Source organism: Micromonospora sp. U21, assembly GCF_018070045.1.
Lineage (GTDB): Bacteria > Actinomycetota > Actinomycetes > Mycobacteriales > Micromonosporaceae > Micromonospora.
The window spans coordinates 228866-285713 of record NZ_JAGPYK010000003.1 but is presented as its reverse complement, the minus strand read 5'-3'; the positions used below and the strand labels follow the sequence as shown (position 1 = coordinate 285713).

At 71.2% G+C, this 56848-nt stretch carries 52 protein-coding genes and 1 pseudogene (2 of these 53 cut by a window edge); 35 read left to right on the top strand and 18 right to left on the bottom strand.

Going from position 1 to position 56848, the window contains the following annotated elements; genetic code table 11:
* The 4 genes in view from KBX63_RS05970 to KBX63_RS05955 are tightly spaced (each overlapping or abutting the next) and all read left to right on the top strand, a layout consistent with a single transcriptional unit that may run on beyond the window.
* Positions 1–727: the 3' portion of an ABC transporter permease gene (locus tag KBX63_RS05970; protein ID WP_210909030.1), read on the top strand. 308 nt of this gene lie to the left of the window's left edge; the window shows 727 of its 1035 coding nt (coding positions 309–1035); the start codon falls outside the window, past its left edge; the stop codon is at positions 725–727.
* On the top strand, positions 720–1592 hold the full coding sequence (locus tag KBX63_RS05965; RefSeq protein WP_210909029.1) for an ABC transporter permease: 873 nt from the start codon (positions 720–722) through the stop codon (positions 1590–1592). The genes KBX63_RS05970 and KBX63_RS05965 overlap by 8 nt, the downstream gene beginning before the upstream one ends.
* Positions 1592–2590 carry an ABC transporter ATP-binding protein gene (locus KBX63_RS05960; protein ID WP_210909028.1) on the top strand — a complete coding sequence of 333 codons (999 nt, stop codon included), beginning with the start codon at positions 1592–1594 and terminating at the stop codon, positions 2588–2590. The genes KBX63_RS05965 and KBX63_RS05960 overlap by 1 nt, the downstream gene beginning before the upstream one ends.
* Positions 2587–3273, top strand: coding sequence for an ABC transporter ATP-binding protein (locus tag KBX63_RS05955; RefSeq protein WP_210909027.1), 687 nt, complete (start codon positions 2587–2589; stop codon positions 3271–3273). Before KBX63_RS05960 ends, KBX63_RS05955 begins: the two co-directional genes overlap by 4 nt.
* A gap of 110 nt (positions 3274–3383) precedes the next feature.
* Here KBX63_RS05955 and KBX63_RS05950 read toward each other — a convergent pair whose 3' ends face one another.
* From KBX63_RS05950 to KBX63_RS05930, 5 genes are all read right to left on the bottom strand, one after another.
* Positions 3384–4214 carry a PIG-L family deacetylase gene (locus KBX63_RS05950; protein ID WP_210909025.1) on the bottom strand — a complete coding sequence of 277 codons (831 nt, stop codon included), beginning with the start codon at positions 4212–4214 and terminating at the stop codon, positions 3384–3386.
* Positions 4215–4388: 174 nt separating this feature from the next.
* Positions 4389–5042 carry a peptide chain release factor H gene (gene prfH / locus KBX63_RS05945; RefSeq protein WP_210909023.1) on the bottom strand — a complete coding sequence of 218 codons (654 nt, stop codon included), beginning with the start codon at positions 5040–5042 and terminating at the stop codon, positions 4389–4391.
* Positions 5039–6226, bottom strand: a complete 1188-nt coding sequence (locus KBX63_RS05940; protein WP_210909021.1) for an RNA ligase RtcB family protein — start codon at positions 6224–6226, stop codon at positions 5039–5041. The genes prfH and KBX63_RS05940 overlap by 4 nt, the downstream gene beginning before the upstream one ends.
* A 340-nt stretch (positions 6227–6566) precedes the next feature.
* Positions 6567–7694, bottom strand: a complete 1128-nt coding sequence (locus KBX63_RS05935; protein ID WP_247661753.1) for an ice-binding family protein — start codon at positions 7692–7694, stop codon at positions 6567–6569.
* A gap of 340 nt (positions 7695–8034) precedes the next feature.
* A complete protein-coding gene (locus tag KBX63_RS05930; protein ID WP_247661752.1) occupies positions 8035–8538 on the bottom strand; it encodes a class I SAM-dependent methyltransferase in 504 nt (167 codons plus the stop codon).
* A 319-nt stretch (positions 8539–8857) separates the two neighbouring features.
* Here KBX63_RS05930 and KBX63_RS05925 point away from each other — a divergent pair, with 319 nt between their 5' ends.
* The gene (locus KBX63_RS05925) at positions 8858–9604 is read left to right on the top strand and encodes an SDR family oxidoreductase (RefSeq protein WP_210909017.1); all 747 of its coding nucleotides are present in this window, start codon (positions 8858–8860) and stop codon (positions 9602–9604) included.
* A gap of 11 nt (positions 9605–9615) precedes the next feature.
* On the opposite strand, the gene KBX63_RS05920 is transcribed toward KBX63_RS05925, so the two are convergent.
* Both KBX63_RS05920 and KBX63_RS05915 read right to left on the bottom strand, forming a co-directional pair.
* On the bottom strand, positions 9616–11847 hold the full coding sequence (locus KBX63_RS05920) for a hypothetical protein (protein ID WP_247661751.1): 2232 nt from the start codon (positions 11845–11847) through the stop codon (positions 9616–9618).
* A gap of 207 nt (positions 11848–12054) precedes the next feature.
* Positions 12055–12554 (bottom strand): annotated as a pseudogene (locus KBX63_RS05915) (nuclear transport factor 2 family protein); the annotation flags it as partial.
* Positions 12555–12666: 112 nt separating this feature from the next.
* Between KBX63_RS05915 and KBX63_RS05910 the strand changes: the two are divergent.
* The 16 genes from KBX63_RS05910 (at position 12667) to mmsB (ending at position 31970) form a co-directional block, all read left to right on the top strand.
* Complete coding sequence (locus KBX63_RS05910; RefSeq protein ID WP_210909014.1) at positions 12667–13878, top strand: aromatic acid exporter family protein; 1212 nt, start codon at positions 12667–12669, stop codon at positions 13876–13878.
* A gap of 90 nt (positions 13879–13968) precedes the next feature.
* Entirely contained in the window at positions 13969–14493 is a 525-nt protein-coding gene (locus tag KBX63_RS05905; protein ID WP_210909012.1) for a hypothetical protein, read from the top strand.
* Positions 14494–14563: 70 nt separating this feature from the next.
* Entirely contained in the window at positions 14564–15406 is an 843-nt protein-coding gene (locus KBX63_RS05900) for a DUF4097 family beta strand repeat-containing protein (RefSeq protein WP_210909010.1), read from the top strand.
* Between the two features lie 42 nt (positions 15407–15448).
* The gene (locus tag KBX63_RS05895; RefSeq protein ID WP_210909006.1) at positions 15449–16405 is read left to right on the top strand and encodes an ATP-binding cassette domain-containing protein; all 957 of its coding nucleotides are present in this window, start codon (positions 15449–15451) and stop codon (positions 16403–16405) included.
* Entirely contained in the window at positions 16402–17190 is a 789-nt protein-coding gene (locus tag KBX63_RS05890; protein WP_210909005.1) for an ABC transporter permease, read from the top strand. Before KBX63_RS05895 ends, KBX63_RS05890 begins: the two co-directional genes overlap by 4 nt.
* 367 nt (positions 17191–17557) lie before the next feature.
* On the top strand, positions 17558–19240 hold the full coding sequence (gene araB / locus KBX63_RS05885; RefSeq protein ID WP_210908998.1) for a ribulokinase: 1683 nt from the start codon (positions 17558–17560) through the stop codon (positions 19238–19240).
* Positions 19237–19929 carry an L-ribulose-5-phosphate 4-epimerase gene (locus KBX63_RS05880; protein ID WP_210908995.1) on the top strand — a complete coding sequence of 231 codons (693 nt, stop codon included), beginning with the start codon at positions 19237–19239 and terminating at the stop codon, positions 19927–19929. The genes araB and KBX63_RS05880 overlap by 4 nt, the downstream gene beginning before the upstream one ends.
* Positions 19930–20056: 127 nt before the next feature.
* The gene (locus KBX63_RS05875; protein ID WP_374102189.1) at positions 20057–21058 is read left to right on the top strand and encodes an ABC transporter substrate-binding protein; all 1002 of its coding nucleotides are present in this window, start codon (positions 20057–20059) and stop codon (positions 21056–21058) included.
* Between the two features lie 115 nt (positions 21059–21173).
* On the top strand, positions 21174–22715 hold the full coding sequence (locus KBX63_RS05870) for a sugar ABC transporter ATP-binding protein (protein WP_210908993.1): 1542 nt from the start codon (positions 21174–21176) through the stop codon (positions 22713–22715).
* The gene (locus KBX63_RS05865; RefSeq protein ID WP_210908992.1) at positions 22712–23782 is read left to right on the top strand and encodes an ABC transporter permease; all 1071 of its coding nucleotides are present in this window, start codon (positions 22712–22714) and stop codon (positions 23780–23782) included. The genes KBX63_RS05870 and KBX63_RS05865 overlap by 4 nt, the downstream gene beginning before the upstream one ends.
* On the top strand, positions 23779–24768 hold the full coding sequence (gene yjfF / locus KBX63_RS05860) for a galactofuranose ABC transporter, permease protein YjfF (protein WP_210908990.1): 990 nt from the start codon (positions 23779–23781) through the stop codon (positions 24766–24768). Before KBX63_RS05865 ends, yjfF begins: the two co-directional genes overlap by 4 nt.
* Positions 24769–24794: 26 nt before the next feature.
* The gene (gene araA / locus KBX63_RS05855; protein ID WP_210908987.1) at positions 24795–26297 is read left to right on the top strand and encodes an L-arabinose isomerase; all 1503 of its coding nucleotides are present in this window, start codon (positions 24795–24797) and stop codon (positions 26295–26297) included.
* A 291-nt stretch (positions 26298–26588) separates the two neighbouring features.
* Entirely contained in the window at positions 26589–27578 is a 990-nt protein-coding gene (locus KBX63_RS05850) for a LacI family DNA-binding transcriptional regulator (protein WP_210908985.1), read from the top strand.
* 382 nt (positions 27579–27960) lie between these two features.
* A complete protein-coding gene (gene chvE / locus KBX63_RS05845; RefSeq protein ID WP_210908983.1) occupies positions 27961–29103 on the top strand; it encodes a multiple monosaccharide ABC transporter substrate-binding protein in 1143 nt (380 codons plus the stop codon).
* Between the two features lie 81 nt (positions 29104–29184).
* Positions 29185–30723, top strand: coding sequence for a multiple monosaccharide ABC transporter ATP-binding protein (gene mmsA / locus KBX63_RS05840; RefSeq protein ID WP_210909238.1), 1539 nt, complete (start codon positions 29185–29187; stop codon positions 30721–30723).
* Complete coding sequence (gene mmsB, locus KBX63_RS05835; RefSeq protein ID WP_210908982.1) at positions 30720–31970, top strand: multiple monosaccharide ABC transporter permease; 1251 nt, start codon at positions 30720–30722, stop codon at positions 31968–31970. Before mmsA ends, mmsB begins: the two co-directional genes overlap by 4 nt.
* Before the next feature lie 55 nt (positions 31971–32025).
* On the opposite strand, the gene KBX63_RS05830 is transcribed toward mmsB, so the two are convergent.
* The gene (locus KBX63_RS05830) at positions 32026–33402 is read right to left on the bottom strand and encodes a DNRLRE domain-containing protein (protein ID WP_210908981.1); all 1377 of its coding nucleotides are present in this window, start codon (positions 33400–33402) and stop codon (positions 32026–32028) included.
* Positions 33403–33624: 222 nt separating this feature from the next.
* On the opposite strand from KBX63_RS05830, the gene KBX63_RS05825 reads away from it, so the two are divergent.
* On the top strand, positions 33625–34905 hold the full coding sequence (locus KBX63_RS05825) for an MFS transporter (protein ID WP_307871630.1): 1281 nt from the start codon (positions 33625–33627) through the stop codon (positions 34903–34905).
* Positions 34902–35888 (top strand): PD40 domain-containing protein, encoded by a 987-nt coding sequence (locus KBX63_RS05820; protein ID WP_210908978.1) that lies wholly within the window; start codon positions 34902–34904, stop codon positions 35886–35888. The genes KBX63_RS05825 and KBX63_RS05820 overlap by 4 nt, the downstream gene beginning before the upstream one ends.
* Before the next feature lie 52 nt (positions 35889–35940).
* Here KBX63_RS05820 and KBX63_RS05815 read toward each other — a convergent pair whose 3' ends face one another.
* The 3 genes from KBX63_RS05815 to KBX63_RS05805 all read right to left on the bottom strand — a co-directional run bounded on the left by KBX63_RS05815 (position 35941) and on the right by KBX63_RS05805 (position 40595).
* The gene (locus KBX63_RS05815; protein WP_210908977.1) at positions 35941–36849 is read right to left on the bottom strand and encodes an ABC transporter ATP-binding protein; all 909 of its coding nucleotides are present in this window, start codon (positions 36847–36849) and stop codon (positions 35941–35943) included.
* On the bottom strand, positions 36846–39863 hold the full coding sequence (locus tag KBX63_RS05810; RefSeq protein WP_210908976.1) for an FtsX-like permease family protein: 3018 nt from the start codon (positions 39861–39863) through the stop codon (positions 36846–36848). The genes KBX63_RS05815 and KBX63_RS05810 overlap by 4 nt, the downstream gene beginning before the upstream one ends.
* A gap of 84 nt (positions 39864–39947) precedes the next feature.
* Entirely contained in the window at positions 39948–40595 is a 648-nt protein-coding gene (locus KBX63_RS05805) for an ABC transporter ATP-binding protein (RefSeq protein ID WP_210908975.1), read from the bottom strand.
* 252 nt (positions 40596–40847) lie between these two features.
* Between KBX63_RS05805 and KBX63_RS05800 the strand changes: the two genes are divergently transcribed.
* The 5 genes from KBX63_RS05800 (at position 40848) to KBX63_RS35035 (ending at position 45443) form a co-directional block, all read left to right on the top strand.
* Positions 40848–41261, top strand: a complete 414-nt coding sequence (locus KBX63_RS05800; RefSeq protein ID WP_210908974.1) for a hypothetical protein — start codon at positions 40848–40850, stop codon at positions 41259–41261.
* A gap of 15 nt (positions 41262–41276) precedes the next feature.
* Positions 41277–41873, top strand: coding sequence for a cell wall protein (locus KBX63_RS05795; RefSeq protein ID WP_210908973.1), 597 nt, complete (start codon positions 41277–41279; stop codon positions 41871–41873).
* Positions 41874–41941: 68 nt separating this feature from the next.
* On the top strand, positions 41942–42808 hold the full coding sequence (locus KBX63_RS05790; RefSeq protein ID WP_210908970.1) for a MauE/DoxX family redox-associated membrane protein: 867 nt from the start codon (positions 41942–41944) through the stop codon (positions 42806–42808).
* Between the two features lie 26 nt (positions 42809–42834).
* The gene (locus tag KBX63_RS05785) at positions 42835–44001 is read left to right on the top strand and encodes a peptidase M23 (protein ID WP_247661750.1); all 1167 of its coding nucleotides are present in this window, start codon (positions 42835–42837) and stop codon (positions 43999–44001) included.
* Positions 44002–44066: 65 nt separating this feature from the next.
* The gene (locus tag KBX63_RS35035; RefSeq protein ID WP_247661749.1) at positions 44067–45443 is read left to right on the top strand and encodes a peptidoglycan recognition family protein; all 1377 of its coding nucleotides are present in this window, start codon (positions 44067–44069) and stop codon (positions 45441–45443) included.
* A 27-nt stretch (positions 45444–45470) separates the two neighbouring features.
* On the opposite strand, the gene KBX63_RS05775 is transcribed toward KBX63_RS35035, so the two are convergent.
* From KBX63_RS05775 to KBX63_RS05765, 3 genes are read right to left on the bottom strand one after another with little or no spacing between them, the layout of a single operon-like run.
* Entirely contained in the window at positions 45471–46055 is a 585-nt protein-coding gene (locus KBX63_RS05775) for a TetR/AcrR family transcriptional regulator (protein ID WP_210908968.1), read from the bottom strand.
* A 53-nt stretch (positions 46056–46108) separates the two neighbouring features.
* A complete protein-coding gene (locus tag KBX63_RS05770) occupies positions 46109–46774 on the bottom strand; it encodes a hypothetical protein (RefSeq protein ID WP_210908963.1) in 666 nt (221 codons plus the stop codon).
* 28 nt (positions 46775–46802) lie between these two features.
* Positions 46803–49205, bottom strand: coding sequence for a PEP/pyruvate-binding domain-containing protein (locus KBX63_RS05765; RefSeq protein WP_210908962.1), 2403 nt, complete (start codon positions 49203–49205; stop codon positions 46803–46805).
* Positions 49206–49353: 148 nt separating this feature from the next.
* Here KBX63_RS05765 and KBX63_RS05760 point away from each other — a divergent pair, with 148 nt between their 5' ends.
* The 5 genes from KBX63_RS05760 (at position 49354) to KBX63_RS05745 (ending at position 51404) form a co-directional block, all read left to right on the top strand.
* Positions 49354–49998, top strand: a complete 645-nt coding sequence (locus KBX63_RS05760; protein WP_374102188.1) for a M23 family metallopeptidase — start codon at positions 49354–49356, stop codon at positions 49996–49998.
* A 105-nt stretch (positions 49999–50103) separates the two neighbouring features.
* Positions 50104–50334 (top strand): DUF2188 domain-containing protein, encoded by a 231-nt coding sequence (locus tag KBX63_RS05755; RefSeq protein WP_210908961.1) that lies wholly within the window; start codon positions 50104–50106, stop codon positions 50332–50334.
* A gap of 253 nt (positions 50335–50587) precedes the next feature.
* Positions 50588–50716 (top strand): hypothetical protein, encoded by a 129-nt coding sequence (locus KBX63_RS35945; protein WP_256442964.1) that lies wholly within the window; start codon positions 50588–50590, stop codon positions 50714–50716.
* Positions 50713–51132, top strand: a complete 420-nt coding sequence (locus tag KBX63_RS05750; protein WP_247661748.1) for a GNAT family N-acetyltransferase — start codon at positions 50713–50715, stop codon at positions 51130–51132. Before KBX63_RS35945 ends, KBX63_RS05750 begins: the two co-directional genes overlap by 4 nt.
* Positions 51090–51404, top strand: a complete 315-nt coding sequence (locus KBX63_RS05745) for a hypothetical protein (RefSeq protein WP_210908954.1) — start codon at positions 51090–51092, stop codon at positions 51402–51404. The genes KBX63_RS05750 and KBX63_RS05745 overlap by 43 nt, the downstream gene beginning before the upstream one ends.
* Before the next feature lie 36 nt (positions 51405–51440).
* Here KBX63_RS05745 and KBX63_RS05740 read toward each other — a convergent pair whose 3' ends face one another.
* From KBX63_RS05740 to KBX63_RS05730, 3 genes are all read right to left on the bottom strand, one after another.
* Entirely contained in the window at positions 51441–52463 is a 1023-nt protein-coding gene (locus KBX63_RS05740; protein ID WP_210908952.1) for a DUF4331 family protein, read from the bottom strand.
* A 200-nt stretch (positions 52464–52663) separates the two neighbouring features.
* Positions 52664–53926: a glycoside hydrolase family 16 protein gene (locus KBX63_RS05735; protein WP_210908951.1), complete on the bottom strand. Its 1263-nt coding sequence runs from the start codon at positions 53924–53926 to the stop codon at positions 52664–52666.
* A gap of 204 nt (positions 53927–54130) precedes the next feature.
* The gene (locus KBX63_RS05730) at positions 54131–54712 is read right to left on the bottom strand and encodes a type 1 glutamine amidotransferase domain-containing protein (RefSeq protein ID WP_210908949.1); all 582 of its coding nucleotides are present in this window, start codon (positions 54710–54712) and stop codon (positions 54131–54133) included.
* Between the two features lie 299 nt (positions 54713–55011).
* Between KBX63_RS05730 and KBX63_RS05725 the strand changes: the two genes are divergently transcribed.
* Positions 55012–55410: a hypothetical protein gene (locus KBX63_RS05725; RefSeq protein ID WP_210908947.1), complete on the top strand. Its 399-nt coding sequence runs from the start codon at positions 55012–55014 to the stop codon at positions 55408–55410.
* Positions 55411–55646: 236 nt separating this feature from the next.
* Here KBX63_RS05725 and KBX63_RS05720 read toward each other — a convergent pair whose 3' ends face one another.
* Positions 55647–56267: a TetR/AcrR family transcriptional regulator gene (locus KBX63_RS05720; protein ID WP_210908943.1), complete on the bottom strand. Its 621-nt coding sequence runs from the start codon at positions 56265–56267 to the stop codon at positions 55647–55649.
* 113 nt (positions 56268–56380) lie between these two features.
* Between KBX63_RS05720 and KBX63_RS05715 the strand changes: the two genes are divergently transcribed.
* On the top strand, positions 56381–56848 hold the 5' portion of the coding sequence (locus KBX63_RS05715; RefSeq protein ID WP_210908942.1) for an SDR family NAD(P)-dependent oxidoreductase. The gene runs 249 nt beyond the window's last position; the window shows 468 of its 717 coding nt (coding positions 1–468); its start codon is at positions 56381–56383; the stop codon falls past the right edge of the window.

Below are 56848 nucleotides of genomic sequence, written 5' to 3'. Positions count from 1 at the left end.
CGGGTGGTCCACCAGCCGCCACGAACCGGTGACCTCCGTCCTCGCCGCACGCGCCGGCTGGACCCTGCTGCTTGTCGGCGCTGCCCTGGCCCTGGTGCTGGTGACGAGCCTGCTGCTGGGCACCCTCGCCGCGTACCGGCGCGGCGGGTGGCTCGACCGGGGACTGCGAGCGAGCGCGTACGCGGTGCAGTCGATGCCGGTGTTCTGGCTAGGACTGGCCGCGATCGCCCTGTTCGCCCTCGCCCTCGGCTGGCTGCCCGCCGGTGGCCTCACCGGCATCACCGCCACCGGAACGGACCCGGCGGATGTGGCGCGGCACCTGATCCTGCCCGTGGGCGTGCTCGCCGTCGCGCAGGCGCCGTGGTTCGTGCTGTTCATCCGCGACGCGGTCGCCGAGAGCCTCCGGGACGACCACGTCCTGGCCGCCCGCGCCCGCGGCCTGCCCGGCCGCACCGTGCTGTTCGGCCACGCCCTGCGGACCGCGCTGCTGCCGTTCCTCACCCTGGTCGGCACCCACCTGCCCGAGCTCGTCGGCGGCGCCGTCCTGGTGGAGACGGTGTTCTCCCTGCCCGGGCTCGGCGCGGTCACCGTCCAGGCGGCACTGGGCAGCGACTTCCCCCTGCTCGCCGCGACCACCCTCGCGACGACGGTCGTGGTGCTGGCCGCGAACCTCGTGACCGACCTCGCCTACGCCGCCGCCGACCCCCGGGTACGCCTCGATGACTGACACCGCCCACACCATCCCCGCCACCCGCCGCCCGCCGGTGAAGCTGCCCAGCGCCGGCGTCCTCATCGCGAGCGTCGTGCTCGCCGTCGCGGTGGCCGCCTGCCTGCTCGCACCCGCGATCTGGCCGCTCGACGAGAGCGCGGTCGACCTGGCGCGTACCCGACTCGCCCCGTCCTGGGCGCACCCGGCCGGCACCGACGACCTCGGCCGCGACGTCGCCCACCGCAGCCTCTACGGCCTGCGCGTCTCCCTGCTCGTGGGCGCGGTCGCCGCGCTGGTCGCCACCGTCATCGGCGGTCTCGTCGGCGCGGTCGCCGGCACCGTCGGCGGACGCACCGACAGGGCGCTGATGCGCCTGGTCGACACCGTCGGGGCGCTGCCGCACCTGCTGCTGGGGATCTTCATCGTCGCGATGCTGCGTCCCAGCCTCGGCGCCGTCATCCTGTCGATCGGGCTGACCCACTGGCTGTCCACGGCCCGGATCGTCCGCTCGGAACTGCTCAGCCTGCGCACCCGGCCCTTCATCGACGCCGCGGTCTCCGGCGGCGCCAGCCGCCTTCGCGTCCTGACTCGACACCTGCTCCCACACGTCCTGCCCCGACTGGCGCTCGCGACCACGCTGATGGTGCCGCACGCCGTCTGGCACGAGACCGCCCTGTCGTTCCTCGGCCTCGGCCTGCCCCCGCACCTGGCCTCACTCGGCAACATGATCAACGACGGGCAGCGGTCCCTGCTCACCGGCGCGTGGTGGGCGAGCCTCACGCCCGGGCTCGTCCTGATCGTGGTCACCCTCGCCCTCGCCACCCTCAGCGGCCGCTGGCGTGATCGACTCGACCCCCGCGTCCGGGCGGAGCTGAACCTGTGATGGCCACGCCCGCCGCCGCACCCGCGGCCACCGCCAGCGGCACCCGGCACCCGCTGCTGGACATCGACGGTCTGACCGTCCGCTTCCAGTTGCGCGGCGCTGTCGTGCATGCCGTCACCGACCTGCACCTGGCCGTCCGGCCGGGTGAACTCCTCGCTGTCGTGGGCGAATCCGGCTGCGGCAAGTCGGTGCTCGCGTACGCACTGCTCGGCCTGCTGCCCGCCAACGCCACCATCACCGGCAGCGCCCGACTGCACACCGGGAACAGCGCGGTCGACCTGCTCGGCTGCGGCGAACGGCACCTCGCCCGGCAGGTCCGAGGCCGGGCCGTCGGCCTGGTTCCACAGAGCCCTGCCACCGCGCTCACCCCGGTCCGCACCGGCCGGCGCCTGCTCACCGAGACCCTCCGTGCCCACGGCCACACCCGCATCGCCGCGTCCGCCGGCGCCGACCGACTCGCCACCGACGTGGGCCTCGACCCCACCGACCTCGACCGCTACCCCCACGAACTCTCCGGCGGCATGGCCCAACGACTCGTCACCGCGCTCGCCCTGGCCCCGGACCCGCCGCTGCTACTCGCCGACGAACCCACCACCGGCCTGGACCGACCCCTCGTCGACCACACCCTCGATCTGCTGCGCCGCCGCTGCGACACCGGGGCAGCCGTTCTGCTCATCACCCACGACCTTGCCGCCGCCCGCCGCGTCGCCGACACCGTCGCCGTCATGTACGCCAGCCGCATCGTCGAACACGCCCCGAGCGACCTCCTGTTCACCGCCCCCGCGCACCCCTACACCGCGGCACTGCTGGACGCCCTGCCCGACCGGTCCTTCCGACCCGTTCCCGGCCATCCGCCCATGCTCACCGACCTGCCCGACGGCTGCGCCTTCGCACCCCGCTGCGATCGCGCCACCGACACCTGTCACCGGCTGCCCGCGCTCACCCACGCCGGGGCGGGCCGGGTCGCCTGTCATCACCGGATCGGAGCGGAGACATGAACGAGCGCGGACTCGCGGCCCACCAGGTCACCGTCTCCTACGGCCGGCAGCGGGTCCTCGACCGCGTCGATCTGCGCCTCGTCCCCGGCGAGACCCTGGGACTGCGGGGACCCTCCGGCAGCGGCAAGTCCACCCTCGTCCGCGTCCTCGCGCTCCTGCACCAGCCCGGCGGCGGTCACGTCAGCATCGACGGCGTCCGCGTCACCGGCGCACGCCACCGCGTCCCCGCATCCGTCCGTACCCGGGTGGCGATCCTGTTCCAGAGCCCCCGCGCCGCCGCCGACCCGCGACTCAGTCTCGCCGACATCATCGCCGAACCCCTGCGCGCCACCGGCACCTCCGACACCGCGGCCCGCGCGGCCACGGTAGAGCTCGCCGACCTGGTCGGGCTCACCCCGGATCTGCTCACCCGACGGCCGCACGCCGTCAGCGACGGGCAACTACAACGCGCCTGCCTCGCCCGCGCCCTCGTCCACCAGCCGGACTACCTGCTCTGCGACGAGGCCACCGCCATGCTCGACGCGTCCACCCAGGCCCATGTCGCCGCCGTCATCACCACCTACCAGCGGCAGCACCACGCCGGCGTCCTGCTCATCACCCACGACACCGCCCTCATGAAGCGGTGGGCCACCCGCATCGTCGACAGTCCCGAGGCGATGGCAACCCCCACGGCGGTCAGGTAACCAGGGTCCCGCCCGGGGACGCACGAGATGTCACCATCACCACGGGTCGACTGGAATCGTGATCGTTGCCCCGGTGTGGAGCGTGCGGCGCCGCGTCAGGCGGCAACGGGTCAGCGCAGTCCGGCGAAGAGGTCGTCCTCGGGGAGCGGCGCGCCGGTGGTGTCACGGACCCGGACGAAGGTCTCCATGCCCATCAGCTCGGTGAACCGCTCCCTGCCCAGTTGCAGGAAGAAGATGTTCTCGGTCTGACTGGCGTGCGCGGCCAACGCGTCGAACTTCTGCTCGCCGTAGGTGCTGGTGTCCACCCAGGTGGTGATCTCGTCGTCGGGCAGGCCGAGCTCCGGCTCCGGTTCGCCCGACGCGTCCGGCTCGGCCCACTCGACGCCGAGCTCCTGCATGATCCGGCCGAACTCGGTGAACGCCGTCCGAGGCACCGTGGTCCAGTACACCTTCGCGGGAACGTCCGTCTTCGCGACAGCTGCCATGGTGATGCGGTGGGCCTGGATGTGATCCGGGTGGCCGTAGAAGCCGTTCTCGTCGTAGGTGACGACGACGTCCGGCCGGTACTGGCGAATCAGTGCCGCCAGCCGGTCCGCGGCCTCGTCGACCGGCGTGGTCCAGAACGCGCCGGGCAGGTCGTTCGTCGCCCAGCCCATCATCCCGGAATCGGCATAGCCGAGCGTCTCCAGGTGGGTGACCTTCAACGCCGCGCAGCTGGCCTCCAACTCGGCCTGGCGCATCGCCACGACCGCGGCCGGGTCGTGCGCCGGGTAGCCGGGCTTGACCCCGCCGGGACCGTCGCCACATCGCCCGTCGGTGCAGGTCACCAGCACCGTGGAGATCCCTTCCGCCGCATAGCGCGCAAGGACACCACCGGTGCTCGTCGCCTCGTCGTCGGGATGCGCGTGCACCGCCATCAAGGTCAGAGATCGCTCAGCCATGCCATCACCCTACGAGGGTCGCCGCCACGGCCTGCGCCTGCACACGTAAGACGCGGTACGAACACCGGACCATCGGCGGCGGAGTCGGGCACAACCTGCCGCAGGAGGCCCCCCCAGGCGTTTGCCGACGCGGTGCTGCAGGTCTGATCCCGTCGCTGGTGCGAACGGACCCCGTCATCGCTGCCGCGAACGCTGCCTGGGGGTGTCCTGTTCCGATGGCTCCGGGCGTTCGACGCGGGTGGGGTTGCCGCGTACGAGTTCGTCGTGGACGCGCCAACGGGCGGTGGTGACGGCGCGACGGGCCGCCTCGTCGCCGCGCTCGATGCGCTGCCGCAGCAGGCGCAGGGCGATGCGCCGGTTGAGGCTGAACTGTCGCTCGTCGTCCACCACGACGACGATGCCCGAGGGGCGGTGCGTCGCCCGTACCGCCGTGCTCGCCTTGTTTCGGTGCTGGCCCCCGGGGCCGCCGGTACGGCAGGCGACGATGTCGACATCCGCCTCTGCGAACGTCGTGGGCGGGGTGTCGAGCTGGGGCGGTTGCGCGATGACGTACCAGTTCTTCCGGCCGGCGCTCGCCCGGTAGGGGCTGGGCGCCTGCCAGCACAGGGTTCCGGTCCACGAGGAGCTGAACGCCTCGGCGGCCGCACCGGAGATCTGGATCAGAACCGACCGGTAGGTGCCCGGCCGGTCACCGGGTACGGCCCGGACCCGCCGAACCGTCAGGCCCTGCCGGGTGGCCTCGCCCTCCAGGCGGCGCAGCAGGTGGGCCAGCGCCCAGGCACACTCCTGCGGGCCACGCCCGGCCGACAACAACAGATGCACGCTCACACCCGGCCTCGCCTGCGGCGCTGGTCGCGGCGGTCCGGCCGGGGCGTCAGCCCCGGATCCGGCGTCTTGTACGTGACCAGGGGAGTGGTGGTGGCCACCGGCGTGGCCAGGTGGTGGTCGACGAGGTCGGCGATCACCTGCTCGATGCGTTTGTACGCCGTGGGCGCCTCCTCGAACAGCAGCTGACGGTCGCCGCACACCACCAGCGACCCCACCGGAGTGCGGCGCAGCTCGTCGACGGTGTGTTTGGCCCGGCCGCGGCGCAGGGCGTCGGCGCGCGACATCTTGCGGCCCGCGCCGTGCGCGACAGAGTGGTTGGCGTCCGGTCCGGCGTGGGCCGCCACGAGGTAGGACGAGGTGCCCCGGGTACCGGCGATGAGGACGTCGCGACCGTCGCCCGGTGCCGCTCCCTTGCGGTGCAGGTAGACCCCGTCGCGGACCTCGACCAGGTTGTGGCACTGGTCGACGATCGGCTCGCTGGGCTCGGCCCCCAGGGCGTACGCGACCCGGGCGGCCAGCAACCGCCGGTTGAGCGATCCCCAGCGCACCGCGTCGTCATGCATGGCCAGGTAGGCGGCGGGATCGGGGGTGGGGCCCGCGCCATGGACCTCGGTGTGCGCCCGCAGGATCCGCTCGCCCAGGCCACGGGAACCACTGTGGACGATGAGGACGAGGTCACCGGCGTCGAGCCCGAGACGGGTCGCGTGACCGGGGTCGAAGACGGTGTCGACGCGCGCGAGTTCGACGAAGTGGTTGCCCCGGCCGACCGTCCCGAGGCCCTCCAGGTGGCCGGCGGGAATATCGTCCCGCACGACGGCCCAGGCCGGGTCGTCGGCGTCCCGCTCGCGGTCCAGCGCACGGTCGAGGTCGGGGAACCGCGCGGCGAGCCGCTCGGGTACGACGCGCTTGAGCCGGATGGGGAACACGGCGATGCCGCAGCCGATGTCGGAGCCCACCAGGAACGGGTACAAAACGGTCGACGCCATGGCGGCGCCGATGGGTGCACCCTTGCCCGGGTGCAGGTCCGGCATGGCGGCAACGTGGATCATGCCGTCGAGGGCGGCCACCTGCTGGCACTGCGCGAGGGCATCGGACTCGATCCAACTCGCGGGGGAGGCGAACACCGAGACGGTCGCCGGAGTGGACGGGTGCAGGGACTCCCGACGGGAGTGGTGCTGGGACAAGGATGCTCACTTCTCGCGAAACGCAGGGACGGACGGCATCACGGCACCGGGCGGCGTCGCCAGGGTGGCTCGGAGCGGGGGAGTGTTGCCCGTCAGTACGTCATGGACACCACTCTGGCGGCGCCCGGCGCGTTCAGCAAGCGAGTTTCCTTCGTCGCGTACGTTGCCGCGACAGACCGGGCGAGCCGAGCGAGCCGCCACCCCGCGCACAGCCGTCGGATCGTGTGTCACGGTCCGGATGACGCTGCGTGCAGGGCGGCGGCCCGCTCTCACTGGTGGCGTTTCGAGAACAGTCAAGATGGCGGGGGCCCGGCCGGCAGGTCGCCGGCCGGGCCACCGATCAGGACTCCTGGCGTCGACGCCGGGCGAGGAAGAAGACGAGCCCGCCCAGGGCGACCATGACACTTCCGATGCCCGTCATGGCCGGAATCACGCCGCTACCGGTTACCGGCAGGACCTTGTCGCCCGGCTTCGTGGGGAATCCGGGGCTACCTGGGGCTCCCGGGGCTCCAGGACTACCGGGCGCGCCGGGGCTGCCTGGTGCGCCGGGGCTGCCCGGTGCACCGGGTGCGCCTGGCGCTCCGGGACTACCTGGGGCTCCGGGGCTGCCTGGCGCACCAGGGCTGCCGGGTGCTCCGGGGCTGCCTGGCGCACCAGGGCTGCCGGGTGCTCCGGGGCTGCCGGGTGCTCCGGGGCTGCCCGGTGCTCCGGGGCTACCGGGCGGGCCGGACGGTCCGGGTGGGCCGGACGGTCCCGGCGGGCCGGTCGGCCCAGCGCAGATGGGTGCGGTGATGACGTTGTTGTCGAGGGTGACGGCGGCGGTTCTCGCCAGCGCGCGGCCCTGGAGCCTCGCGCCTGTGGCCATCGTGATCGCGGCCTGAGCCATGATGGTGCCCACGAAGGAGGTCCCCGTGCCGATCGTTGCCGAGCTGCCGATCTTCCAGAACACGTTGCAGGCCGAGGCGCCATTGATCAGGATGATGCTGCTGTTCGACGCCGTGGTCAGCGAGGAGTCGACCTGGAAGATGAACACGGCCGCCGGGTCGCCCTGGCCGTTGAGCGTCAGGGACCCGGTCAGCTCCGCGGCCCCGATCCGGTAGACCCCGGCGTTGAGCGTGTTGCCGGCGCCGAGCTCTGACGGAAGGACTGTGAACGGGGTCCGGCCGGCAGCGTCGTTGAATGCGGTGGTCAGATCGCTCTGGGCCTGTAGGGCGACCGCGTCGCCGAGGTGGACCTCGCCGCCGATGGTTGCCGTCTCGAAGCCCGACTGGGTGTTGCCCGGGTACCGGCCGAGACTCTGGGCCAGGAAGCTGGGGCCGGTGTTGGTGGGCTCGGCCCCGGCCAGGACGGAGAAGTTCGCCGACGTCCCCAGACCCACCGGTGCTTCCTGCGCGTTGGCTGCGGTCGAGTTGAAGAGCAGCAAGCTGGTTGCGACGGCGGCGGCCGCGGAAGCCGCGAGCGTCGGCAAGACCGCACGCCGTAGGCGAAGATGAGGTTTTGCTGTCACAGAACACCCTCCGTGGGTACTACCCGCAGGACGCGTCTCGCGAGTCGCTCCTGCGCGAACGGTCTGAATGGCGCAGACAAGTGCGCTGACCACCACATCACGTTGGGTGCCCTTATGCCGCCAAAATGGGGCAATTAGTATCACCAGTACGAATGGAACGAAACTTCATGTCCTCATTGCCGGCCTCGTGTTCATCGCATCAGCCCGGCGACCACAGATCGTCCGGTTGCCAGACCGGTCCGACGTGGATTCACCGCCGGCGGCAGCGGAGGTGGCGACGACAGCCGACCGGCCATCCCCGCTACCGGGCGTTCGGCGCCGGCCTGATCGCGCCTCCGACGACGCAGGGCGAGGACGGGCTGTTGCTGCCGGCCGGGAACCGGAACCGGTGCAACTCCTCGATGACGAACCCGGCCGCGCTGATGGCGGCGGTGGTGTCGCGGCCGGTGTGGCAGCCGGCGAACAGGTTCGGCCACAGCGTCGCGTCGAACAGCCGTTGGACCCGGCGCAGACCGCCCGGGCCTTCGGCGGCGACGTGCTCGAAGAACCGCAGCTGACCGCCGGGGGGCAGCACCCGGTCGATCTCGGCGAGCGCGGCCGCCTGATCGGGCACGGTGCACAACACCAACGCGACCACCGCCGCGTCGAACTCGCCGTCCCTGGCCGGTAGGGCCTCGGCCAGACCGTCAACGACCATCACGGGCACCGGCGCTGTCTGCGCGGCCCGGATGGCTGCGGCGCGCAGACGTCGTTCCGGCTCGACCCCGACGACCTCGGTGACCCTGGGTGGGTAGTGGGGGAACATGCGGCCATTGCCGGCGCCGATCTCGATCACCCGGCCGGACAGGCCGGCGACGAGACTCCGCCGGTGCTCCGCCGGTGCTCCGCGGTGCCGGCGCGGTCCATCACCATACTGAGCCGCTCATAGACCCGGGCGAACACCGGGTGGGACACCGTGGCCAGGACGACCTCCAGATGCGACGGGCGCGGTCTCCCATGGTGCATCAGGCACACAATCATGAGCCGTGATGTCTACGCGCCACCTGTCCGCAGGTGCGTAGCCTGATGTCGTCGTGACCCCGTCCGCCCCGTGATCCGTCAGCTGACAGCAGGAAGGCTGGTTCATGAAGATCGTCGTTATCGGCGGTAGCGGCCTCATCGGCTCCAAGCTGGTGGGCAAACTCGGCGCGCAGGGTCATGAGGCCGTCCCGGCGTCGCCCAAGACCGGCGTGAACACGCTGACCGGTGAAGGGGTGGGTGAGGTGCTCGACGGCGCCGATGTGCTCGTCGACGTGTCGAACTCCCCCTCGTTCGAGGACGCCGCCGTGCTGGAGTTCTTCCAGACGTCCACCCGGACCCTCCTCGCCGCCACGACGCAAGCCGGGGTGGGGCACTACGTGGCCCTCTCCATCGTGGGCTCGGACCGGCTTCCGGACAGCGGGTACATGCGGGCCAAGGTCGCCCAGGAGAAGCTCATCGCCGCGTCCGGGCTGCCCTACTCGCTGGTGCACGCCACGCAGTTCTTCGAGTTCGTCCAGGGCATCATCGACGCCGCCACGGACGGCGACACCGTACGCCTCGCGCCGGTGCTCATCCAGCCGATGGCGGCCGACGACGTCGCGTCCGCGGTGGCCGAGGTCGCGGTCGGCGCGCCGACGAACGGTACGGTCGAGATCGCCGGGCCGGAGCAGTTCCGCCTCGACGAGCTGGGCCGATCCGTTCTCGTGGCCCGTTCCGACTCCCGTTCGGTGGTGACCGATCCCGGCGCCCGGTACTTCGGCGCCAGCCTGGGCGAGCGCTCCCTCGTCCCCGTCGACGGCGCCCGCGTCGCCGATACGCGTCTGGACGACTGGCGCGCGCGGACGGCCTAGCGGGACCTCCACTACGTCGCCGTGGCGGGCGGATCCACCGGCCCGCCGAGGCGCCGCACCAGCTCACGCGCCGCAGCGGCGAACGACTCGTCGGACTCGTCGGGGCAGTGGCCCTGAATCGGTGGGGGGACGCTGTCGCTGGGCGGCGTCACCACATCGACGGGATCTCGCAGTCGGCGGTCCACCGCGGCCGGCGGGCCTTCGACGGTGGCCCGCTCCCCGGGCCGGTGGGGGGAGAAGGTCCAGCCGCCGATGGCGTCGGTGTCGCGCCACAGGTTCACCCACCGCCAGCCGATCCGGCCCCCGATCTCCCACAGCGCCGCGTCGTCGACGTAGGCGGGGAAGATCTGCCCGTAGAGCCTGCGCAGCGGCGACCCGTGGGTGAGCAGGGCGACCCGGCTGCCGACCTCCGGTGGCAACTGGAGCACCGTCGCGGCGAGCAGGACCGAGCCGTGGCTGTGCCCGGTGAGCAGCACCGCGTTGCCCTGGGAGACCAGGTACCTGATCCGTCGGGTCAGCTCCGGCACGGCCCGTTCCGCGTAGCAGGGTGGCGCGAACGGGTGGGCGGCCCGGGGCCAGAAGGTGGCGAGGTCCCAGAGGACGCCGACGTGGCGCCGGAACGGGACGCTCCGGTAGGCGAAGACTCCGGCGATGATCAGAATGAGGATGATCGCCGCGATCAGCCAGCTGCCGAACGCGATGAAGATGGTGATCAAGTCGGCCGGCACCCCGGCGTACCGCTCGATGGCGGCGCTCGGGAACAGCCCCAGCAGGCCGATGGTGGTGGTGGCCGTGCCGAGTCCGGCGAGGCATCCGTAGGTCACGGCCAACGGCACCAGTTTCTCGGTGAACCGGGCCCGGGCTATCGCCTGCCGCACCTGCCGTAGCCGGGGTTCGGTCTGCGGGGGCGGATCGGGGTAGTCGCGCGCGACGATCGCCGTCGCGGCGCGGAACCGGCCGCGGCGGGAGATCAGGATGATCAGGCCCGCGACGATCAGCGTGATCAGCACCGCGCGGAAGAAGCCGTAGATCGCCCAGGTGTACGCCCGGGGCGAGACGTTGGCTATGCCCTCTCCGGTCGGCAGGTCGCGATCGAGGAAATCCGCCACCCGGTGGACCAGTTCGGCGGAGTAGGCGACCCCCAGGCTGACCGCGGTGGCGGCGATCACCAGCGCCCCCAGCCCGAACAGTGGGGTGACGTCCCGCCGCCGGTCCCGGCGCCAGAGCAGCACCACGCCCAGGGCGGCCAGCAGCGTGGTCTGGGCGACGAACAGCCAGGTCATGATTGCGTCGTAGCCCGGTAGGCCGCCCCGCTCGTGCCACGGCGCGGTGCTGGCCAGCACGTGGGTAAGGACCACGATGGTCAGGATGATGGCGATCGTCCGCAGCGTACGGGTGACCCGGTCGAGCCGCCGGTCGGTTTCGGCCCGATCGATGATCGGGGGCGTGCAGAGCAGGGCCACGCAGGCGACCAGGACCGCCCCGGTGACCACGGCCAGCACGACCGTGACGGCCGAGGCGCCGGTTGCGACTCGGGCAGCGAGCAGGGTGAGGTCGAGTGTCGCGAACGCCGCCGCCACGTGGATGGAGCGCAGCCGACCCACCAGCGGTTCGGCGTCCCACTGGCCGACCGCGCCGAGCGGATGATCGGAGACCGCCTTCTCGGGCGCCTGAAACGCCTCGAACGTCCTCCCCGGGCGGTTGCTGAGGCGCCAGATCAGGCCGATGGCGGCCGCCGGGACCAGCGCGAGCACCGCCAGCCGCAGTCCGACCGGTTGCCCTAGCAACCAGGACAACCAGCTGCGCCCGGCCAGGCAGCGGGCCGAGGTCATGCACTTCGAGGCGATCAGGTCCAGGGTGACGCCGGTGATGGCGAGCACGTAGAGCGCGGTGAGCGTGAGCGCCAGCACCCGGCACAGGGATTTGACCACCGTCCCGGAGCCAGGGTTGGCCGGGCGCATCCAGATGGCCAGGTTGGCCAGCATGAACGGCAGCAGGAACACCAGCGCCAGCGTGCGGGCCACGGTCCCGGAAGGAAGGTCACCCCAGCGGTACGCCTCCAGCGTGACCCCTCGCGGGCCGTTGTCGTCCGAGCCGTGCGGGCGGGCCCGGTAGAACCCCCCGCTGCGGTCGCCCGCCACCTGCGCTATCTGCCGCAGGTCCAACACCTGGTCGGGACTGGCACCGGACACCCCGTGGACCCGCAGCTCCACGATCCCGCCGGACATCTCCGGCGGGCTCAACCGCCCTGATCCATCCGACATCGCCCCCCACGCGTCCGGCAGCCCTGACCACGCGGTTGGGCCGAGGACGGCCCGCGTGGCAGACCGGGTCTACCCCACCCAGACGGACCCAACCGTGGCAACAGCGGACGCGCCGCCGCCCGGCCGACGGGCCCGCGCCGCCCCGTACGCGCGGGAGCGCGGGCCGCCCGGTGTCCCGGGGCCGGATCACCTCGTGTGTGTGGGCGTCAGGTCGGTCCTCGCCTGCCCGGTCTTCAGGTCGAACGGGAACGACACGTGCTGGTGGATCATCTCCCAACCGCGTTCGGTCCGGTGGAACACCCGGGTGCCCCGTCGAGGCCGCTGGCGCAGACCTCGCGCACCTGGTCACGGCCGACGTACTCCAGGGGCTGTTCGTGCTCGTACGAGACGACGGTCTCGGCGATGGGCTCCATGAGGCCCTCGATGTCCTTGGCCGCGGTGGCCTCGAACCAGCGCCGGTGCAGCGTCCGCACCGCACGTTCGGACGCCTCGCGGTCGTCCGCGCCGTTGTCGTCGGGGAACGAATGGTGCTCGTGCGCGACCACCCAGGAGCCCGAGCCGGCCTCCCTGCGCAGGCCGAGGGTCAGGCGCAGCAGGAACTCCGGCCTCTTCGCAAGGTCGTCGGGAGTGCCGCAGCGCAGCAGCGCGTGCGCGTAGGCGACGGTGTCCCCGGCGGTGATGTCGAGCCTACATTCACCGTGGCCGACGTCCGGTCACTGCGCGGCTGACCGCTGGGTGCGCTGGTCCCGCGGCGAGGGCGGCCAGGATTGATCCGGTCACGGTGGGGTAGGCGCCGCCATGGTCGACGCCAATCGGCACGGAGGTGACGGGGGTGCGCCGACCCGGGCGGACGACACCGACCACCCCGGGCTGGCGGCGACCGCCGCCCGGCTTCGTGGCCGTACGGCGGCCGGTCTGCGGGACCGGCTGCGGCGGGTACGCGGCATCGGCGGGCTCGCCGTGCAGGCGGGTCTGGCCGCGGCGCTGTCCTGGCTGGTGGTGCACGAGGTGCTGCACATCTCGCAGCCGGTGTTCGCGCCGATCTCCGCGGTGTCGACCCTCGCCGCGTCGGTCGGCCAACGCCTGCGCCGTACCGTCGAGTTGATCATTGGCGTCGCGGTCGGGGTCCTGATCGGCGATCTGCTGCTCCAGGTGATCGGCACCGGCTGGTGGCAACTCGCCCTGATCGTCGTGCTGGCGGTCGTCGTCGCGTTGTTTCTCGGCGGGAGCGCGGCGGTGGTGATCCAGGCCGGGGCGACAGCGGTGCTCATCGCCACGCTCAGTCCGTCCGTGCGTGACCTGGAGATCCCGCGGTTCGTGGACGCCCTCGTCGGGGGAGTGGTGGCGCTGCTGGTCACCGCCGTACTGCTGCCGTTGAACCCGCTGCGGGTGCTCAACCGGGCCGCGCGGCCGGCGCTGGATCTCCTGAGTGCCCAGCTCGACGCCACCGCTGGCGCGTTGGCGCGGCACGATGCCGCTCCGGCACGTGCCGCCATGGTCGAGCTACGGCAGAACAAGGACGAGCTGAAGGCACTCGTCGAGGCGACCCAGGGCGCACGGGAGGCCAGCACCCTGTCGCCGGTGCACTGGCACGAACGGCACGGACCGGTGGGCCGGTACGCGCAGGCGGCGGAGCCGATCGACCGGGCGATGCGCAACACCGGGACGTTGATCCGCCGGTCGGTGAGCCTGATCGAGGACGGCGAGCCGATACCGGAGCCGATGTCGAGGGCGGTCACCGACCTGGCCGAGGCGGTCCGGCTGCTGAAGCGGCAGTTCGCCGCCGGCGACGAACCCAAGCGGGCGCGGGAGCAGGCGTTGCGGGCGGTCTGTGCGGCCGGCGACGCCTACCGGGAAGGGGTGGGCTTCTCCGGTGCGGTCGTCGTCGCGCAGGTCCGCACGACCGTCAGTGACCTGCTGGTGGCTACCGGACTGACCCAGGAACTCGCGAACCGCGTGGTCCGACGCGCGTTCGGTGAGCTGACGCCGCCCGCTGGTGCTCGTGGCTGAACAGGGCTTATCCAATCTTGCTCAACGCGATGGCGTCACATTGAGCCGTCAGTGTTGCGCGCTGAGCCAAAGTGGTGCCATGATGGCGTCATGGACTTGAGGCCGTACGTCGAGAACCTGCGTAACGAGTTCGCCGTCGCCGCGGAGGGGGTCGACCCGGACGGCCGGGCGCTGGCCGAGCGGCTCTACACCCAACTGGAGGCGGCGACCCGTCTCATGCTGCTCGACGCGCTGTCCGACGCGGCCGACGAGATCACCCGGGACCTCGCCCCCGGGTCGGTGCACGTCCGGCTGCGCGGGCGCGAGCCCGACTTCGTCGTGACTCCGGCCAGCCCGCCGGCCGACAGGGCGGACCAGGACGTCCACCCGCCCGCGCTGCCGGCGCCGGTGCTCGCACCGGGCGGCGACGACGGCGGCACGTCGCGGATCAACCTCCGACTCCCCGACCAGTTGAAGGCCAGCGTCGAGGAGGCTGCCGGCCGGGCCGGGCTGTCGGTCAACGCCTGGCTCGTCCGAGCGGTCGCCGGCGCCATCGGGGCCGGCGAGCCGGATCGTCGCCCGGAACGCCGGGTGGAGCCGCGCTCCGGCCAGCACTTCACCGGCTGGGCGCGCTGACCTCGTACCCCCTTCCTTCCACGCCGCTCACCTGCGGCGATCCCCGCTGTCGACCTTCCGGGAGACCACCATGCCTGTTTTCGATACACCCGAACCCATCTCCGTCCAGATCGAGCTGCCCGTCGGGGACGCCTGGATCAGCGCGACCGACCGTGCCGACACGGTCGTGGAGGTGCGACCCCGTGACCCGTCGAGCAAGGCCGACGTGAGCACCGCGGAGCAGACCACCGTCGAGTACGCCGCCGGGCGACTGGCGATCAGGGTGCCGAAGAGCTGGCGTCGCTACGGCTTCGGCGCCGGCCCGTCGGTCGATGTGCTGATCGAGGTGCCGACGGGGTCCCGCGTGCACGCCGAGGCGTCGTGGGCCGCGTTCCGCGGCGAGGGGCGCCTCGGCGAGTGTCACGTCAAGACCGGCGGCGCGATCCGGCTCGACCAGACCGGGCCGCTGGACATCGACACCAGCCACGGTGAGGTCGCCGTGGAACGCGTGGCCGGCCCGGTCCGGGTGAAGGCGTCCTCCGGCAAGGTGCGCATCGGCGAGGTCGACGGCGCTGCCGAGATCAAGAACTCTTCCGGCGACTGCTGGATTGGCCGGAGCAGCGGCGACGTCCGGATCAACACCGCCTACGGCGACATCACCGTCGACGGTCCGATGGCCTCGGTGGCGGCACGCACCGCCTACGGCAACGTCCGGCTGGGCGAGGTCGTGCGGGGGGCGATCGAGCTGCAGACCTCCTACGGGGCCATCGAGGTCGGTGTCCGCCGCGGGACCGCCGCCTGGCTCGACGTCAGCTCCCGCCATGGCCGGGTGCACAACGCGCTCGAGACGACCGACAGCCCGCCGCAGGCCGACGACACGGTCGAGGTCCGGGCGCACACCTCGTACGGCGACATCACGATCCGCCGCGCCTGATGAACCCCGCGCGGCGACCCCCGTCCACGAATTGAGGAGACCATGGCCAGCCCTTCCCGACCCTCGATAGTCGCCACCGGCCTGCGCAAGTCCTACGGCGACAAGGTCGTGCTCGATGGCATCGATCTGGAGATCGCCGAAGGAACGATCTTCGCGCTGCTCGGCCCCAACGGCGCCGGCAAGACCACCACCGTGCAGATCCTGTCCACCCTGATCGATGCCGATGGCGGCGACGCCCGCATCGGCGGCCACGACCTGACCCGGGAGCCCGACGCGGTACGCGGACTGATCGGAGTCACCGGACAGTTCTCCGCCGTCGACAACCTGCTCACCGGCCGGGAGAACCTGAGTCTGATGGCCGACCTGCGCCACCTGGACAGGGCGACCGGCCGGCGACGCGCCGTCGAGCTGCTCGAGCAGTTCGACCTCACAGAGGCGGCGGGCAAGCCGGTGTCGACGTACTCGGGCGGCATGCGCCGTCGGCTCGACCTCGCGATGACCCTGGTCGGTGAGCCGCGCGTCATCTTCCTCGATGAGCCGACGACCGGTCTCGACCCGCGCAGCCGCCGTGCCATGTGGCAGATCATCCGTGATCTCGTCGCCGGTGGCGTCACCATCCTCCTGACCACCCAGTACCTGGAGGAGGCCGATCAACTCGCCGACCGGGTCGCGTTCCTCGACCACGGCCGCCTGATCGCCGAGGGCACCCCGCGGGAGCTCAAGCGGCTCATCCCCGGTGGCCACGTCGTGCTGCAGTTCGCCGACCTGGCGGGGCTCGACTCGGCCGTTCACACGCTCGGGGCGACCGCCCGGGACGACGCGGCACTCACCCTGCGGTTCCCGAGCGACGGCGGAGTCGGCTCGCTGCGATCCCTGCTGGACCAGCTCGACCGTGCCTCGATCGACGTGGCCAGCCTCTCCGTGCACACCCCCGATCTCGACGACGTCTTCCTCACCCTCACCGGTCAACCCGACAACGAAAGGGCCATGGCGCGATGAGCACCCTCACCCTCGCCGCCCGCGACTCGAGCACGATGCTGCGGCGCAACCTCCTGCACATGCTGCGCTATCCGTCGATGACGCTCCTGCTCATCGGGATGCCGGTCATCCTCCTGCTGCTCTTCGTCTACGTCTTCGGTGGCACGCTCGGCGCCGGCCTCGGACCGACCGGCGACCGGGCCGACTACGCCAACTACGTCACCCCCGGCATCCTGCTCATCACGGTGGCCAGCGGGGCGCAGGGCACCGCCATCTCGGTTGCCATGGACATGACCGAGGGCATCATCGCCCGGTTCCGGACCATGGCGATCTTCCGACCGTCGGTCCTCACCGGCCACGTGCTGGGCAGCCTGCTCCAGACGCTGCTGAGTCTCACGGTCGTGACCGGTGTGGCACTGCTCGTCGGCTTCCGGCCGACGGCCAATCCGGTCGAGTGGCTCGCCGCGATCGGTGTCCTCACCATGATCACCTTTGCGCTCACCTGGCTGTCGGTCGCCCTCGGGCTGGTCAGCGAGAGTGTCGAGACGGCCAGCAACCTGCCCATGCCGCTGGTGCTGCTGCCGTTCCTCGGTAGCGGGTTCGTCCCCACCGACTCGATGCCGACGGCGGTGCGGTGGTTCGCCGACTACCAGCCCTTCACCCCCGTCATGGAGACCCTGCGCGGTCTGCTGCTGGGCACCGGAATCGGTGCCAACGCGATCCTCGCGGTCGCGTGGTGCGCCGTCATCACCGTGCTCTCCTTCTTCTGGGCCAGGGCGCTGTACAACCGCAATCCCGCCCGCTGATCCCCGCACCGCTCGCGGTCGACACACCGCTACACCCGAAGGCCCGGCCGGCAGGCCGGGCCTTCGGCGTTCCACGCCCGGGCGTTCCGACGGCTCTGCTGCGTGGCAGCCGTCGTGGCTCTCCAATCGTGCGTCGAGGGCCAGTGCGGGCCCAGCGCCGGAGGCGCTGCTCCAGCGTCCATATCGGCCGCACCGGCCGGTTCCCCGCTCCGGCCGCTGCCGTTGCCCATCGGGGCGCCCGGCGACGAGCGCCCGCGTAACCGCCCCCTGCGGCGCCCGGTCGACGTTACGGAGCTGTTGCCCGCAGGTGTCTTGACGAGGATGGATGTGAGCGTTAACACTGAGTCCGTTGACGGTGGAGGTGGACATGAATCCTGTGGACGGAGCTGGCGAACGCTACGTCGTCGGTGTCGACTTCGGCACCCTGTCCGGGCGAGCCCTGGTGGTCCGGGTCGGCGACGGCGCCGAGCTGGGGACCGCGGTGCACGAGTACGGCGACGGAGTCATCAGCGCTGCCCTTCCCGGAGGTCGGCCGCTGCCGCCGGACTGGGCTCTGCAGAATCCGGAGGACTACCGCGACGTGCTGCGGTACGCCGTCCCGGCGGCCGTGTCCGCCGCGGGGGTGGATCCCGCCGCGATCGTCGGCGTCGGCATCGACTTCACCGCCTGCACGGTGCTGCCGACGTTCGCCGACGGCACGCCGCTCTGTGAGGCGCCGGAGCTGCGCGACCGTCCGCACTCCTGGGTGAAGCTGTGGAAGCACCACGCCGCCCAGCCGCACGCCGACCGGATCAACGCCCTGGCCCACGATCGGGCGGAGCCCTGGATTGGCCGGTACGGCGGCAAGATCTCCGCCGAGTGGCAGTTCGCCAAGGGCCTCCAGATCCTGGAGGAGGACCCCGAGGTCTACCACCGCGCCGAACGCTTCATCGAAGCCGCGGACTGGATCGTCTGGCAGCTCACCGGCACCGAGACCCGCAACGTCTGCACGGCCGGTTACAAGGGCATCCTGCAGGACGGCCAGCATCCGTCGCAGAGCTTCCTGACCGCGCTCAACCCGGACTTCGGCGACTTCGTTGCCAAGCTGGACGGTCCGCTGCTGCCGCTCGGCGCCCGTGCCGGCACGCTCACCGCCCGTGCCGCGGCGTGGACCGGCCTGCCGGAGGGGATCGCGGTGGCCACCGGCAACGTCGACGCGCACGTCACCGCGGCCTCCGCGCAGGCCGTGGAGCCCGGTCGACTCGTGGCGATCATGGGTACCTCCACCTGCCACGTGGTCAACAGCCCGCACCTCGCCGAGGTGGCCGGGATGTGTGGCGTCGTCGACGGCGGCATCAGCGCCGGCGCGTGGGGCTACGAGGCCGGGCAGAGCGGAGTCGGCGACATCTTCGGCTGGTTCGTCGAGCACGCCGCCCCGGCCGGGATCGCCACCCACGAACGCCTCACCGAGCTGGCCGCGAGCCAGCCGGTCGGCGCGCACGGCCTGATCGCGCTGGACTGGTGGAACGGCAACCGGTCACTGCTGGTCAACCACGACCTCAGCGGGATGATCGTCGGGATGACCCTGGCCACCCGGCCGCAGGACGTCTACCGGGCGCTGCTGGAGTCCACGGCGTACGGCACGCGGATGATCATTGAGGCGTTCGTCGAGGCCGGGGTGGCGGTGAGCGACCTGGTGATCGCCGGTGGTCTCACCTCCAACGACCTGCTGATGCAGATCTACGCCGACGTGACCAACCGGCCGCTGAACATCATCGCCTCCGGGCAGGGGCCGGCGCTCGGATCGGCGATCCACGCCGCCGTCGCCGCCGGCGAGTACCCGTCGATCCACGAGGCGTCGCAGGCGATGGGCCGGGTGCACGAGGCCGTCTACCGACCGGACCCGGACCGGGCGCGCGCGTACGACGCCCTCTACGCCGAGTACCGGACGCTGCACGACCACTTCGGTCGCGGCGGCAACGACGTCATGCTCCGCCTGCGCGCGATCCGCAACGCGGCGGTCGAGGCCGGCGCGGCAACGCACGAGAGCGCCCTGGAGGTGGTCGCATGAACGCCGAGGTGACCCGACAGATCCGCGAGCTGCGTGAGACGGTCGCCCGCCTGCACGCCGAACTGACCCGGTACCGCCTGGTGGCCTGGACGGCCGGCAACATCTCCGCGCGGGTTCCCGGTCGAGACCTCATGGTCATCAAGCCCAGTGGCATCGGCTACGACGACCTTTCGGCGGACACCATGGTGGTCTGCGACCTCGATGGCGTCCTCGTCGAGGGGGACCTCGCCCCGTCCAGCGACACCGCCGCCCACGCGTACGTCTATCGCGCGATGCCGGAGGTCGGCGGGGTGGTGCACACCCACAGCTCGTACGCCACCGCCTGGGCCGCCCGCGGGGAGGCGATCCCCTGCCACCTCACGGCGCAGGCCGACGAGTTCGGCGGGGAGATCCCGGTGGGTCCGTTCGCGCTGATCGGCGGGGACGACATCGGCAAGGGCATCGTCACCACGCTCGCCGGGCACCGCTCACCCGCGGTGCTCATGCGTAACCACGGCGTCTTCACCATCGGCCGCGACGCCCGCGCGGCGGTCAAGGCGGCGGTCATGTGCGAGGACGTCGCCCGCACCGCGCACCTGACCCGCGCACTCGGGCGGCCGGTGCCGATCGCACAGGCGGACATCGACGCCCTCTACCACCGCTACCAGAACGTCTACGGCCAACAACCGACCTCACCGGCGGGTTCCTGACCGGCGACCCCGGCGCAGCCCGCCGGGCTGCACCACCGACGGCACCGCACGCACCACCCGCGTACGCCGCCCGCCCCCACGTCGGCGGTTGGCGCGGTCACCCACCACACCCAGCCAAGGAGATCCGATGAGAAAGATGCGAACGCAATCCGCTCCGTGGCGCGCTGTCGCGGTCCTCGCCAGCGTGCTGCTCGTCGGCGGCGTGGCGGCCTGCGGCAACAGCGACACCGGCGGCGGGGCCGCCGACGACGGCAAGATCACGTTGGGCTTCTCCCAGGTCGGTGCGGAGAGCGGCTGGCGTACCGCGAACACCACCTCGATCAAGGAGGCGGCCGCCGCCGCGGGCGTCGAGCTGAAGTTCGACGACGCGCAGCAGAAGCAGGAAAACCAGATCAAGGCGATCCGTAACTACATCCAGCAGAAGGTCGACGTGATCGCCTTTTCGCCGGTGGTGGAGTCCGGTTGGGACACCGTGCTCAAGGAGGCCAAGGACGCCGGCATCCCGGTCATCCTGACCGACCGCTCGGTCGACTCGGCCGACAAGAGCCTGTACAAGACCTTCCTCGGCTCGGACTTCATCAAGGAGGGCCGGCTCGCCGGCGAGTGGCTGGTCGAGCAGAAGAAGACCGCATCGGGCCCGGTGAACATCGTCGAGTTGCAGGGCAGCGCTGGCGCCGCCCCGGCCAACGACCGCAAGAAGGGCTTCGCCGAGGCGATCGCCGCCAACCCGAACCTGAAGATCATCGCTTCCCAGACCGGTGAGTTCACCCGGGCCGGCGGCAAGGCCGTGATGGAGCAGTTCCTCAAGGCCAACCCGAAGATCGACGTGCTGTTCGCGCACAACGACGACATGGGTCTGGGCGCGCTCGAGGCGATCACCGCGGCCGGCAAGGTGCCCGGCAAGGACATCACCATCATCACGGTCGACGCGGTCAAGGACGGCATGCAGGCTCTGGCCGACGGGAAGTTCAACTTCATCGCGGAGTGCAGCCCGCTGCTCGGCCCACAGCTGATGGACCTGGCCAAGAAGGTCTCCGCGGGCGAGGAGGTGCCTGCTCGGATCGAGACCGAGGAGACCACCTTCACGCAGGAGCAGGCCAAGGAAGCACTGCCCAACCGTAAGTACTGATCGACGCCGGGGTCGCCGCGCTCGCGCGGCGGCCCCGCAGCGTCAGCCCATCCCCCGAACGGACCGGGAGTAAGCGGTCCTTCCGCGTCGACAACCCCAGAAGAGGTCTGATGGGATGACGGATAGCCGTCCGGTCCTGACGATGACCGGGATCAGCAAGTCCTTCCCCGGGGTGCGTGCACTCCACGACGTCAACTTCCGGCTCTTCCCCGGCGAGGTGCACGCCCTGATGGGCGAGAACGGGGCCGGCAAGTCGACCCTCATCAAGGTGCTGACCGGCGTCTACGACACCGACGAGGGCGCGATCACCCTCGACGGTGCGCCGGTGTCCTTCAGCGGGCCGATGCAGGCGACGGCCGCCGGGGTGAGCACCGTCTACCAGGAGGTCAACCTCTGCACCAACCTCTCGGTGGCGGAGAACATCTTCATCGGCCGTGAGCCCCGGTTGCTCGGCGCCGTCCGCTGGGGCGAGGTCCGCCGCCGAGCGCGTGCGCTCCTGGCCCGGCTCGACCTCGACCTTGACGTCAGCGCGCCGCTCGGCTCGTACTCCCTCGCGATTCAGCAGATGGTCGCCATCGCCCGCGCGATCGACATCCAGGCCCGGGTGCTGATCCTCGACGAGCCGACCTCCAGCCTCGACGCCGGCGAGGTCGCGCAGCTTTTCCGCATCATGCGGCAACTGCGCGACGAGGGCATCGCGATCCTGTTCGTGACCCACTTCCTCGACCAGGTCTACGAGATCGCCGATCGCATCACCGTGCTGCGCAACGGCGGGCTCGTCGGCGAATACCCGACCATTGAGCTGCCCCAGCTCAGCCTCGTCGAGAAGATGATCGGCAAGGAACTCGACGTCCTCGAGGGCATCGAGGAGCACTCCCGACGGGACCTGGCCGCCGTGGAGGAGGGCACCCCGCTGGTGGCGGTGTCGAACCTCGGCCGGGCGGGCGCGGTCGAGCCGTTCAGCCTCACCATCCACGCCGGTGAGGTGGTGGGCCTGGCCGGCCTGCTGGGCTCCGGCCGTACCGAGGTGGCGAGGTTGCTGTTCGGTGCCGACCGGGCGGACGGCGGTCAGGTCGCGGTCAACGGCGAGCCGAGCGGCCTGCGCACCCCAGCGCAGGCCATCGACCGGGGCATCGGCTTCTGCTCGGAGAACCGCCGCGCGGAGGGCATCGTCGCCGACCTGTCGGTCCGCGAGAACCTGATCCTCGCCATGCAGGCCGCCCGGGGCTGGTTGCGGCCCATCCCGCGTCGCCGTCAGGACGAGCTGGTCGAGAAGTACATCAAGGCGCTCAGCATCCGGCCGGCCGACCCGGAGGTGCCGGTCCGCAACCTCTCCGGAGGCAACCAGCAGAAGGTGCTCCTGGCCCGGTGGCTGATCACCGAGCCGCGGCTGCTGATCCTCGACGAACCCACCCGGGGCATCGACATCGGCGCGAAGACCGAGATCCAGAAACTCGTGACGCAGCTGTCCGACGGCGGCATGGCCGTGCTGTTCATCTCCGCCGAGTTGGAGGAGGTGCTGCGCCTCAGTCACAAGGTCGCCGTGATGCGGGACCGGCAGATGGTCGCGCAGCTCGCCAACGACGACAGCCTCGACGCCGACCGCGTCATGCAGACCATCGCCAGTGGAACCCACCGGGAGGAGGCAGACCGATGAACGACACCGTGGGCCGCTACCGGGCGATGACCGCTCACCGGCTGTTCTGGCCCGCCGCCGTGCTCGTCGTCATGCTCGCCGCGAACACGGTCTACCGGCCCGGGTTCCTGTCCGTCGAGCTCAAGGACGGGCACCTGTACGGCACGCCGATCGACATCCTGCGGCTGAGCGCGCCGCTGATCCTCGTCGCGCTGGGCATGACCGTCGTCATCTCGACCGGCGGCATCGACCTGTCAGTCGGGTCGATGTGTGCGATCAGTGGCGCGATCGCCTGCATGTACATCAGTCAGCAGCCCGACCAGAACAGCCTTCCCGTGGTGCTGACCGCCCTCGCGATGGCGCTGGGGGTGGCGCTCGTGCTGGGCGCCTGGAACGGGGTGCTGGTGGCCGTGATCGGAATCCAACCGATCATCGCCACCCTGATCCTGATGGTGGCCGGCCGAGGGCTCGCTCAGCTGATCACCGAGGGCCAGATCATCACCATCAACTCTGAGCCGTACCGGGCTATCGGGCTGGGCCACGTGCTCACCCTGCCACTGGCCATCCTCATCGCCCTGGCGGCGGCCCTGCTCGTCGGCGCGTTCACCCGCCGCACCGCGCTCGGCATGATCATCGAGTCGGTGGGCGGCAACGCCGAGGCGAGCCGACTGGCCGGCATCCGCTCCGGCCGCGTCATCTTCCTCGCGTACGTCCTCAGCGCCGTCTGCGCCGCGGTCGCCGGTTTCATGATGACGGCCAACGTCTCCAGCGCCGACGGCAATGCCGCCGGCCTCTGGGTGGAACTCGACGCCATCCTCGCGGTCGTCATCGGCGGCACGTCCCTCGCGGGCGGGCGGTTCTTCCTCAGCGGCACCATCCTCGGCGCGCTGATCATCCAGACCCTGACCACCACGGTGTACGCCATGAACATCTCGCCGCAGACCTCGCTGCTGTTCAAAGCGGTCGTCGTCATCGCCGTCTGCCTCATCCAGGCGCCGGCCTTCCGGGCGCGGTTCGCCCGCCGAAGGAGCAGCGCCCCACCGCCCAGCGCCGTCACCGACTCGCCGAAGGAGCAGGTGCCGGCATGACCACTGGATCGCTCACCGCTGGCCGTACCCGGCTCCGGCTGCCGAGGCGGCAGATACCGGTCCTGGCCACACTCGCCCTGCTCCTGGTCATGTACGGCATCGGCGTGTCCCAGTACCAGGCGTTCTCCAACGTGCAGGTCATCTTCAACGTCTTCATCGACAACGGCTTCCTGCTCGTCGTCGCGGTGGGGATGACCTTCGTGATCCTCACCGGCGGCATCGACCTGTCCGTCGGCTCCGTCGTCGCCATGACGGCGATGGTGTCGGCCTCGCTGCTCCAGCAGGGCCTGCCGGCGGCGCTCGTGCTCGTCATCGCCCTGCTCATCGGCCCGACGCTCGGCCTGCTGATGGGCTGTGCCATCCACTTCTTCGACATCCAGCCGTTCATCGTCACCCTCGCCGGGATGTTCTTCGCCCGGGGGATGTGCACGTTCATCTCCGGCTCGTCCATCCCGATCACCGACGGGTTCTGGACCAGGATGTCCCAGGAGCGGATCGGAGATCCCCGAGGCAACTTCGTCTCGATCAGCGTGCTCATCGCCTTCGCCGTGGTCGTCGTCGCCGCCTACACGCTGGCCTACACCCGTCTCGGCCGCAACGTCCACGCCATCGGCGGTAACCCGCAGTCGGCGCTGCTGATGGGCCTGCCGGTGGGGCGTACCCGGATCGCCGTCTACACGATCAGCGGTCTGTGCTCCGCGATCGGCGGGATCCTGCTGTCCTTCTACACCCTCTCCGGCGCGCCCCTGATCGGCGTCGGCATGGAGCTGGACGTCATCGCGGCGGTCGTCATCGGCGGCACCGTGCTCACCGGTGGCTCGGGGTACGTCTTCGGCACGGTGCTCGGCGTCCTGGTCCTGGGCGTGATCCAGACCCTCATCACCTTCGACGGGAGCCTCAACTCCTGGTGGACCAAGATCGTGATCGGCGGCCTGCTCTTCGCGTTCATCCTCCTCCAGCGCCTCATCGGAATCCGTTACAAGTGACCGCCCCTCTCGCGGAAGGCAACCCCATGGCACCACACACCGCACCCGAGATCTGGTTCCTGACCGGCAGCCAGGGCATGTACGGCGAGGAGACTCTCCGGCAGGTGGCCGAGCAGTCCCGCCTGATCGCGGCCGCGCTCGACGACTCGCCGCAGGTTCCCGCCCGGGTGGTCTGGAAGCCGGTCCTGACTAACAGCGGTGAGATTCTGCGGGTCTGCCGCGACGCCGCCGCGCAGGGAGCGATCGGGGTGGTCGCGTGGATGCACACCTTCTCGCCGGCGAAGATGTGGATCGCCGGGTTGGACGCCCTGCAGACGCCACTGCTGCACCTGCACACCCAGGCCAACGTCCTGCTGCCGTGGGACGACATCGACATGGACTTCATGAACCTGAACCAGGCCGCCCACGGCGACCGTGAGTTCGGGTACATCCAGACCCGGCTCGGCGTGGCACGCAAGACCGTGGCCGGGCACGTCAGCGATCCGCGGGTGACCGCCCGGGTCGGGGCGTGGGCCCGCGCGGCGCTCGGCTGGTCGGCGATGCGGTCGCTGCGCCTGGCCCGCTTCGGCGACAACATGCGCGACGTCGCCGTGACCGAGGGCGACAAGGTCGAGGCGGAGCTTCGCTTCGGGGTGTCGGTCAACACCTACGGCGTCAACGACCTGGTCCAGGTCGTCGACCAGGTCGCCGACGCGCAGGTGGACGACCTGGTCAAGGAGTACGACGACACCTACCGGGTCGCCCCGGGGTTGCGCCCGGGGGGTGAGCGGCACGACTCGCTGCGTTACGCCGCCCGCCTGGAGCTCGGCATGCGGGCCTTCCTGGACGCCGGCGGCTTCCACGCGTTCACCACGAACTTCGAGGATCTCGGCGGGCTGCGTCAGCTGCCCGGCATCGCCGTGCAGCGGTTGATGGCGGACGGCTACGGGTTCGGTGGCGAGGGCGACTGGAAGACCTCCGTGCTGGTCCGGACCCTCAAGGCGATGTCCGTGGGCGTGGACGGCGGCACATCGTTCATGGAGGACTACACCTACGACCTCACCCCGGGCGAGGAGCTGGTGCTCGGCGCGCACATGCTCGAGGTCTGCCCGACCATCGCGGGCGGCGTGCCGAACGTGGAGATCCACCCGCTGAGCATCGGGGGGCGCGAGGATCCGGTCCGGCTCGTCTTCGACGCCGCACCCGGTCCGGCGGTGGTGCTCGGGCTGGCCGACATGGGTGAGCGTTTCCGGCTCGTGGCCAACGAGATCGACGTGGTGTCTCCGCCGCAGCCGCTGCGGCGGCTGCCGGTGGCCCGGGCCGTCTGGCGTCCGCGACCGCACCTGCCCGGTTCGGCCGAGGCGTGGATCACCGCCGGCGCCCCGCACCACACCGTGCTGTCGCAGGCGGTGGGCGTGGAGGAGTTGCACGACCTGGCCGAGATGAGCCGGACCGAACTGGTCGTCATCGACGCCGACACCGAGCCCCGCCGCTTCGCCGACGAGATCCGCTGGAACCAGGCCTACTACCGGCTGGCTCGCGGCTTCTAGCATGATCACGAGGCGGTGAAGCAGTGACCGTGACAGGCGGCGTGGGCGGCAGGACTCCCTGCCCCGGCAGGACTCGCCCGCGCCGCCCGGGGCGTCGCCACGGGCCAGCCGCACGCCTGGTCAGGGCGTTGGCTGGCGTAGACTGTCAGCCATCCAGCGCCGGTCAGCGGGGGTTTGGCACCGGCGTGGTGGCTGAGCGCCGGGATCGGCGGACCGCTCCAGTCGACGTCGGCGGGCCGCGGCTTCGGGTACGCAGACGGGGGAAGTGACATGGCCGTGCACGGTCCGGCGATGACGGACGTCGCCCGTCTGGCCGGTGTCTCCCACCAGACGGTGTCGCGGGTGCTGAACGGGCACCCCAATGTCCGTGAGCAGACCCGGTTGCGGGTGCGGGCGGCGATCGCGGAACTGGGCTATCGGCCCAACGGCGCGGCGCGTGCCCTGGTGACCGGCCGATCCCAGGTGATCGGCGTGGTGGCACAGAACACGACGTTGTACGGGCCGGCGTCGTTGCTGGCCGCGTTGGAGCAGACCGCCGCGGAAGAGGGTTTCGCGGTGAGTGTGGGCAGCGTGCGGGACCTGGACTACCGCTCCATCTCGGCCGCGGTCGAGCGGCACCTGTCGCACCGGGTCGCCGGCATCGTCGTCATCGCGCCGGTGGAGTCGGCCGGTGAGGCGCTGGAACGCCTGCCCAAGGACGTCCCGCTGGTCACCGTCGACGGTGACCCACGCCGTCCGGTGCCGTTGGTGACGGTCGACCAGGTGGCGGGTGCCCGGGCGGCGACCCAGCATCTGCTCGACGCCGGGCACCGCACGGTCTGGCACGTGTCGGGGCCGTCGGACTGGTTCGACAGCGTTGGGCGGATCGAAGGCTGGCGGGAAGCGCTGCTGGCCGCGGGGGTCGACCCGCCACCGTTGATGCAGGGGGACTGGTCAGCGGCCTCGGGATACCGGTGCGGGCAGCTGCTGGCGCGGATGCCCGAGGTCACCGCGATCTTCACCGCCAACGATCATCTCGCCCTCGGCGTGCTGCGGGCGTTGCACGAGTTCGGTCGGCGGGTGCCGGACGAGATCAGCGTGGTCGGCTTCGACGACGTGCCGGAGGCGGCGTACTTCATTCCGCCGCTGAGCACCGTCCGGCCGGACTTCGACGCCGTGGCGCGGGCGAGTATCCAGCTGTTGCTGGCTCAGATCGAATCGGGCACCGGAGGGGCGCTGCGTCAGACCATCGCCCCGACCCTGGTCGCGCGCGACAGCGTGGCCGCGCCGCCCCGACGCTGACGGCGTCAGGCCCGGCTGCCCGCCCCCGTACCGCCGGGCACGTACCTCGCTGCGCGCACGCGGCATCGCCCGTGAAGGCCCGCCCCATCTCCGATCCAGCTTGATCGACTCGGTTTCGTTGACATCGCGGTGTCCGCGTGTTGGGGATGCCCCGATGTCAGCGATGACGAGTGGATCACCTGACGTCCACGCCGTCGTGCCACCTTGCGTCCGTAGTGGAGGGCGTATTCGGGATGCCCTTGCCAAACGCGCCGCCGTTACGAGACCGTGACACCGGTATTTCCGGTTAAGTGTTGACGTGCCATATGTGAGCGCTAACACTACCCGGGACGATGACAGGTGGCCCCGGAAGTCGGCGGGGGAGTCCAGAGAGGAGAAGCCCGTGGGCAGGAAGTTCCTGGTTGCTCTCGGTGGCGCGGTGCTGGCGCTGAGCCTGGCGGCGTGCAGTGGCGAGGGTGCTGGCAGCGGCGGTGACACCAGCGGAGACAAGCCCGGCGACCTGACCATCGGTGTCTCGATGCCGACGCAGACCTCCGAGCGGTGGATCGCCGACGGCAACGCGGTGAAGCAGAAGCTGGAGGCCAAGGGCTACAAGGTCGACCTCCAGTACGCGGGCGACGACATCCCCACGCAGTCGCAGCAGGTCGATCAGATGATCACCCAGGGCGCGGACGTCCTGGTCCTCGCGGCGATCGACGGTACGGCGCTCAGCGGCCAGTTGCAGGCCGCCGCCGACGCCAAGATCCCGGTGATCGCGTACGACCGGCTGATCCGCGGCAGCAAGAACGTCGACTTCTACGTCAGCTTCGACAACTACAAGGTGGGCGTCGCCCAGGCCACCGGTCTGCTGGTCGGCCTCGGCCTGCAGAACAAGGACGGCTCGAAGGGCACCGCGAAGGGGCCGTTCAACGTCGAACTCTTCGCCGGTTCGCTCGACGACAACAACACCCAGTACTTCTTCGGCGGGGCGATGGACACGCTGAAGCCGTTCATCGACGGTGGCACGCTGCGGGTCAAGTCGCGACAGACCACCATCGAGCAGGTGGCCATCCTGCGGTGGCAGCAGGAGACCGCGCAGAAGCGGATGGAGGACCTGCTCACCTCCAGCTACAACGACGGCGCGCGGGTCGACGGGGTCCTGTCGCCGTACGACGGTATCTCCCGCGGCATCATCACCGCCCTGCAGAACGCCGGCTACGGCACCGCGGGTAAGAAGATTCCCGTGGTGACCGGCCAGGACGCGGAGATCGCCTCGATCAAGCTGATCAACGACGGCGTGCAGAGCTCCACCGTCTTCAAGGACACCCGCCTGCTCGCCGACCAGGCCGTGAACGCCGCCGAGGCCTTCCTGCAGGACAAGCAGCCGCAGGCCAACGACACGCAGACGTACAACAACGGCGTCAAGGTCGTGCCGTCGTACCTGCTGCCGATCGCCACCGTCTACAAGGACGACATCAAGGCGACGCTGATCGACTCCGGTTACTGGACGGCCGAAGAGGTCGCCGCCGGTCAGGCCAAGAACTAGCCGTCCGCCGGGCTCGGCGCTCGCCGCCGGGCCCGGCGCCATGGCGTACCGCGTCCCGATCTCACGATGAGGACAGTGACCATGGACGACACCATCCTCGAGATGCGTCGCATCACGAAGACCTTCCCCGGGGTGACCGCGCTGGAGGACGTCACCCTCGCGGTGCGCCGCGGCGAGATCCACGCCATCTGTGGCGAGAACGGCGCCGGCAAGTCCACCCTGATGAAGGTGCTGTCCGGCGTCCACCCGACCGGTTCGTACGACGGCGAGATCCTGTTCGACGGCAAGCCGATGCAGTTCCGCGGCATCCGGGACAGCGAGGCCAACGGCATCGTCATCATTCATCAGGAACTCGCCCTGGTGCCGTACCTGTCGATCGCCGAGAACCTCTTCCTCGGCAACGAACGCCGTGGCCGCAGCGGGCTCATCGACTGGAACCGGGCCAACGCCGATGCGGCGGAGCTGCTGGCGTCCGTCGGGTTGCACGAGAACCCGGTCACCCCCGTCATCCAGCTCGGAGTGGGCAAGCAGCAGTTGGTGGAGATCGCCAAGGCGCTGTCGAAGAAGGTGCGCCTCCTCATCCTGGACGAGCCGACCGCCGCCCTCAACGACGTCGACTCGGCCCACCTGCTCGGCCTGTTGCGGCAGCTCAAGGAGCAGGGAATCACCTGCATCATGATCTCCCACAAGCTCAACGAGATCACCGAGATCGCCGACTCGACCACGGTCATCCGGGACGGGCGCGCGGTGGAGACCCTCGACATGAGGGCCGACGACGTGACCCAGCAGCGGATCATCCGGGGCATGGTCGGGCGCGACCTGGACAGCTTCTACCCCGACCGGGTGTCGTCCCCCGGCGAGGAGGTGCTCCGGATCGAGGACTGGACGGTGCGGCACCCGACCCAGGACCGGCTGGTCGTCGAGGGCGTCGGCCTGTCCGTGCGGGCCGGTGAGGTCGTCGGCATCGCGGGGCTGATGGGGGCCGGGCGCACCGAGTTGGCGATGAGCGTGTTCGGCCGATCGTACGGCCGCGACATCAGCGGCCGACTGTTCGTGCACGGGCGGGAGGTGAAGGCCCGTACCGTCGCGGAGGCGATCGACAACGGCATCGCCTACGTCACGGAGGACCGCAAGCGGTTCGGCCTGAACCTCATCGACGACGTCCGCCGCAACGTCTCCGCCGCCGCGTTGGCCAGGCTGGCCCGGCTGGGCTGGGTGAACGGCAACGAGGAGATCAAGGTCGCCGAGGCGAGCCGGCGGGAGATGAACATCAAGGCGCCCAGCGTCATGGCGGTGGTCGGCAAGCTCTCCGGCGGCAATCAGCAGAAGGTCGTCCTGTCGAAGTGGCTCTTCACCGATCCCGACGTGCTGATCCTGGACGAACCGACGCGCGGGATCGACGTCGGGGCCAAGTACGAGATCTACACGATCATCAACCGGCTCGTGGCCGAGGGCAAGGCGGTGATCATCATCTCCTCCGAGCTGCCGGAGCTGCTCGGGATGTGTGACCGCATCTACACCCTCGCCGCCGGCCGGATCACCGGTGAGAAGCCGGTCGGAGAGGCGACCCAGGAGAGCCTCATGGAGCTGATGACCAAGGACAAGGAGCTCGTCGGATGACCAGCATCAAGACCCCCTCGACGGAGCGCCCGACGCCCCCGGACCGCGCGCCGGCCGCCGCCCTGCACACCGGGACGAGCGACCTGCGGGCCCTGGTGTTGAACAACCTGCGGCAGAGCGGGATCTACGTCGCCCTGGTCGTCATCGTCGCGCTCTTCGCGATCCTGACCGACGGGGTGTCGCTCAGCCCCGGGAACATCACCAACATCGTCCTGCAGTACTCGTACATCCTGGTGCTCGCGATCGGGATGGTCATCCTGATCATCGGCGGGCACATCGACCTGTCGGTGGGATCGGTGGTCGCGCTGACCGGAGCGGTCTCCGCGGTCCTGGTGATCCAGCAGGGCTACCCGTGGTGGGTCGGCGTCCTGGCCGCGCTCGTCGTCGGCGTCGCGGTCGGCGCCTGGCACGGCTTCTGGGTGGCGTACGCCGGGATCCCGGCCTTCATCGTGACGCTGGCCGGGATGCTGCTGTTCCGTGGCCTCACCCTGCGGGTGCTGGACAACATCTCGCTGTCGCCGTTCCCCGCCGAGTACCAGCGCGTCGCGGCCGGATTCCTCAACGGGCTGCTCGGCGGGCAGGGCTTCGACGCCTTCACGCTGCTGATCGGCGCCGTCGCCGTGGCCGGGTACGCGGTGAGCGGTTTCCGCACCCGCGTCGCGCGGATCCGCTACCAGCAGCCCGTCGAGTCGTTCCCGCTGTTCGTCGCCCGGATCGCCGTGGTCGGCGCGGTCATCATGTACTTCGCCTGGCAGTTGGCGCACGCCCGTGGGCTTCCGATCGTGCTGATCGTCCTGGCGGTCCTCGTCCTGGTCTACGGCCTGCTCACCCGGCGTACCGTTTTCGGTCGGCAGGTCTACGCGATCGGCGGCAACCTCTCGGCCGCAGCCCTGTCCGGGGTGAAGGTCCGCACCGTCAACTTCTGGATGTTCGTCAACATGGGCTTCCTGGCGGCGGTCGCCGGCGTCATCTACTCCTCGCGGTCCAACGGCGCCCAGCCCGCCGCCGGCAACATGTTCGAGCTGGACGCGATCGCCGCCGCGTTCATCGGTGGCGCGGCGGTCACCGGCGGGGTGGGCACCGTGGTCGGCGCGATGGTCGGTGGTCTGATCATGGCGGTGATGAGCAACGGCATGCAGCTGATGGGCGTCGACCAGTCGACCCAGTCGGTGGTGAAGGGGCTCGTCCTGCTCGTCGCCGTGGCCTTCGACGTCTACAACAAGCGACGCGCCGCCGGCACCCGCTGACCTGTCGGGGGAGACGATCCCGCTGCGCCGTGACCGGCGCAGCGGGATCCTCGGGTCAGTGGCAGTTGGCGGTGCCGCTGTCGTTGTAGGTCTGCCCGGCGACCGGCACGAACTGCCAGTCGTAGCTGCCGGCGTACAGGGTGAACTTCAGGACCCCGTACGCCGAGCTGTTGCGCGCCTCGCTGTTGGGCTGGATGGTGCCGAAGCCGTAGTGGCTGGCACCGCCCATCCCGGCGACGAAGCTGCGCATACCCCGGCTGGCGTCGGCGCCACCGGCCGGGTTCATCGGGGCGAACCGCTCGTACACGTGGTTGTGCCCCCAGACGACCACGTCGGCGTTGTGGTCGTAGAGCGCCTGGTACAGCGGCCGCGTCGACGTCGACGGCGCGTGGTTGGAGCTCGACGTGAACAGCGGGTGGTGCCAGTAGGCCAGGGTGCACGGCTTGCTGCTGGCCGCGAGGTCTGCCCGCAGCCACTGCTCCTGTGCGGAGCCCGCCGACATGCTGATGTTCGAGTTCAGCGACACGACGTGCCAGTTGCCGAGGTCGTAGGAGTAGTAGCCGCGGCCGCTCGGGCCGGCCTGCGTACCGAAGTAGTTGTAGTAGGGGGTGGCTCCCGACGTGTTGTAGTCGTGGTTGCCCGGCGTCGGGCGGGTGCGGGCCTTGTGCCGGCCCCAGGTGGGGGCGTAGTAGCTGCTGAACTCCGCCGCGGTGCCGTTGTTGTAGACGTTGTCACCGGTGGTGAAGACCGTTCCGGGGATGTTGTCGAGCAGCGCCGCGGTGGCGGTGTCGCCGGAGCCGGAGTTGGCGATGTCGCCGGCACCGACGAGGATCGGGTCGCCGGAGGGCGGCGGCGTGGTCCCGGTCGTGACCACCAACTGCGGAGCGTCGGCTCCGCTCTCGCGCGAGTCGTAGTAGGCGCCGTCGCCGCTGGCGGAGGTCACCCCGAAGCTGTACGTGCCGTTGCCGGTCACCGCGGCCCGGACGTCCAGCTCGTACCAGTTGTCGCCGTTGACCGCCCCGATCGAGCCGAGCGTGGCCCCGTCGATGGCCGGCTGGTTGCTCCAGGTGGTGCCGGTCTCCGACCAGCTCGTGTTGGACATCCGGCGGAACGTGCCACCGGCGTCGCTGCCGCTGTTGCCGCTGATCGTGCGCAGCCGCAGCTTCGCCGTGGTCACCGTGCCGCTGACGCCGGTCACGGTGAAGCGCAGGAACGACCGCCGGACGGGCGAGTTGTCGGCCACGACCTGCGTGGACGTGCCGTAGTTGGTGGACGCCGTGTCGCTCTGGACGTAGGTGTCGGCGACCGGCGTGAAGGTCACGCTCGCCGCCGACGCCGCTCCTGCGCCGGTCACGACGACGGCGGCGGTGGCGGCGATCAGCACCGCGACCGCCCCCATCGTCACCGGCGGGCGGGGGAATCGAATGTCCATCCAGGACCCCTTCTCTGCGTGTGTCAAGCGCAAGGAACGTAGGAAGGTCGCCGAACCGGCGGACTACGGCCAGATGAACAGTACGCTCGAACAGCGAGACATTTCGATGTTCTACCCGAGTTCATCCACCGCACGTCCGCCCGCCACCCACGGTCTCTTGTATCCCGTCGGATTAGTTCGCAGGATGGCTGACCGTCAGCCCGCCGATTCGAGGAGATGCTCGTGTACCTGTCGACCGTCTCCAGACCGGACGCCGACCCGCCCTCCTCGGGACGGCCCCGCCGCGGGCTGGCCCTGGTCAGCGGCAACGTCGTCGCCCTGGGCACGGTCAGCCTGATCACCGACGTCTCCGCCGAGATGGTGACCGCCGTCCTGCCGCTCTACCTGGTGCTCGGTCTGCAACTCAGCCCACTGGCCTTCGGCGTGCTCGACGGCGTCCACACCGGCGCGAGCGCTCTGCTGCGAGTCGTCGGCGGCTTCGCGGCCGATCGTTTCCGCCGGCGCAAGCTGGTAGCCGGCGTCGGCTACGCGCTCTCGGCGGTCGCCAAGCTCGGCCTGCTGCTCGCCGGCCGGTCGGTGCCGGCCATCGGCGCCGTCATCGCCGTCGACCGGCTCGGCAAGGGCCTGCGCAGCGCACCGCGCGACGCGCTGATCACGCTCTCCACGCCACCGGAGGCGCTGGGCCGGGCGTTCGGTGTGCACCGGGCGATGGACAGTGTCGGCGCGTTCCTCGGGCCGCTCGCCGCGTTCGCGGTCCTGCTGGCCGTCGGGCAGTCGTACGACGCGGTCTTCGTCACCAGCTTCTGCGTCGCCGCACTGGCCGTCGTCGTGCTCGTGCTCTTCGTCCGGGAACGACCGTCCGGCGAACCGACGGACGGCCCGCACGACCCGAAGGTCTCCGTACGGGAGGCGCTCGGCCTGCTGCGCAGCCGCCCCGCCCGCCGCCTGCTGCTGGCGGCGGCACTGCTCGGGCTGGCCACGATCGGCGACGGCTTCGTCTATCTGCTGCTGCAACGCCGCGAGGATCTCGGCCTGCGATGGTTTCCGCTGCTCGCGGTGGGGACCAGCCTGGCCTACCTGGTCCTCGCCGCCCCACTCGGCGTGCTCGCCGATCGGATCGGCCGGCTGCCGGTGGTGGTGGGCGGCTACGCGGCCCTCGGCGCGACGTACCTGCTGCTGGCCGGCCCGGTCCACGGCTGGCCCGTGCTCGCTCTGACGCTGGTGCTGTACGGGACGTTCTACGCGGCCACCGACGGCGTGCTCATCGCGCTCGCCGGGCCGCTGCTGCCCCCACGGCTGCGGACCACCGGCATCGCGCTCGTGCAGACCGGGCAGGCGCTGGCGTACCTCGTCTCCTCGGTCCTGTTCGGCCTCACCTGGCAGGCGTGGGGACCGGACACCGCCATCCGGGTCGCCGCCCTGGCCGTCGGCGGGGTCCTCGTCGTCACGGTGCTCCTGCTCGCCTCTCCGCCCCGCCTGTTCACCCGGAAGGTGCCCCGATGACCGCGATGTCGACCCGAACGAAGCTCGGTGTGGTGGCCGTCTCGGCGGTGCTGCTGGGTACCGTGGCGGCCGGCTACGCCGCGACAGCCGCGCAACCGGACCGGACCCCGCCGCCCGCCGCCGGCGCGGACCAGGCGGTCACCCTGACGTCCGGGCCGCGCCTGCTGGCGATCACCGACCGGCACGTCTCCTCCGTCGCCGCGGCCGACCCCACCGGCCCGCGCACCGTGTCCGGCCTCGAATGCCTTCGCGTGTACGCGGCGGCCGGCACCGGCGTCTGCCTGAAGCCGGAGACGCCCTGGACGTACCAGGTCGTCGTGCTCGACGCCGCGCTGCGACCGACCCGGTCGGTCCCCGTACCCGGCCTGCCCAACCGGGCCCGGGTTTCGTCCTCCGGCCGGATGGTCTCCTGGACCACGTTCGTCGGCGGCGACTCCTACACCACCAGCGGGTTCTCCACGCGCACCGGAATCCTCGACACCGCCACCGGCGCCACGGTGATGTCGCTCGAGGAGTTCGCGGTCACCCGGGACGGCCGCGCCTACCGCAGCCCCGACGTCAACTACTGGGGCGTCACCTTCACCGCCGACGACAACCGCTTCTACGCGACCATGTCGACGAACGGGAAGCGGTACCTCGTCCGGGGTGACGTCGCCGCCCGCGGCGTCGAGACGGTGCGGGAGAACGTCGAGTGCCCGTCGCTGTCGCCGGACGGCACGCGGATCGCCTTCAAGGAGGCCATCGACGCCGACCCGGCGAAGGGCTGGCGGTTGTCCGTCCTCGAGCTGGCGACCATGCGGGTGACCGCGACGGCGGAGACGGCCAGCGTCGACGACCAGGCGGCCTGGCTGGACGCCGGCACGCTGGCCTACACGCTGCGCCAGAGCGACGGCCGACCCGATGTCTGGACCGTCCCGGCCGACGGGTCCGGTAGGCCGAGACTGGTGCTGCCCGGCGCCGAGTCCCCGTCCCCGCTCACCTGAAGCCGTGGACCGCGGGCGGCCCGTGGATCGGGCGTGGTGCGTGGTGCACTCGTCAACCGGCGTGGCCGCGCTCGCCGCTGCCCCTCGCCACCTCGCCGATCCGGGGGATGGACGGGTTCATCGTGGCGTGCAGGGTGATCGACTCGTCGGTGTGGTCGACCTCGAAGAGAGTCCCGGCCGGAAAGGCCGCGAACGTCTCCGGCGGTAGTTGGATCGTGCCGTCCCCGGCCACCACGGCGAAGTCCCGGCCGTCCCGGCCCTCGGCGCCCACCCGGCCGTCCCGGATGGTGACGGCTCGGCCCAGCCGGGCGCCGACGTCACCGTCATGGGTCACCACGACCACCGTCGTCCCCCGCTCGGAGTTGATGGTGGCCAGCGCGGCGAGCACCTCGTCGCGACCGGCCCCGTCGAGCTGGCTGGTCGGCTCGTCGACCAGGAGCAGACCGGGCCCGGCGGCGAGCCCCTGTGCCAGTGCGGCCCGCTGACGCTGCCCCGGGGTCAGGTCGCCGGAGCGGCGCGCGCCGGCGCCGGCGAGACCCACCAGCTCCAGGATCGCCTCCGGCGGATCCAGCCGACGCCCGGCGATCCGCGCCGCCGGCCGCTGGGCCAACCAGATGTTGCGCGACAGCGACACGTACGGCAGCAGGTTGCGCTCGGCGCCCTGCAGCACCGTGCCGACCGTGGGCCCGCGGAGGGCGGCCAGATCGGTCGGGGAGAGCCAGGACAGGTCATGCTCGCCCACGTACACCCGGCCGGCGCTGGGCCGCATGAGCCCGCCGAGTATGGAGACCAGGGTGGACTTGCCGGAGCCCGACGGCCCCACCAGGGCCAGCATCTCGCCGGCGGAGATCTGCAGGTCCACCCCGGAGAGCGCGACCACGTCACCGGTCCCGGTGGAGTAGATGTGGATCAGCCGGTGACAGGTGACCGGTACGCCCTCCGCGGGCGGTGCGGCGGTCATCGCCCGGTCCGGCGACGAACCGAGGCGGCGACGAACCGGCCGAGCACCGCCGCGGTGACGGCGAAGAGCGCGACCGTGGGCGCCGCGAACAACAGCAGCCGGTCGACGTCCGGCCAGTCGGGCAACGGGACCGGCGACCGGCCGTCACTGAACAGGCGCTGCCCACTGCGGGTGAGAAGCCAGATCACCAGGGTGGCGAGACCGGCCGACACGGTGGCGACCGCGACCGGCCACCCGTAGCCGCCGCGGACGGCGCGCGCGGACAGCCCCTGGCGCCGGAGCGCCACCAGCATCGCGACCCGGTTGCGCTGCTCCGCTGCTGCCGCCGCCATGAGGCCGGCCGCGCCGATGAGAACCCCGGCCAGCGCGGCGAACAGGTTGAACCGCACGGCCAGCGCGGCACCCTGCCGGTCGAAACCCTGTCGCGCTCCGGCGATCGTCCGGTCGTACTGGATGACCAGACCCTGTGCCCGCAGCCGGTCGAGTATGTCGGCGGGCGCCGTCGGCGCCAACCAGACCTCCTTGACACCGGTCTGACCGGCGACGGCGAGCCGGTCGGCGTACTCCAGGTCGACGATCATGCCGGATCCCCCGAGCCGGGGCAGCCGGTCGGCCAGGCCCTCGACCGACGCCCGGGTCGGCGAACCGTCGATCCCCTCGTACGGATGCTCCCGCTGCAGCGGCGTCCCCTTGGACCGGGTCAGCCAACCGGGCAACGGAAGCGGTGAGTCAATGACCGAAATGGCGGTCGACCTGGACCGCCGGCCCTCGGCCACATCGAAGACCAGAGCGTCCCGGCCACTCGTGGCGGTCAGCGCCGAGTCCATCGGGTCGGACAACCGCCACCGCCGCAGATCGGCCAACTCAGCTCCGGTCACCCGCGCCGCGCCGTCGGTACGCAACTCCTCGAAGCGAACCTGCAACGAGCCGGGGGTGACCGGAGCGACGACCTCGATGTTGACCAACCGGCATTCCTGCGCGCACTCGGGCACCTGCACGTGGTATTCGCGACGGTCGGGTTTTATGTCCTTGTGGGCGGTGATCCGGCGGGTGCCGGTCCTGCTGGCGACCGAGATGAAGAGGCGGACGCGGTTTCCGCCGAAGGCCTCCTCGTCGTAGCTGGCGGACAGGGCCACGGTGAGCAGCGGACCCCGCAGCAGGACCGGTGCTCCCGGTGGCTCGGGGCGGATCTTTCGCGCGATGTCCGCCAGGGCCACGCCGTACGACGAGTGTGTCGCGGCCACCGCCGCCAGCCGGTCGGAGTCCACGGCGAGCACCGCCGTGCCGGCTCCGGTGGCCACCTCCTTCACCACCGTGGCCATCGCGAAGCGACCCTCGGGGTCGGCGGCCCGGACGGACTCCAGCAGGTGCCGGTGCGACAACGCGTCGACGCCGACCACGCGGGGTGCCCCGACCTCGACGGTTGCCCGATCCGTGTAGGCGGCCGACGCGACCTCGCTCGTCGCGGCGGTGAAGGCGAGCATCGCGACAACCACGGTGAGCAGCGCGATCAGTGGCCGGAACCGTGGCTGGCGAGCCACCTGGACGAGGGCGAGGCCAACGGTTGTCCGGCCCCGCGCCAGCAGCGTCGCCCCCACCACCGCCCCGGCGATCATGGCGACCCGCGCCAGCAGGACGCCCGCGGCGAGCGCGCCGAAGACCGGTGCCAACAGGGCCAACCCCGAGGGCGACCCGCCGGAGCGCAACTGCACCACGGCGGCCACCGCGACGGACAGCGCGACGATGTCGCCGACGGTCGCCCGCCATCCCCGCATCCGCGCCGGCACCCGGCGCAGGAGGTCGACGACCGGCGCGGACATGGTCCGCGCCTGGGCCAGCAGCACCGCGGCGAGCGCGCCGGCGGCGCCGACGGCGGCGTACCCGATCGCGGTCACGTCCAATGTGACGTCGGCACGGGCGGGAAGGGTGTGCGCGGCGAGCAGTTTGGCGGCGGCGAGACCGCCCAGGCAGCCCAGGGGGATCGCGACCAGCACGGGTACGGCGTGCTCGCCGATCGCCAGCGCCCACAGTCGTCGGCGTTGCACGCCGCGCAGGAGCAGCAGGCCCTGTTCCGGTCGGCGCTCGTCGGCCGCCGAGCTGACCGCCACGAAGAGCACCAGCCAGCAGAGCAGGACGAGCAGCCCGGCGCCCAGTGTCACGCCCGCGGCCAGCTGCCCGCGCTCCAGCGTGACGCGATCGAGCAGGCGCGGCAGCGCGGTGCCGGCGCCGAAACCCTCACGGCTCCCGTCGCGCGTCACCGCGGCGACGATGGCCCGCAGGTCCTGCGCCGACCGGGTGGACAACAGCTGCTCGGTGACGAACAGGTCGGCCGTCGATCGGTACAGGATGGTCTGGTCGTCGGCCAGGGGCGAGGACTCGGCGGTGAAGATGGCGTCCTCGGCGCTGCCCACGGCCGACGTGGACGCCAAACCCGGTGCGGGTGGCCGAAGATACTCGCCGCCGAGCCAGAACGGGTCGGTCGCGTCCAGTGGCCGGTAGACGCCGGACACCCGTACCGGCACCGCGCCGAACGTGAACTCGCTGCCGGCGGCGACACCCAGATGCGTCGCGGTGTTCGTGCTGACCAGCACCTCGGGGAGCTGGCCCTTCGAGGTGGACCGGGGGCACGCGCCGGCCACGACGACCCGCTCGCACACTCCCGTTCGGAAGGTCAGGTTGGCGGTCACGCGCCCGGTCGGGCCGGTGGCGACGCCGCCGCTATGCGCGCCGAGGACGACAACGAACCCGGCCGGCGCGAGTCGCTCGACCTGAGCGCCGAAAACGCTTCCGGTCGGGTCGCCCGGCATCCCCGGGTACTCCGTGGGGTCGACGAGCCGCAGCCGTAGCTCGTCCGGGTCGGCGGTCGAGAGCTCGTTGCTGGCGAGGGCCCGCCCGGCGGCGGCCACGTAGCTGGGTGCGGCCGCGGCGGCGGCACTGGCGAGCACCGCGAGCAGGAGCACCGCCAGGGCTTGTGCCCGGCGGGCGGCGATCGCTCCCCCGATGACGGCCAGCATTGACGGTCACGCTATCGAGCAACCGGCCGGCCCAACGCCCCGCGTACGCGGATCGATACCGACCGGTTACCTACCGCGAGCGTCTCAATCGCGCACGATCTGCGCTCGCCCGTCGACGAGGTGCAGCTCCGCCGCACAGGCGGCGGCCACCTCGGCGTCGTGGGTGGCGAACACGACGGCGGCACCCCGCCGGGCCTCGTCGTGCAGCAGATCCAGCACCCGTTGCCGGTTGCCCGCGTCCAGCTCGCTGGTCACCTCGTCGGCCAGCAGCACGCCGCCGCGCAGCGCCACGCCGCGGGCGATGGCCGTCCGCTGCTGCTGGCCACCCGAAAGCTCCTCGACCAGCTGGTCGGCCTGGCCGGAGAGACCGAGCTGAGCGAGCGTCGCGGCGGTCTGCCGGCGGGCCTCGGGCGGTGCCACACCGCCGGCGACGAGGGCCACCTGCACGTTCTCCGCGGCGGTCAGGATCGGGGCCAGCCCGTTGTCCTGCGGGATGAGGACGATCCGGTGGTCCACCGCGTGATCTCGGTCGCGCAGCTGCTGCCCGTCGACGGTCACCGCGCCGTCGCGCGGCCGCAGCAGCCCCGCCATCGCGTTGAGCAGGGTGGTCTTGCCCGCGCCCGACGAGCCGGTCAACGCCAGCACCCGCCCCGGGCGGACCGTCACCGAGACGTCCGTGAGAACGGGTGGTGCGTCGCCGTACCCGACCGTCACCTCATGGATGGTCAACATGTGCAACCGCCCCCTCCGGCCAGAGGGTTCGCACACTGCCACGGCGAGTGGGGACGGCACAATCCATCGATCCGCCGCGCCGCCACGAAGGGCTCATCCCCGCCTGGTCACCACCGCCTCCGACGGTCGACACGCCACACAGCACGTAGAAAAGTTTCGATGCGACGGTTGACTTCGATGGTTTATGACACAACAATCACCATCAATATTTACATTCATCTTTGTAGTCCTCATGCCAGAGAGGAGGCATCCATGGCAGCTCTGCGAGGCGAGGTGTCGTGGTTCTGCTGCGGCAGCGCCTGGGGTCCGTGCGGCACGGCCGGCGGCGGCGCCTGCGGCACCTGCAGATCGGGCAACTACCAGCACGCCTGGCCGAACACCTCGGACGCGTGCCTGGCCATCACCCGTCCGGACCGGTGTGGGGTGACCGGGATGACCCGGCGCGGCTGCGGCTTCCGGCACTACACCACCAACCTCTGCAACGGGGCCCGGGTCGGCACCACCATCGCCGACTGCGGGCCGCAGACCGACCTGTTCTGCGGCGAGCGCACCTGCTGCGGCTCCGCCTGCGGCAGCAACCGGATCATCGATCTCACGCCAGCCGCGTACAGCGCGATCGCCAGTCTTTCCGCGGGGCTCCGGCCCTGCTCGGTCGACACGGTCTGAACGGAGGGCGCCACCATGAACCAGACCCTGGACCGCCGACGGTTGCTCGCCACCGCGGCGCTCGGCGGCGTGGTCGGGGCCACCGGCCTCGGTTCGCTGGCCCCGGAGGCGGCCTTCGCCGCCGAACCCGCGACCATCGAGCCGGGCGCGCCGGACCCGAACTTCGCCGAGGGCCGGATCAGCAAGATCTCCGGCAGCATGCTGCTGGTCACCGGCTCGGACACCGTGCTGCACTCGATCCGCATCACCGGCGGCACAAGCATCTGGAAGCTGCACCCCACCACGTTCGACAAGGTGGCCATCGGCGACGGGCTCTACGCCCGCGGCGTCCGCCTGCCCGACGGCACGCTCGCCGCGGACTCCGTATGGGTCAACATCGTCAACCTGCACGGGCACATCGCCGCGGTCGGCCGCAACGTGCTGCACCTCGACCACCAGGGTCGGCGGATCGTCGCGCACGTCGTGCCGGACCGGTCCGCAGCGGTCTACAACGGCACCCCGGCGGTCAGCGACCTGTCGCTGCTGCGGGTCGGCCGGCACGTCCAGGTGCTCGGCGCCTGGCATCCGGACACCAACGAGATCGACATCGCCACCGTCTACGCCGCCGCCTGACGGACCCCGGGCGGCGCGCATCCGCGCATCGGCGTGCCGCCCGCCGGAGACACCCGAGGGGAGAACCCATGATCGACCTGATCGCGACGCTGCAGCCTCTGGTCGTGGGCGCGGTGCTGATCTGGTCCGCCCGCGTCAAGCTCGTCAGCCCGCACGCCACCGCGGCCGCCAACCGGTCCGCGCTCGTCCGGCTGCTCGGGCAGGACCGGGCACTGCCCGCGTACCGGCTGCTGGGTGGCATCGAGGTGACCCTCGGCGCGCTGCTCCTGCTGCCGCCCGTCCTGCGTGCGGAGGCGATGGCCGCGACCGGGCTGGCCGTCGCCTTCCTCGGCTACCTCGCCTACGCCCGTCGCGCCGCCCCGGCCTCCTCCTGCGGCTGCCTGAGTGCCCGACCGACCCCGGTCTCCGGCCGCAGCCTGGCCCGGGCCGGGCTGCTGGCGGCGGCGGGCGGACTGGCCCTGCTGGCCACCGGCGGCTGGATGACCGCCTTGACCGGGCAGCCAGCGGCCGGCGGCGCCGTGCTGCTCGTCGAAATCGCCGCCGTGGTGGCGCTCTCGCCGGAGCTGGACCACGTCTGGCTGCTGCCGCTGCGCAGGCTGCGGGCCAGGCTGACCCATCCGCTGCGCGGCGGCTCCGGCGTCCCGCTGCTCGCCACCGTGCAGCAACTCCAGCTCAGCGACGCCTACCGGCGGGTGGCGCCGCTGCTCCGCTCCGACGTACGGGAGCACTGGGACGACGGCGACTGGCGCTTCGTCGGGCACGCCGCGCGCTACCAGGGCCGCCTGGTGACGGCGGTGTTCGCCGTGCCACTGACCGACCGGGAACCGGACGCGGTGCGGGTCGCCGTGGTCGACGACGCCACCGGACACACCCTGCTCAGCCTGGCCGGCACGCCGCCCGCCACCGGCCCCCGGCTCTCCGTGGTCCCGGCCTGAAACCACGTCCCGGAAGTGAGGTCACCATGAGACACGGTCGACGATGGGCCGGCAGCGCGGCTGCGACCCTGCTGACGGTCACGAGCCTGATCGGGGCGGCGCCCAGCGCCGCCGCGACGGCCGACGCCCCCGCGCTCACCGCCGCGGTGACCGCCAAACTGCTCGGCTCGGCCGAGCCGCGCACGGCCGTCGCCGAACGGGACACCCGGGTCACCGTCAGCCGCACCAGCGGCCGGTGGGCGTTCGGCACCGCCGTCGCCCTCGCGCCCCGGCAGGAGGACGCCCACCCGACCGGCTCGATCTTCATCGCCCGGGCCGACCCGGCCGGGTGGCGGGTCGCCTTCGACGGTGAGGCGGCCTTCGGCGACCTGGCCGCCGAGTCGCCCCTGGTGAACGGCCCGGAGAGGAACGCGCTCACCACCACCCCGACCCCGATGTACGCGGGCGGGGACTACCGGACCGGAATGGCCCTGCCGTTCGCGGTGGGCCAGACGTGGACGCTCGCCGGCGGCCCGCACGGCTGGGGCGGGAACGAGTCGCCGTACAGCTCGGTCGACCTGGCCGGGGGCGATCAGGTGGTCCGGGCGGCCCGGGCCGGCGCGGCGTACACGATGTGCCAGGGGTGGATCCGGGTCATCCACGACCGGGGCTACTCGAGCGACTACTACCACCTGTGGAACAGCATCTCGGTCAACGGCGCCAGCGTCGGTCAGGGCGCCTTCCTGGGCAACACCGGCACCGACGTCACCTGCGGCGGCGCCGCCTACGGGCGGCACGTCCACTTCGGGCTGCGGCAGAACAGCGCGTACGTGCCGATCGCCGGCCACGACATCGGCAAGTGGGTGCTGGCCAACGGCGCCGCCGCCTACCAGGGCGGGGCACGGCACGGGTCGGCCTGGGCCGGTGCGGGAGCGGGTCTGTACAACCACGGCGCGCTCGGCCTCACCCAGGCGGTGGTCGACGCGAACGGCGGTGGGGCGCTGACCCGACGCGCCGGTCCCGGGACCGGCTACGGGGCGCTCGGCTCGCTGGCTGACGGCGCCACCGTCTCGGTCTCCTGCTCCGCCAACGGCACCTCCCACACCGGGCGGTACGGCACCACCGCGCTCTGGGACCGGTTGAGCGACGGCAGTTGGGTGTCCGACGCCTACCTCTGGACCGGTGTGAACGGTCCGGTCAACGGCTGGTGCTGACGAGCCCGACCGCCGGGTGGGCGGCGCAACGGGCCGGCCGACCTCAGTCATCCGAAGGAGTGCTCATGACGGTACGAACCGCACACCGAGGCCGGCTCCTGCTCAGCCTGACCACCGCCCTGGCCGGCCCCGTCGTGGCCGTGTCACCGGCGGCTGCCACCCCGGCCGGGACGCCGGCGTCGTCCGGCCCGCTGGCCGCCGCGTTCGACACCGCCGCAGCGCGGTACGACGTCCCGCGCGACCTGCTGGTGGCGCTGGGGTACGCCGAGTCGCGGCTGGACATGCACGGCGGTGCGGCGAGCGCGGCCGGCGGGTACGGGCTCATGCACCTGGCGAGCAACCCGCGGCTGCGCACCCTGGACGAGGCGGCGACGCTGACCCGGCTGAGCCAGGTCGCGTTGCGTACCGAACCCGCCGGGAACGTTCTCGGGGCGGCCGCCGTGCTGCGCTCGTACGCCGATCAGGCCGGCCTCACCGCCGCGACCCGCGACGACGTGAACGGTTGGTACGCACCGGTCGCCCGGTACGGCGGCGCCAGCGACCCGTCGGTCGCGCGGCTCTACGCGGACACCGTCTACGACCTGTTGCGCGCCGGATTCACCCCGGCGGGCGGCGAAGCGGTGGTTGGCCGGCCGGTCGAGCCGCGCCGGGGCGGCCTGAAGCGGGCCGCCGTGCTCGGCGGGTTCGGCGCCCTCAGCACCGACTACGGGCCAGCCGCGTGGGCGCCGGCCAGCACGAGCAACTACACCGTGGCCAGTCGACCGGGCAGCCACCCGGTCACCCGCGTCGTCATCCACATGACGCAGGGCTCCTACGCCGGCTCCATCAGCTGGTTCCAGAACCCGGCGGCCAAGGTCAGCGCGCACTACACCTTCCGGTCCTCCGACGGGGCCGTCACCCAGTCGGTGCGGGAGAAGGACATCGCCCACCACGCCGGCAACTGGACCTACAACACCCAGTCGATCGGCATCGAGCACGAGGGGTACGTCGACAACCCGGCCTGGTTCACCGACGCGATGTACCGCGCGTCCGCGGCGCTCACCCGCGCCCTCACCACCCGGTACGACATCCCCCGGGACCGGGCGCACATCATCGGGCACGTCGAGGTGCCCGGCGCCACCCACACCGATCCCGGCCCCAACTGGAACTGGACCTACTACCTGCAACTGGTGAACGGCATCACCGGCATCGGCCCCGGCACGGTGAACACCGAGTCGGCCAACCTCAACGTGCGCTCCGGCCCCGGCTCCAGCTATCCGGTCGTCGGCTCGGTCGCCGACGGCGCCACCGTCGCCATCTACTGCCAGGCCGTCGGCAGCACGGTCACCGGCCCGTACGGCACGACCGCCATCTGGAACCGGATCGGCACCAACCGCTACGTCTCCGACGCCTACGTGCTGACCGGCCACGACGGGTACATCCCGAACGTGCCCCGCTGCTGAGGGCGTTCCGCTCCCGTCGGTCGCCACTCAGGCGCTGTCGACGCCGAAGAGCAGGTCGAGGTGGGCATCCAGCGCCGCCAAGGCCTGCTCCGCGGTGTACTGCCCGCCCAGCAGATAGATGCCCAGCCCCTCCATGAGCGCCAGCAGGCCGGCTGCGGCCGCGGCGGCGTTGGCGTTTCGAGCGGGCAGGGCGCTGGCGATGAACTCGGTCAGCTGCGCGGTGTCCGCGCGCAGGCTGGACGCGACCGCCGGCCGCACCGCGGTGTAGGCGAAATACGCCAGCGCCACCCGGCCGTCGTCGCGGGTCCGGTCGTCGAGCGGTAGCAGGGCGGCGATCATCGTGCGCAGCAGCAGCCGAGGAGAGGGGTCCGGGCCCAGCCGCTCCATCGCCTCGGTGACCCGGAGCTGGCCACGCTCGCGGACCACGGCCAGCGCGAACGCCATCATCTCGTCCTTGGTGCGGAAGTAGTGCTGGACCATGCCGGCGGACACCCCGGCCTCGGCGGCCACGTGACGGAGGCTGACGGCCTCCAGGCCCTGATCCGCGGCGACCCGCATCAACGCGTCCGCGATGAGGGTGCGCCGCTCCTGGTGATCGACCTTCTTGGGCATGACCTCGATCATTTCAGAGTCGGTGGCCCGGACACTCCGCCAGCGGGCGGCAGCTACCGGCTGACGGTTCCGGTCGCGGGGGTGCCGCGAGCGCTGCGCAGGAGACCGTCGGGATCGTCGGCGTACAGCCGCAGCTCATCCATCGGCTCGGACCGGCCCTTGGGCAGGTCGAAGGTCGTCGGCCGGCGCAGCAGGACGTCGATGCTGGTCTGACTTCCCACCGAGATGTACAGGACGCGGCGTTCGCCCTCCTGCTCGACCTGCACCGATTTGCTGGAGGGCAGCGAGCGGTGACGCTTGCGCAGTGCCTCGATGTCCGTCCACGGGATCCAGATGTCGATGCCCGAACTCAGCCGTACCCGCAGGCCCCTGTCACCAACGATGTGTGGGTGGATCTGCATGCTCGCGTAGAGGCCGGCCATCCAGAGCAGACCCCAGATGCCGAGGCCGAGCACGATCCAGCGGGCCGGCCGCCACGGCACCACGTGGGTGACGATGAGGTCGAAGATCGGAATCTCGACGACCGACAGGGCGATGAAGATGCCGAGGATCGGCTTGACCACGCCGAGGTAGCCGAACGGCTCGTCGCCCGGGGCCAGCGGCAGCGGCCTGCGCCGTGCCCACACGTACAGGCTGCGCCACATGGCTCCCTCCGTCGCGGCCGCCCTGCGTAGCAGCGGACCCACCTTCGCCCTGGTCGGGGCCTTCGTGTCGGTCATTCCTCGTCCTCGTGGTCGGGGGCTGTCGTCAGTGGACGGTGACGGTTCCGGCGCCGCCGTCCACGGTGACGACCTGGCCGGTGGAGATGGTCCGGGTGGCGTCGGGGACGCAGATGACGGCGGGGATGCCGTACTCCCGGGCCACGGTGGGGCCGTGTGCCATGATCGCGCCGGTCTCGGTGACCAGCGCCGAGGCGGTGAGGAAGAGCGGGGTCCAGCCGGGGTCGGTGGTCGCGGCGACCAGGACCTCGCCGGGCTCGATGTGGGCGGTGGCCGGGTCGTGGACGACCCGGGCGGGGCCGGTCACCCGGCCCGCCGAGGCGCCGACACCGGCGAGTGTGCCGTCGCGGGCGGGCGCAGCCGGCAGGATCGTCTCGACGTCGGTGCCGTCGGACAGCAACGCCACCGGGACCGACCTGCGGCGCAGCTCCCGGCGGTGCTCCGACCGGCGGGAGGCGACCGTGGCCCGGTGGTCGGTGCTCCGGTGCACCGCCGTCTCCACCTCGTCCAGGGTCAGGAACATGATGTCGTCGGGCTGTTCCAGCAGGCCGGCGGCGGTCAGGTCGGCGCCGATGAGCAGCAGTTGCCGGCGCGTCTCCCGCAGCGGGTACAGCCCGGCGAACTTGCCGGCCTCCCGCAGGCCGGCCAACGACCGGGCCCGGCGTAGCAGGAACACGGCGACCCTGCCGCGTACCGGCCGGCGACGGCGGGCCCGCGCGGCCAGTTCCTCGAGCGCGGTCTCGGCCGCCGCGGCGGCCCGTTCGAACCGCTGGTCGGGCCCCTGCTGGGGATCGGTGACCCGCAGGTAGTTGGCGATCGCCGCGAAGACCGGTGCCGGATCCTCCGCCCACCTCGGTACGCCGATGTCGACCTCGGCGACGCCGCGGTGACCGTAGGCGTCCAGGAACGCGGCCATCCCGATGTCGGGTAGCGTCCCGCCCAGATAGCGGGCGGCCAGCTCGTCCGGTGGGGTGTCGAGCAGGAGACGGCGGTGCTCGTCGGCGCGCCGGGCGAGCCGCCAGAGCGCCAGGTCCATCTCGATGGTGACGTTGTGCGGCATCCCGCCCAGCACGGTGTGGATCTCGTCCGGGCTCGCGACGCCCTTGAGCAACGAGGCCGGCAACGCGGCGGCGAGCATCCCCGTCACGATGGGCCACATGATGTCGTCCGCGCTGTCCTCGGCGTCCTGCGAACGAAGGAAGCGCAGCCGGTCGGCAGCGGTCCGCAGGTCGTCGGGCGCCGCCGACCGCACTCTCATCCGCTCGATCGCCTGGAACATCCGGATCCGCGCCGCGTCCGGACGCGCCAGCGCGCGCAGGATCCCCACGACCGCACGGCCGGCCGTGCGCAGGGACGCGGCCCCGGCCGCCGCGCCGCGCTCAGTGCTGCCCGTGGTGGCTGCGAACCGTGGATCCGTCAGGACGTGCTCCATCACCGCCTGGGCCCGCGGGCCGAAGTCGACCGCCATGAGCTTGACCAGCCGCTTGCGGGACGACCTGCTCCGGGCCAGCTCGGTCAGGTCACCGTAGAGGCGACCGCCGATGTCGACGATCTCGACCCGGACGCCGAGCGAGGCGAGCATCGCCGCGACCTGCGACCGCAGTGTCGACATGCCCATCGGGGTGACCGGTTGCAGCATGCCCTGAACGTGGCCGAACTCCAGATAGACCCGGGGGAGGGGCTTCCCGGTATCCGGAGGGAGGGGAAACAGGCTGGTGATCGGCCGCGACTGCAGCAACCACAGCAGTCCGTCTCCGTCGATCGCCCATTCCACGTCCTGCGGGCGGCCGAAGTGATCCTGCAACCGTTCACCCGTGGTCCGCAGCTCCGCCAGGTGCGCCGACGTCAGGCATCCCGCGTCGTTTCGCGCGACGCCGTCGAGGACGTAGTGGTCCACCGTCGTCGCACCGTCCACCACCATGGTGCCGAGCCCCGGCGCCGCGTCGACCGCCATCTCGTCGCGGCGGCCGGTCAGTGGGTTCGCGGTGAACAGCACTCCGGCCACCGCAGGGGTGATCATGCGTTGCACGACGACGGCCATCCGCACCGCCTGGTGATCGATGGCACGGGCGTCGCGGTAGGCGGTCGCGCGCACGGTGTGCAGCGAATCCCAGCACTTCCTGATCGCGTCGATCAGCTCGGCGGTGCCGGTGACGTTCAGGACGGTGTCCTGCTGCCCGGCGAAACTCGCGTCCGGCAGGTCCTCCGCCGTGGCGCTGGAGCGCACCGCCACGGGGCCCGCCCCGAGCCGTTCGTACGCGGCGACGATCTCCGCCTGCGGGATGACACCGAGCCGGTGAGTCTCGGCGGTGACGCAGAACCCCTCGGGGACCCGTTCGCCCTGCCGGATCAGCTCGCCCAGCCCGGCCGCCTTGCCGCCCACCAGGTCGACCATGTCGGCGGTTGCCTCGGACAGCGCGATCACGTGCATCTGGGGGCCTTCTCTCTATGCAATGCAATTGCATTGCATCCCACCGTACCCGGTTCGCGATACGACTGCAATGTGACCGCTGGGGGCGGCCGGACGGCAGTCGTGACCCGGAGCTGAGGCGTTGGCGGGGTCTGCCATGCTCGGTGCGGTGACGACCGGCCGCCCCACCAGAGTCCGCACCCACCGCCGCGTCCGCAGCCGCACCGCCCGGGTTCTCCTCGCGCTCGTCGCGGTCGTGGCCCTCATCGCCACCGCCCTGGTCGTCGTACCGATGCTGCGACCGCCAGGCCCGCGTCCGCTCTTCCAACTCCCCGTCTCCTGCGGTGAGACGTGGCAGCTCAGCACCTATCCCGGCCACGACGACTACGACGTCGACCTGTTTCCGACCGACGGGGAGGCGTGGGGGCGGCCGGTGCTCGCCTCCTACGCCGGCACGGTCACCGTGGCGGGCGTCAACGGGTCGGTGGGCGGGCGTAACCCGGGGAATCCCGAGGGCCCGCGCGGTCGCGGTGGCGGCTACTGGGTGAAGATCGACCACGGTGGCAAGTGGGAGACCCAGTACCTGCACCTGCTCGAACCGCCGCTGGTCCGCAAGGGTCAGCGGGTCGCCCAGGGCGACCAGATCGGCCGCCTCGGCAGCACCGGCAACTCGGGCGCTCCGCACCTGCACTACGAGCAGCGCCGCGGGTGGGACAAGGTGGAGACGCACTTCGACGGGGAGCCGTCGGGCATCACCACCGACGAGCGCGAACACATCGTCAAGCGGACGAGCAACAACTGCCAACCCGGGTGACGGCCAGCGCCACCGTCTGTTGAGGACGCCACAGCCCACGTTTGTCCCAGAACGTCTCCGGGCAACTGGTGTGGTGGACGCCGCAGACGCAGGGAGGAGCCGGCGATGACCAAGGGTGACGTCGACACGTACCACGAGGACGGGCAGTGGAAGAACCGGCCCGAGGGCAACGAGCGGGCCAGCAGCACGCATGACTCCAAGTCCGACGCGCAGGCCCAGGGTCGCGAGATGGCGGCCGACCGTGGCGTCGAGCATGTGATCAAGAAGCAGGACGGCACGATCGGGGAGAAGAACACCTACCCGCGCAGCCGCGACCCACGAGACATCGAGGGCTGACAGCTTCCAGCCCCCTGCGGACTGACCTCTTCGGCGCGGCCGAGGAGGTCAGTCCGCTTTCACGGAATGCCTAGCCCTGCGGCGCGTGCTTATCTCAGTCCGCCACCTATACGCCTTCCGCGATCACCAGCAACTCGCGTCAGCGGACGAATTACCCGTTCGTGACCGGCCGTTCACCTCTGCGGAACGTGAGGTCGAGGCGTGTCGAAGGTCATTCATGGGGGGCCTACCGCGCCGGGTAGCTTGCGATCACGTGACCGCGCTGACAGCCCCGGCAGACGCCACCATCCGTACCCTCCGCCCTACGGACATCGCGGTCGCCGTCGACCTGCTGGTGCTCACCGCGGGTGACGACAACGACACCGGCTGCTCGACCAGTTGAGCAGCGCGGAGCCTGGCGAGGTCCACCACGCCCTCGTGGCAGAGCGGTCGGGAGAAATCGTCGGGGCCGGCAAGCTCACCGCGGAGCCGGCGTGGCCGGGCACGGTCTCCGCGCTGGTGGCCGTCGCGGAACGCGACCGCGGGCGGGGGATCGGCAGCGCCCTGGCCGCCGAGCTGAACAGGTGGGCCGAGCTCAACCTCCGCCCGCAGCATGTGGTGATCAGTACGCTCCGGGATGATCTCGACCGCGGGTGGGGCTTCGCACAGCGGTACGGCCTGGTGGTCACGCGGCACAACGTCGGCTGGTTCGACCTCGCGGGGCGCGGTGACGACCTCGCCGAACGTGCGGCGCACGCACTGCCGACGCTGCCGGCGTGCGGATCCGCGTCGCGGACCTGCGGACCGAGGAGACGGTGATCGTCGAGTGCATCGGCCGTACGATGCCCGGCCTGCCCCTACCCGGCGCCGAGGGCCAGGAGGTAGACCTCGCGCATGCCCGCCGGATGATCCCGGACATGGCTACCGTCCTGCTGCCCGAGCTGCCCGAGCTGCCCGAGCTGCCCGACGCGCCTGGCAGCCCGCTGTGCGGGCTGACCGTCGTCACCCCGCAGACGGGCGGCGGTGACTGGTACACCTTCTACACAGTGTCGCCGTGGACCAACGCGGCCGGGGCGTGGCGACGGCGCTGAAGGCCGCCGCGCCGGATAGGGGCCGAGGCGGCCCGGTCAGGCCGGCACGACGTACGGGAAGGCGTCGGCGCGGGCGGCCTTGGTCACGTCCGGAGTGAGGCCGGAGGTAATCCCGGTGTTCAGCACCAGGGAGAACATCACCTCGGGTGCGTTGTCGGCCATGGTGCGACCGTTGCGGACCGCGAAGCCGTAGTTGGCCGGCGTCCCGACCTGGTACGACAGCACGTCGGGGTACAGCTGCCGAGCCACGCTCCAGCCGTACGCCTGGGGGTCCGGCGCGGTCCCGTTCGCCGCGACCACCCGCGCGACCGCTGACGCGATCTCCTCGCCGTCCTCCTTGAGGTCGTTGCTGGGGTGTCGGGCGTTGGCCGGGTTGGAGAAGTCGGTGTCGGTCGGCCAGAAGGTCGGCCACATCATCGGGTGGCCGCCACGGTTGATCGGCCGCCACCCACCGGCGTCGGTCGCCAGCTTGGTGGTGCACCAGACGCCGATCTGCGTGCCGTCGCGCAGCATCGGCTCGTCCTGGGACACCTCGAGGACGATCGACTCGACGGTGGTGCCGGCGAAAGTGTTCTTGGCCTCGTCGGCCTTCCACGCCGAGCGGTCGAGCTTCGCGCCGTTTTTGAACGCGGCGTTGACGGTCGCGAGCTGGCCGAGGTCGATGTAGAAGGGGTCGGCGATCCGCCCGGCCCAGATCCGGACGTTCCCGCCGCTCGACACCTCGCCGGTCCGACCCTCGACGATGGGAGTGCCCATCGCGGCGTCGTCGCGGGCATCCGCTCCGGTGAGCTCGTACACCATCAGCGTCTGCTTCCCGGCGCCGTCCGGTTCACCGAAGGCGACCCGGTAGGTCAACTCCTCGAACTCCCCGTCGTTGAAGTGGACCTTGATCTCGTAGCGCGCCTCAGCGTGGAAGCCGCGCTTGATGTCGGCTTTGGTCACCGAGCTGTTGACGTCCATGACGAACACGGTGGCGCGCTCACCGTTGAAGACGTACAGGTCGTTGATGAAGAGCTGGCCGCTCTGGGCGGCGAGGGGGGTGTCGAGGTGGTGCGACATGAGCTGACTCCCGGTGCTGCCGGACTTATTGGTTAAATCCGAACATAGCGGGCGTTGCTGTGGTCCTTCGATCATCAAGCGAATCCGCGGAGCACCACGGGTCAACCGCTTCCGACCGCCACCGGACGGCGCATGGCGGTGGGCCGCCCGAACGTGTTTCCCGGGCGGCCCAGTCGCTGGTGGTATGAGCTGTCCGCTCCTCAGACGCGGGACCACTTCTGGTTGGCCGCGCCGATGCAGTCCCACAGGTGCAGCTTGCCACCGTTGGCGGGGTTGGCGTCCCGGACGTCCACGCACCGGTTGGCGCTGATGTTGACCAGGTCACCGGCGGCGTTGAGGGTGAAGCGTTGGGCGGGATTGCCGTTGCAGGAGACCAGGTTTACCTCGGTGCCGTTGGCGGTGCCGGCCCAGGCGGGGTCCATGCACTTGCCCATCGCCCGGACGGTCCCGTCGGAGGCGAAGGTCCAGGCCTGCGCCGCGGTGGTGTTGCAGTCCCAGATCTGGAGTTTGGCGCCCTCGACCGGGTTGGCGTTGGGGATGTCGATGCAGCGCCCGCTCTGCGCACCCCGGATCCGGCTGGTGCCGGGGGCCGGGTCGCCACCGCCGCCGGAGGTGTACCCGGACACCCGGACGTAGTCGACGAGCATCTGCTGCGGGAACTGCGTGGAGCCGTCCGGGTAGCCGGGCCAGTTACCGCCGACCGCCACGTTGAGGATCATGAAGAAGGGGTGGTCGAACACCCACCGGTTGCCGCCCAGGCGGGCGGGATCGACCCGGTGGAACTGCACCCCGTCCAGGTACCAGGTGATCACGTTCGGCTCCCAGTCCACCCGGTAGGTGTGGAAGCCGTCGGCGAGCGGCCCGCCGAGGGTGCGGCTGCCGGTGATGCCCCCGCCGCCGGAGTAGCCGGGCCCGTGCACGGTGCCGTAGACGGTGTTCGGCTCCCTGCCGATGTTCTCCATGATGTCGATCTCGCCGACGTTGGGCCACCCGCCGCTGCCCGTGCCGAGCATCCAGAACGCCGGCCAGATGCCCTGACCGCGCGGGATCTTGATGCGGGCCTCGAACCGGCCGTACGTCTGGGTGAAGGTGGCCGCGGTCAGCAGCCGCGCCGAGGTGTACTCGCAGCGCCCGTAGTGGCACTGGTAGTTGGCGGGGTTGTCCCGGCGGGCGGTGATGACCAGGTTGCCCTGGCCGTCGTGGACGGCGTTGCTGGTGCTGTTGGTGTAGTACTGCCGCTCGTTGTTGCCCCAGCCGCCACCGCCGATGTCGAAGCGCCATTTGCTCTGGTCGACGGCTGCGCCGGCCGGAGCGTTGAACTCGTCCTGCCAGGTGATCGGGCCGATGGCGGCCTCGGCCCGGTCGGGGTGTGCCGGGAGGACGAGCGCCGCGGTGGCGGCCAGGAGAGCGACCGCGGCGAGGACGAGGGGTCGGAAACGGGGGGCGGTTCGGGCTGTGAACACGGGGGGCTCCTCAGCGAGGGGGGTGGCGGAGGCTGTGCACCGGAGGGCCTGGAGAGCGCTCTCTATAACGAAGCATGTCGATATGACGGTGTTTTTGTCAAGAGTGTTTCCAATGCGACGACAGTCCGCTACCACCTGATGGCGTCGGGGTGGTGGGCGCACACCCCTCCGGACCGGGCGCGCAGCCCGGCCTCCGGCGGAGGGTCAGGCGGTCGTCACCCGCCGGATCTGCTGGCCCTTGGCGAACTCCTCCACCATCGCGGCGCAGAACGCTGGCAGATCGTCCGGGCTGCGGCTGGTGATCAGGCCGTTGTCGACCTGGACCTGCTTGTCCACCCAGGTCCCGCCGGCATTCTGGATGTCGGTACGCAGGCTGGGGAACGAGGTGACCATCCGACCGGCGACCATCCCGGTCTCGACCAGCGACCACGGACCGTGGCAGATCGCGGCCACGGGCTTGCTCTGCTCGAAGAACGCCCGGATGAAGGACATCGCTCCCGGGTTCATCCGCAACCGGTCCGGGTTGACCGTTCCACCGGGAAGCACCAGAGCGTCGTAGTCACCCGGATCGGCCTGCTCCACCGTCCGGTCCACCGGAAAACGGTTCGCCGGGTTGAGGTCGTGGTGCATCGACTGGATCTCCTCAGGGCGTAGCGAGATCAGGTGAACCTGGGCACCCGCCTCCTCCGCCGCGGCCCGGGGCTGGGTGTACTCGACGTCTTCGACCCCGTCCGCTGCCAGGAACGCGATCCGCCTGCCGGCCAGTGCCTGCTGTCGGGTGGCCATCCTGCGGCTCCTTTCGCGGCGCCGTCTCTTCTGACGGCGCCTGGCGTCGCGCGGCGCGTTCCCGGTGCGGACACGGGCAAACGAGCCGTCCGGCGAGCGATGGGAGGCCGCACGCCTGGTGACCATGGTCGATGTGGCCGGCCGCTGCGGGTCCGACGGCACATTCCTCCGATCGGGGCCGAATCGATCCTTCCTATTGCCGTGGGGCGTCCATGGGGGACAGGATGACGAGGCTCGCCGGAAACATCCCCGTAACCTGCGCGCTGCTGGTCTCTGTCACGAGGAAGTGGGAGTCAGTCATGAGCGACGTGTCGACGGCGCTGGGTGTGCGCCTCTACCCGGACCTGGTCGAGCGGGGTGGTCTGGCCCCCGCGCTCATCGAGATCGCTGCCCGGCACGAGCTCGACCTCGGCCGGGTGACCGCCCCCGAGCAGGGGCGTAGCCGGTTCACCTGCGCCGAGCTGCACTCCGATCAGGGCGTGGTCTGCGTCGGCCTGGGCTCCCAGGCCCGATACTTCATGATCGACCTTCGGGTCTCCGGAGAGGTCCAGGCGCGAGGCGACGCCATGGACCTCGTCCAGGTCGCCCAGCTGGCCTCGGCCTGGCGCGCCGGGCTGACGCTCGCCGAGCTCACCGCCCGGTTCCCGTTCATGGAGGAGATGAAGCGCCGCCCGGCTTCGGTGGCCCAGGTCAGCTAGCGCACCGGCCTCCGGCGTGAGGCACACGATCGTGCTCAGCAGCGCAGCCTGGGCGGCAACGGTGACTCGCTGCTGGCCTCAGGTCCAGGTAGGTCGCCTCGACGAAGGCGAGGAAGCGTTCCGCGTCGGTCGCGTTGGAGGCGAGACCGAGACGCTCGTCGACCAGGGAGTGGGCCGCCTGAACATCGTGCATCGCCGATGCTACGTCCGGGCGCCCACTCCACGGCCCCGGCTTCTCAGTCGGTCGTGGTGCGCGCTTCCGCCGGCACCTGGAGGAGGTCCAGGCAGTTGCGCCACAGCGTCTCCAACTGGGCCGGGTCGTTGAGCAGCTTCGCGAGCAGGACCCGTCCCTCGATCTGGGCCACAATGGACCGGGCGGCCTCCCGGGTGTCGACCGACGGGCCGGCGAGTCCACTCACCTTCGCCTCGACGACCACCTGCTCGATGAGGTCGATCTGGGCCTCGAAGATCTCCTGGAGCCGGCGGCGGATCTCCTCGGCCTGGTTGCTGAGTTCGAGGGCGAGGTTGCCGAACAGGCAGCCGGCGACCACGCCGGCCTTCTGCTGGCCGGTGCGCTGGACCTCCTCGGTGGCCTCGAACAGGTCCCGTAGCCGCCGCAGCGGGTCGTGCCCGCTGCTGAGCAGCTGCTCCCACTGGCGGCGCTGGCTCGCCCAGTGCTCGTCGATGACGGTGCGCGCGAGCGCCTGCTTGGACTCGAAGAAGTAGTAGAAGCTGCCCTTCGGCACGCCCGCCGTCGCGCAGATCTCCGCCACGCCGAGGGCGGAGTAGCCGCGCTGCTCGATCAGCACCGCGGCCGCCTCGAGGATCTTGTTTCGTGCGTCACTGGTCCGTCCCATGCTTTGACGATACCCGACCGGTCGGCTAGCTTTTAGTCGACCAGTCGTCTAGTGATCATTCCGGCCGGGCCGAACCGGTCCGGCCCCCTCCGGCCAGTCAGGAAGTGGTTCTCATGAGCACCAGTCAGGGACAGAAGGTCGTCGTGGTCACCGGTGCGTCACAGGGCATCGGCGCCGACCTCGTGGAGGCCTACCGCAAACTCGGGTACGGCGTCGTGGCGACCTCGCGCTCGATCGGCCCCGCCGACGACCCGGAGGTCGTCACGGTTCGCGGCGACATCGCCGACCCGGACACGGCGGACCGGGTGGTCCGTGCCGCCCTGGACCGTTTCGGGCGTATCGACACCCTGGTGAACAACGCCGGCGTCTTTGTCGCCAAGCCGTTCACCGACTACACCGACGAGGAGTTCGACCTGGTCACCGGGGTCAACCTCGCGGGGTTCTTCCACCTCACCCGGCGCGTCCTGCCGCACCTGCTGGCCACCGGCGCCGGGCACATCGTGAGCATCACGACCGCCCTCGTCGACCAGCCCAGCTCGCACGTCCCGTCCGTGCTCGCATCGTTGACCAAGGGTGGCCTC

What these genes read in the sequence shown, in the direction of transcription:
- KBX63_RS05790 (WP_210908970.1), top strand. Translation starts at nt 41,942, where the DNA reads ATGATCGACCTGATCGCGACGCTGCAGCCTCTGGTCGTGGGCGCGGTG.
- araB (WP_210908998.1), top strand. Translation starts at nt 17,558, where the DNA reads ATGAATCCTGTGGACGGAGCTGGCGAACGCTACGTCGTCGGTGTCGAC.
- KBX63_RS05730 (WP_210908949.1), bottom strand. Translation starts at nt 54,712, where the DNA reads ATGGCCACCCGACAGCAGGCACTGGCCGGCAGGCGGATCGCGTTCCTG.
- KBX63_RS05775 (WP_210908968.1), bottom strand. Translation starts at nt 46,055, where the DNA reads ATGCCCAAGAAGGTCGATCACCAGGAGCGGCGCACCCTCATCGCGGAC.
- KBX63_RS05870 (WP_210908993.1), top strand. Translation starts at nt 21,174, where the DNA reads ATGACGGATAGCCGTCCGGTCCTGACGATGACCGGGATCAGCAAGTCC.
- KBX63_RS05810 (WP_210908976.1), bottom strand. Translation starts at nt 39,863, where the DNA reads ATGCTGGCCGTCATCGGGGGAGCGATCGCCGCCCGCCGGGCACAAGCC.
- KBX63_RS05865 (WP_210908992.1), top strand. Translation starts at nt 22,712, where the DNA reads ATGAACGACACCGTGGGCCGCTACCGGGCGATGACCGCTCACCGGCTG.
- KBX63_RS05795 (WP_210908973.1), top strand. Translation starts at nt 41,277, where the DNA reads ATGAACCAGACCCTGGACCGCCGACGGTTGCTCGCCACCGCGGCGCTC.
- KBX63_RS05905 (WP_210909012.1), top strand. Translation starts at nt 13,969, where the DNA reads ATGGACTTGAGGCCGTACGTCGAGAACCTGCGTAACGAGTTCGCCGTC.
- KBX63_RS05820 (WP_210908978.1), top strand. Translation starts at nt 34,902, where the DNA reads ATGACCGCGATGTCGACCCGAACGAAGCTCGGTGTGGTGGCCGTCTCG.
- KBX63_RS05965 (WP_210909029.1), top strand. Translation starts at nt 720, where the DNA reads ATGACTGACACCGCCCACACCATCCCCGCCACCCGCCGCCCGCCGGTG.
- mmsA (WP_210909238.1), top strand. Translation starts at nt 29,185, where the DNA reads ATGGACGACACCATCCTCGAGATGCGTCGCATCACGAAGACCTTCCCC.
- KBX63_RS05770 (WP_210908963.1), bottom strand. Translation starts at nt 46,774, where the DNA reads ATGACCGACACGAAGGCCCCGACCAGGGCGAAGGTGGGTCCGCTGCTA.
- KBX63_RS35035 (WP_247661749.1), top strand. Translation starts at nt 44,067, where the DNA reads ATGACGGTACGAACCGCACACCGAGGCCGGCTCCTGCTCAGCCTGACC.
- KBX63_RS05755 (WP_210908961.1), top strand. Translation starts at nt 50,104, where the DNA reads ATGACCAAGGGTGACGTCGACACGTACCACGAGGACGGGCAGTGGAAG.
- KBX63_RS05950 (WP_210909025.1), bottom strand. Translation starts at nt 4,214, where the DNA reads ATGGCTGAGCGATCTCTGACCTTGATGGCGGTGCACGCGCATCCCGAC.
- KBX63_RS05800 (WP_210908974.1), top strand. Translation starts at nt 40,848, where the DNA reads ATGGCAGCTCTGCGAGGCGAGGTGTCGTGGTTCTGCTGCGGCAGCGCC.
- KBX63_RS05725 (WP_210908947.1), top strand. Translation starts at nt 55,012, where the DNA reads ATGAGCGACGTGTCGACGGCGCTGGGTGTGCGCCTCTACCCGGACCTG.
- KBX63_RS05880 (WP_210908995.1), top strand. Translation starts at nt 19,237, where the DNA reads ATGAACGCCGAGGTGACCCGACAGATCCGCGAGCTGCGTGAGACGGTC.
- KBX63_RS05720 (WP_210908943.1), bottom strand. Translation starts at nt 56,267, where the DNA reads ATGGGACGGACCAGTGACGCACGAAACAAGATCCTCGAGGCGGCCGCG.
- KBX63_RS05805 (WP_210908975.1), bottom strand. Translation starts at nt 40,595, where the DNA reads ATGTTGACCATCCATGAGGTGACGGTCGGGTACGGCGACGCACCACCC.
- mmsB (WP_210908982.1), top strand. Translation starts at nt 30,720, where the DNA reads ATGACCAGCATCAAGACCCCCTCGACGGAGCGCCCGACGCCCCCGGAC.
- KBX63_RS05785 (WP_247661750.1), top strand. Translation starts at nt 42,835, where the DNA reads ATGAGACACGGTCGACGATGGGCCGGCAGCGCGGCTGCGACCCTGCTG.
- KBX63_RS05895 (WP_210909006.1), top strand. Translation starts at nt 15,449, where the DNA reads ATGGCCAGCCCTTCCCGACCCTCGATAGTCGCCACCGGCCTGCGCAAG.
- KBX63_RS05925 (WP_210909017.1), top strand. Translation starts at nt 8,858, where the DNA reads ATGAAGATCGTCGTTATCGGCGGTAGCGGCCTCATCGGCTCCAAGCTG.
- KBX63_RS05955 (WP_210909027.1), top strand. Translation starts at nt 2,587, where the DNA reads ATGAACGAGCGCGGACTCGCGGCCCACCAGGTCACCGTCTCCTACGGC.
- KBX63_RS05815 (WP_210908977.1), bottom strand. Translation starts at nt 36,849, where the DNA reads ATGACCGCCGCACCGCCCGCGGAGGGCGTACCGGTCACCTGTCACCGG.
- KBX63_RS05890 (WP_210909005.1), top strand. Translation starts at nt 16,402, where the DNA reads ATGAGCACCCTCACCCTCGCCGCCCGCGACTCGAGCACGATGCTGCGG.
- KBX63_RS05900 (WP_210909010.1), top strand. Translation starts at nt 14,564, where the DNA reads ATGCCTGTTTTCGATACACCCGAACCCATCTCCGTCCAGATCGAGCTG.
- yjfF (WP_210908990.1), top strand. Translation starts at nt 23,779, where the DNA reads ATGACCACTGGATCGCTCACCGCTGGCCGTACCCGGCTCCGGCTGCCG.
- KBX63_RS05930 (WP_247661752.1), bottom strand. Translation starts at nt 8,538, where the DNA reads ATGTTCCCCCACTACCCACCCAGGGTCACCGAGGTCGTCGGGGTCGAG.
- KBX63_RS05850 (WP_210908985.1), top strand. Translation starts at nt 26,589, where the DNA reads ATGACGGACGTCGCCCGTCTGGCCGGTGTCTCCCACCAGACGGTGTCG.
- KBX63_RS05765 (WP_210908962.1), bottom strand. Translation starts at nt 49,205, where the DNA reads ATGCACGTGATCGCGCTGTCCGAGGCAACCGCCGACATGGTCGACCTG.
- KBX63_RS05910 (WP_210909014.1), top strand. Translation starts at nt 12,667, where the DNA reads ATGGTCGACGCCAATCGGCACGGAGGTGACGGGGGTGCGCCGACCCGG.
- KBX63_RS05875 (WP_374102189.1), top strand. Translation starts at nt 20,057, where the DNA reads ATGAGAAAGATGCGAACGCAATCCGCTCCGTGGCGCGCTGTCGCGGTC.
- KBX63_RS05960 (WP_210909028.1), top strand. Translation starts at nt 1,592, where the DNA reads ATGGCCACGCCCGCCGCCGCACCCGCGGCCACCGCCAGCGGCACCCGG.
- KBX63_RS05740 (WP_210908952.1), bottom strand. Translation starts at nt 52,463, where the DNA reads ATGTCGCACCACCTCGACACCCCCCTCGCCGCCCAGAGCGGCCAGCTC.
- araA (WP_210908987.1), top strand. Translation starts at nt 24,795, where the DNA reads ATGGCACCACACACCGCACCCGAGATCTGGTTCCTGACCGGCAGCCAG.
- KBX63_RS05830 (WP_210908981.1), bottom strand. Translation starts at nt 33,402, where the DNA reads ATGGACATTCGATTCCCCCGCCCGCCGGTGACGATGGGGGCGGTCGCG.